Origin of the sequence: Mordavella massiliensis (assembly GCF_016901695.1) — a bacterium.
In the GTDB taxonomy this organism is placed as follows: domain Bacteria; phylum Bacillota; class Clostridia; order Lachnospirales; family Lachnospiraceae; genus Claveliimonas; species Claveliimonas massiliensis_A.
Window position 1 is genome coordinate 172,440 of sequence record NZ_JACJKS010000002.1, and the last position, 56,089, is coordinate 228,528.

The following is a 56,089-nucleotide window of genomic DNA, read 5'->3' on the forward strand; positions in this document are numbered from 1 at the left end:
AGCTGCTGCCGGAGGGCCTGCGCCTGCGCTGCCACCTGGCGGAGTACAATTATGCGGTCCGCGGCATCCATTTTCCGGAAGATAAAGAAGTGTATTTCCAGGCGAGGAACCGGCTTGTCTTTGAGGAGTTCGCCCAGTTCATCTGCTCCCTCCGGGCGCTTCGGGAGGAGAAGGACCGGGCCCGCAACCATTTCGGGATCCGGCCGGCGCCCGGGGTCGACGCGTTCATCCGGGCGCTCCCCTATGAGCTGACAGGCGCGCAGAAAAAGGTATGGGAGGAGATACTGGGGGACATGCAAAAAGATGTCTCCATGTCCCGGCTTGTGCAGGGAGACGTGGGGTCCGGCAAGACGGTGATCGCGCTTTTGGCCCTCCTTACTGCGGCGCTGAACGGGTTCCAGGGAGCGCTCATGGCGCCCACGGAAGTGCTCGCCAAACAGCATTATGAGTCGGTCACAGCCATGCTTGCCCGGCACGGCATCCCCGTCCGGACAGAGCTTCTCACAGGCTCCATGACGGCGAAGGAGAAGCGGGATGTTTACAGCCGGATGGAGGACGGGACAGCGCAGATCATCATCGGCACCCATGCACTCATCCAGGAAAAAGCCGTTTATCGGAACCTGGCCCTTGTGGTGACGGACGAGCAGCACCGCTTCGGCGTGAAGCAGCGGGAGAAGCTGGCCGGAAAGGGCGAGATGCCGCATGTGCTTGTCATGAGCGCCACACCCATTCCACGGACCCTGGCGATCATCCTCTACGGCGATCTGGATATCTCCGTGATCGACGAGCTGCCTGCCAACCGCCTGCCCATCAAAAACTGCGTGGTGGACACATCCTACCGGCCGACCGCGTACCGGTTTATCGAAAAGCAGGTGGCGCAGGGGCGGCAGTGCTACATCATCTGCCCGATGGTGGAGGAGAGCGAGCATCTGGAAGTGGAGAATGTGACGGATTATGCAGCCATGCTGCAGGAGGAACTGGGCGGGGACATCTGCGTCGCCTGCCTCCACGGAAAGATGAAGCAGGAGCAGAAGGACGGGATCATGGAACAGTTCGGGAGCGGCCAGATCCAGGTTCTTGTCTCGACGACCGTGATAGAAGTGGGGATCAATGTGCCGAACGCCACCGTGATGATGGTGGAGAATGCAGAGCGGTTCGGACTTGCCCAGCTTCACCAGCTCCGGGGCCGGGTGGGCCGGGGAGAACATCAGTCCTACTGCATTTTCATGACAGGCTCCCACGACCAGGAGACAAAAGAAAGACTGGATATTTTGAATAAGAGCAACGACGGTTTCAAGATCGCGGCCGAGGACCTGAAGCTGCGCGGTCCCGGCGACCTGTTCGGGATCCGCCAGAGCGGCCTTATGAATTTCCGGCTGGGCGATGTTTTCCAGGACGCAAAGCTTCTCAAGATGGCCAGCGAGGCTGTCGCCTCGCCGGAAGCAGCCGGCTCCGAATGGTTGAAAAAACTGGAAGCGCATGCAGGAACTGCTAGTGTAATCCTGTAGATCCTCCATATACTATCAGCGTAACAACAAAACAAACTGTTACAAAAAAGGAGGAGTATAACATGAATAATCGTTCATCCAACAAGGCGGCAGTGCCTGAGGCAAAGGGCGCGCTGGACAAATTCAAATACGAGGTTGCAAGCGAGCTTGGCGTGCCGCTCACTGACGGCTACAACGGCGACCTGACATCCAGACAGAACGGCTCTGTCGGCGGGTATATGGTAAAGAAGATGATCGAGCAGCAGGAGAAGCAGATGGCAGGGAAATAACACTGTTCCGGACGTAACATTTTTTAAAAGTGTTACGTCCGAAATTAAACTGAATGGTGTGTAAATGTGCCAATTGTTTGAATTGTATTTTTGAAAATAGCGAAGAAAAAGCATCTGACAGAAGAAAAATGTCTGCCAGGTGCTTTTTTTGTAAGATAAAGGAATAAAATATATTCAGATAATAACAAATGGGTTGACACAATTACACACCAGTTAGTATAATTGGGGACGTAATACTTGTTCAAAGTATTACGTCCCCAATAAAGGAGTGATTTTATGCGTGTGATCGCCGGAACGGCCCGCAGTCTGCAGTTGAAGACGCTGGACGGCCTTGATACCCGTCCCACGACGGACCGGATCAAAGAGACGCTTTTTAATATGCTGGCGCCCTACCTCTACGACTGCATTTTCCTCGATCTCTTCGCGGGAAGCGGGGGCATCGGGATCGAGGCGCTGAGCCGCGGCGCCATGGAGGCGGTCTTTGTGGAAAAGAACCCGAAGGCCATGGCCTGCATTAAAGAGAACCTGAAGCACACCCGCCTGGAGCGGAAGGCGCTCACCATATCCTCGGACGTGATGACAGCGCTCTACCGGCTGGAGGGCGAGAAGCAGTTTGACTACATCTTCATGGATCCGCCCTACAACCAGGGACTGGAGAGGCAGGTCCTCGACTACCTCGCCGGATCGGACCTGCTTGCAGACCAGGGAGTCATCATTGTGGAGGCCGCAAAAGAGACAAAATTTGACTACCTTGACGACATGGGATTTTATATACTGAAAGAAAAGATGTACAAGACAAACAAGCACGTGTTCATAGAGCCTGCGGGGAGGAAGGAAATATGTTAAGAGCCATCTACCCGGGCAGCTTTGACCCGGTCACATTCGGCCATCTGGATATCATCACAAGATCTGCGAAACTGGTAGATGAATTAATTGTCGGAGTATTGGTAAATAACGCAAAAACTCCGTTGTTTTCCGTGGAAGAACGTGTTAAAATACTAGAGAATACAGTGGAAAATATTCCAAATGTAAAAGTTATTCCATTTGAAGGCCTGCTGGTTGACTTTGCGAGAAAAATGAAAGCGAGGATGATCGTGAGGGGTCTGCGGGCGATCACGGATTTCGAGTACGAACTCCAGATGGCGCAGACAAACCACAAGCTGGAGCGGGAGATCGAGACGATCTTTCTGACGACCAGCCTGGAATACTCCTATCTGAGTTCTTCGACCGTGAAGGAAGTGGCCGCTTTCGGGGGAGATATATCGCAGTTTGTACCAGACATCGTGATAGAGCGGATGCAGGAAAAAATGGATGAAAGAAGGAGAGTGTAAATTATGAGCAGCCGAATTGAACAGATTATCGAAGAGATCGAAGAGTACATTGACAGTTGCAAATTCCAGCCTCTGTCAACGACAAAGATCATTGTAAACAAGGATCAGATCGATGAGCTTCTGCGGGAACTCCGCATGAAGACGCCGGACGAGATCAAGCGCTACCAGAAGATCATCGCCAACAAGGACGCCATCCTGGCAGACGCCCAGGCAAAGGCGGACAGCATGCTTCAGGAGGCGCAGATCCAGACGAACGAGCTTGTGAGCGAGCACGAGATCATGCAGCAGGCATATGCCCAGGCAAATGAGATCGTGACAGCCGCAACAGAGCAGGCGCAGCAGATCCTGGACAATGCGACCAACGACGCCAACGACATCCGGATCGGCGCCATGCAGTATACGGACGATCTCCTTGCAAACGCGGAGAGCATCATCGGCCACACGCTTGACAGCTACACGACAAAATACGACGGCCTTGTAAACTCCCTGCAGGAGTGCTACGACATGGTCCGCAACAACCGCTCCGAGCTGGAGATCCCGGATCAGTCCGCGCGCGGGCTGGAGGCGGAGTACGGCACGCCGGCGCCCGAGGAGGACTATGAGATCGCGGAGGAAGAGCTGGAGTAGGTCTTTTTCCCGGCTGCTATTTATCTCAGTACATAAAGATATACAATACACAGAAGACTGGTCACCCCTGCGGTGGCCAGTTTTTCTGCCATATAGACAGAAATCCTGAGCCCGGTCCCGTGGATCATACTGTATGTCTGGGCTGCAGCGCAAAGCCCGCCGGAAGAACAAAGGGACATAATGAGGATCCAGCGAAGCCCGGCGGGAGCCGGGAGCGAATACAGCATCTCCACGCCGGAAGTCATTTCCAGGAAAGCGGACGCGCAGCGCGCCGGCAGGGCACGGGAGCCGGGAAGAAGACCGGCCATCTCTGTCAGGATGGAAAAGAGCATCATATAGCCGCCCACCCGCGCGATGGCGTCAAACCCATCCATCATGGAGGCGTCCACCACGCCGGCGGAAAAAGGACGTCCCCTTTCGGGGTGCGGGCTGTCTCTGCGCTTCTTTAGCTGTCCTTTCCTGCACTGGTAGAAGAGGCGGCTGCTCAGAAGCGGGGCGAGGAAGAGGAGCAGGATGGATGGGCCTGCAAATGATGGATCCGGCATGAACCGGAGCGCCACATAGCTGACTGCAAACATGGGGCTTATATTGTTGGTGAAAGAGAGGAGATACCCTGCCTCCTCCCGGCTGATCCGCCCCTGCCTGAGCAGGTCGGCCGTCACCTTTGCCCCCATGGGATAGCCGCAGAGGAACCCGGCTGTCACAGCAAAAGAGCCGCACGGGGAAACATGCAGGATACGGCCTGGCACAGGTCCTGTCAGGCGGGAGAGCAGATCGACCGCATTTGTCCGCACCATCAGTCCGGCAGCGATCATGAACGGCAGAAGCGTGGGGAGAACCGTATCAAACCACAGCAGGATGCCCCGGCTCGCCCCTGCAAACGCCGCGCCGGGAAACAGCAGGATGGAGAAGAAAAAGATAAGGACCGCCAGGACAAACAGGCGCCGCTTCACAGGCAGGCCCTCCCTTCGCAAAAGGATCCGCTCTATTCTATGATAGGACTTGCTTTTTTATGAGGACAGTGACACAATAGGATTGAAAATACGGTCATGTCAAAGGAGAGAAAGAAATGCATGTACTTGAACATCTGGAACCAAAGTCCGTGTTCCGCTACTTTGAAGAGCTGAGCGCCATTCCCAGGGGCACCTTCGACACGAAACGGGTCAGCGACTACTGCGTCCGGTTCGCGAGGGAGCGGGGCCTTCCGGTCATCCAGGATGAGGCGAACAACGTGGTCATCCGCAAGAACGGCACGCCCGGCTACGAGGACAGCGAGCCCGTGATCCTCCAGGGTCACCTGGACATGGTGTGCGAGAAGACAGAGGACAGCAGCCATGATTTCACGAAAGACGGGCTGGATCTCTATGTGGAGGACGGTTTTGTGAAGGCGAAGGACACAACGCTGGGCGGGGATGACGGCATTGCCGTCGCCATGGCGCTGGCTGTCCTTGACAGCAGCGATATCCCCCATCCGCCCATCGAGGCCCTGTTCACAACAGACGAGGAGAGCGGCATGGGAGGCGCCATCGCCGCGGATCTCAGCCTTCTGAAAGGGAAAAAACTGATCAACATCGACTCGGAGGAGGAGGGCTACCTGACCGTGGGATGCGCCGGCGGCATCGACGCCCACACATATTTCAGCCTCCACAGCAGCCAGGCGGAAGGACGGCTTGTGCGGGTGCGCATCAGCGGCCTTGCCGGCGGCCACTCCGGATCGGAGATCCATCTGCAGAGAGGAAACGCGCTGAAGCTGATGGGGCAGCTTCTCCACTGCGCGAATCAAGACCGCACCCTGCGTCTTGTCAGCCTGGATGGCGGCAGCAAGCGGAACGTGATCGCCATGGACTGCACGGCTGTGTTCTTTGTGAAGGACGACGACAGCTGCGCCTTCATCGGGGAGACGGCGGCCCGGCTGAAAGAGCAGTGGGACGCGCAGTTTATGGGGGATGAGCCGGGACTGTCCGTCACCGTGTCCGACGAGGGCCGGACATCGCTTCCGGCTGCGTCCCCGGAGACGACAGGCCGGATCACCGACTATCTCTTCCTCATGCCGAACGGCCCCCAGGCGTACAGCCGCAGGCTGGCCGGCCAGGTGGATACATCCCTGAATCCGGGCGTCGTATCCACGAAGGATGATGTGGTGGGCATTCACGCCCTGATCCGCAGCGCCTCTGACAGCAGCAAGACGGAAGTGGCGGAGCGCCTGCGCACGCTGGCAGCTCTGTGCGGCGCTTCCTTTGAGACGGACGGCGCGTACCCGGGCTGGATGTACAGGGAGGAGTCCCCGCTCAGAGAGGTGATGGTGGAGGCCTTCCGGGAGATGTACGGACATGATCCGGAGGTCATCACCATCCACGCGGGCCTGGAGTGCGGCCTCTTCCTCGGAAAACGGCCGGATCTGGACTGCGTGTCATTCGGACCGGACATCCCGGATGTGCACTCCGTCCGGGAGCGTCTCAGCATTGCCTCCGTGGAGCGCTGCTACGACTATCTGAAGGCGGTTCTGGCAAAATGCAGATAGGCAGGTGCTAAACCCTGCAAATGCAGACATATAGTAATACAAAAAGGAGTCTGCCCCTTGCGACATGGAACGGGAAGAAGGCTGCTCCTTCTTGTATTACTATTTTCTTTTTTCTGCGCCCTGGGAGCCGGTCAGATACTGGAGCAGGCGCGCACGAACACGCTGGCCGGCCGCGGGATCGCGTCCGCTGCGTACAGGCGGGATTTCTATTCGCAGGAGATGTGGGAGGAGGAGAGGCGCCTGTCCCGAGAGTGCCGGTCCTTTTTAAAAAAGGTGCGCAGGGACAGCGTCTGCTTCCCTGTCCCTGCCTCCAGCGAGGATCCGTCTCTTACAGTCTCCTATGAAGATTCCTGGATGTACGAGCGCAGCTATAAGGGGACCAGCGGGCACGAGGGGACGGATATCATGGCTGACACAGGAGAACGGGGGCTCTACCCGGTCCTCAGCATCTCCGACGGGACCGTGACCAACCTCGGGTGGCTGGAGCTGGGCGGCTGGCGGGTCGGGATCACCTCCCCGTCGGGCGTCTACTATTACTATGCCCATCTTGACTCCTACGCGGATATCCGGGAGGGGGATGCGGTGAAGGCCGGGCAGCTTCTCGGGTTCATGGGGGATTCCGGGTACGGGCCGGAGGGCACGGAAGGGAAATTTCCCGTGCACCTGCACCTTGGGGTCTACTCCTGGGATACAGGGGAGGAGATCAGCGTCAACCCGTACCGGCTCCTCCGAAAGCTGGAGGAGAGCCGGCTGAAATACGCGTATTCTTAACTGGTGTAATCCGTCCATCTGTGCTATACTTTATCAGATGATGTTTTGCTTACGGAGGAGAAGAATGAGGTTTCCAGCTGCGTTTGAAGAGAAGATGCAGCGCCTGCTGGGCGAGGAATATCCCGCCTATCTGGCCTGCTATGACGAGCCAAGGTACTTTGGCCTGCGCGTCAATACGAAAAAGATTTCCGTGGAGGAGTTCCTGAAGATCTGCCCCTTTGAAGTCCGGCAGGTGCCCTGGATCCGCAACGGATTCTACTATGACGGCACGCAGGTGTCGCCTGCCCGCCATCCTTACTATTTCGCCGGCCTTTACTATCTGCAGGAGCCGAGCGCCATGACGCCGGCGGACCGGCTCCCCGTGGAGCCGGGGGACCGGGTGCTGGACCTTTGCGCGGCCCCGGGAGGCAAGGCGACAGAGCTGGGAGCAAAGCTGAAGGGAGAGGGCCTTCTTGTGGCCAACGACATCAGCAGCTCCCGGGCAAAAGGGCTCCTGAAGAACCTGGAGCTCTTCGGCATCGGCAACGTGCTTGTCTCCAGCGAGGAGCCGGGCAGGCTGTGCCAGTATTTTCCGGGCTACTTTGATAAGATCCTCATCGACGCCCCCTGCTCCGGGGAGGGCATGTTCCGCAAAGACAGGAAGATGGTGAAGGCGTGGGAAGAGCACGGGCCCGCCTATTTTTCAAAGATCCAGAAACATATCATCCTGCAGGCGGCCGACATGCTCCGGGAGGGAGGCATGATGCTCTACTCCACCTGCACCTTTGACCCTTCCGAGAACGAGGAGGTCATCGCCCACCTGCTCAGGGAGCGCCCCGGTTTTTGCATCTGTTCTATTGAACCTTACGACGGTTTCGCGCCGGGACGTCCGGATCTGGTGCCGGGCGCGGATCCGTCCCTTGCGGATACCGTGCGCATCTTCCCCCACAGGATGCACGGGGAGGGCCACTTCCTGGCCCTGCTTAAGAAAGGGGAGGGGCAGGATGCCCGCGGGAAAAAAGAGAGGGCGGACGCGCAGCAGGGAAGGAAAAGGAAGGAAGCTGCGCCGGAGCTGGAGGAGTTTTCACAGAAATTTAAGATAGATTTAAGCTGCTGCACGCTGGATATTCACGGCGAAAGGGTTTATGATATGCCGGTAGGGCTTCCGGACATGCGGGGCATGCGGTTCCTGCGCACAGGTCTTCTCCTGGGCGAGAACAGGAAGAACCGGTTCGAGCCGAGCCAGGCGCTCGCCATGGCGCTTCCGGCCGGCGGACTGGAGGACGTGATCAGCCTTCCCGCCGATGACGGCCGGGTGATCCGCTACCTGAAGGGGGAGACGCTGGATGTGGAGGATGTCGTCTCTCCGAAGAAGAAAGGATGGCAGCTCTTCTGCGTGGACGGATTTCCCCTCGGGTGGGGGAAGCTCTCCGGCGGGACCTTAAAGAATAAATACCTTCCGGGATGGAGATGGCAGTCCGTATGATGCGATTGGACAAGTACCTGGCTGATATGGGAAAAGGAACACGCCAGGAAGTAAAAAAATATATCCGGAAAGGACTTGTCACAGTGGACGGCGTGGCAGTGTGCTCTCCGGAGTACAAAGTGGAGCCGGGGATGGAGATCCTCCTGGACGGGGCGCCCGTCGCCTACGCCGCGCAGGAGTACTACATGCTGTACAAGCCGGCAGGCGTGGTCTCTGCCACGGAGGACAAAAGGGAGACGACTGTGCTGGATCTGATCCGGGACAAAAAGAGAAAGGACCTCTTCCCTGTGGGCAGGCTTGACAAAGACACGGAGGGGCTTCTTCTCATCACCAACGACGGGGAGCTGGCGCACCGGCTCCTGTCCCCGAAGCGGCATGTGGACAAGGTCTACTATGCCCGGGTGGACGGGCTTGTGACAGAGGCGACAAAGCAGGCGTTCCTGGAGGGCGTCAATATCGGAAGCCGGGAGGAGCCCCTTCGCACCATGCCGGCCAGGCTGGAGATCTTAAGGACCGGCCAGGAAGGGGGACGCCCTGTATCGCACGTGCGCCTTACGATCCGGGAAGGAAAGTTTCACCAGGTCAAGCGGATGTTCCGGTCGCAGGGCATGGAGGTCCTCTACCTGAAGCGGGAGGTCATGGGACCTCTCGCGCTGGACGAGAGCCTTCAGCCGGGGGCGTACCGCCCCCTGACAGAGGAAGAGATCAAGAGGTTGAAAGAACAATGAGTCATGGATTTTTGCCTGTCTCGAGGCGGGAGATGGAACTAAGAGGCTGGGATCGGCCGGATTTTGTCTATGTGTCCGGCGATGCGTACGTGGATCATCCCTCCTTCGGGCATGCCATCATCACAAGGATGCTGGAGTCCCTCGGATATAAGGTGTGCGTGCTGGCCCAGCCGGATTACAGGAAGAAGGAGAGCATCATGGAGTTCGGGGAACCCCGTCTTGCGTTCCTTGTGTCGTCCGGAAACATGGATTCCATGGTCAATCACTATACAGTCGCCAGGAAGAGGCGGCGGACGGACGCCTACTCCCCCGGCGGCGCCATGGGCCGCAGACCGGATTATGCGGTGGTGGTGTACTGCAACCTGATCCGCCAGGTCTACCGGCATACGCCGGTCATCATCGGGGGCATCGAGGCAAGCCTTCGCAGGCTGGCCCATTACGACTATTGGTCCGACAGCCTGAAGCGGTCGATCCTTATGGACTCGGGCGCAGACCTTATATCCTACGGGATGGGAGAGCGCTCCATTGCGGCCATCGCCGAGGCGCTGGACGCGGGGATCGCAGTCCGGGACCTCACCTACATTGACGGGACCGTCTGCAAAGTGCGGGACCTTTCCAGCGTGTACGATCCGGTCATCCTCCCGTCCTACGACGAGCTCAGGCAGGACAGGCTGAACTACGCACGCAGTTTCTACACCCAGTACTGCAACACGGATCCCTTCGCGGGGCGCAGGCTCGTGGAGCCCTATTCGGACCACTGCTTTATCGTGCAGAACCCGCCGTCCAGGCCCTTAAGCCAGACGGAGATGGATGATGTGTACAGCTATCCGTATATGCGGACCTACCATCCCTCCTACGAGGCGGCCGGCGGTGTTCCGGCCATACAGGAAGTGAAGTTCTCCCTCGTGAGCAACCGGGGATGCTTCGGGGGCTGCAGCTTCTGCGCCCTCACCTTCCACCAGGGGCGGATCCTCCAGACGAGAAGCCACGCCTCCCTGCTCCGGGAGGCGCAGGGGATGATTAAGGAGCCGGACTTCAAGGGATACATCCACGATGTGGGGGGCCCCACGGCCAATTTCCGGCAGCCATCCTGCCGCAAACAGCTTGAAAAGGGCGTGTGCAGGAACAGGCAGTGCCTGTTCCCGGAGCCATGCAAAAACCTGGAAGTCAGTCATAAAGACTACATAAAATTATTACGAAAACTGAGAGACATCCCCGGGGTGAAAAAGGTGTTCATCCGGTCCGGGATCCGCTTTGACTACGTGATGGCAGACCGGGATGACACCTTCCTTAAGGAGCTGTGCCAGTACCATGTGAGCGGCCAGCTCAAGGTGGCGCCAGAGCATATCTGCGACGCCGTCCTCACCCGCATGGGAAAGCCCCGGAACCGCGTCTACCAGGCCTTTGCGGACAAGTATGCGGCGGTCAACCGCCAGATCGGCAAAAAGCAGTATCTCGTTCCCTATCTGATGTCCTCCCATCCGGGTTCCACCTTGAAGGAGGCGGTGGCGCTGGCGGAGTATCTGCGGGATCAGGGAGTCAGTCCGGAACAGGTGCAGGATTTCTATCCAACGCCCTCCACCCTGTCCACCTGCATGTACTATACCGGCGTGGACCCGCGCGACATGAAGCCGGTGTACGTGCCGAAAAACCCGCACGAAAAAGCGATGCAGCGGGCCCTCATCCAGTACCGGGATCCGAAGAACCGAGACCTTGTCCTGGAAGCGCTGAAAAAGGCGGGGCGCATGGATCTGGTCGGGTTTGACAGGCATTGCCTGATCCGGCCCCGGAAGCTGAAAGGGGAGGAGTCCCCGGCCCGGACCAGAACGGGGAAAAAGAAGACGATCCGCAACGTACACCGCAAAAAGTAACCGATGATACAGAGTATAAATAACGATAAAGAAGGGATTTCCATGAAGACAGCGATCGTGACAGGGGCTTCCTCCGGACTTGGGAGGGAGTTCGCAAGACAGATACCGAAGTTCTACCGCGGGCTGGATGAGATCTGGCTCATAGCCCGGCGCAGCGACCGGCTGGAGGAGCTGCGGGAAGAGCTGACAAGGCAGAGCGGCATCTACTGCCGCATCTACGACAGCGACCTTCTGCGGGACTATGTGTACTACCATCTCCAGCGGGATCTGGATGCATTAAAGCCGGATATCCGCATGCTCGTCAATGCAGCCGGGGCAGGCTGCACGGAACCGTTCGCGGGGACGGACCCGGAGCGGCTGACCGGTGTGATCGGCCTCAACTGCGCCGCGCTCACACGGATGACAGGTCTGTGCCTGCGCTACATGAACAGGGGGAGCCGGATCGTCAATGTGGCCTCGGCGGCCGCCTTCGCGCCTCAGCCAGGGGCGGCGGTCTACGGCGCCACCAAAGCCTATGTGCTGAGCCTGAGCCGCGCGCTGGCCAGGGAACTTGAAAAGCGGTGCATATTCGTGACTGCCGTGTGCCCCGGGCCGGTGGAGACTGAATTTTTCCGGACAGCCGGGGAACCGGCTGGGGCGGCCCGCCGGAAACTGATGGCCTGCCCGCAGCATGTGGTGCGCCAGGCCCTGAAGGATGTGCGTAAAAGACGTGCCGTCTCCGTGTACGGCTGTGCGATGAAAGGCGCGAAAACAGTCTCGAAGCTTGCCCCGGACCGGCTGACCGACTGGATCATGAACAGAATAAATACAAGGAGTCATACATAAGATGAAGATTGAAAAAGGGACGCCTGGCTATCTGCATGCCAGGAAAATACGGATTCTGCTGCTCACCCTGCTGGAGTTTGCCATCGTCATCGCCCTCCTCGTCCTGGGCTGGATGCAGACCGGCACGAGGCTGAACCTGCTGACAGTGGTGGCGGTCGTGGGCTGCCTGCCGGCCTGCAAGGCGCTGGTGGGGCTTATCACGATCCTGCCTTACCGGACGGCTGATCCCGGGAAGGCGGCTGAGATCTGCGAGAAGGCGCCGCTTCTCACAACAGCCTTTGACCTGGTCATCACAAGCAGGGAGAAGATCATGCCTGTGGAGGCGTTCGTCATCTCCGGGAACACAGTGTGCGGCTATGCGCCCAATAAGAAAACGGATCCCGAGGAGGCCGCAAAACATATCCGGACGATCCTGGAGGAGAACCGCCTCACCAAGATCACAGTCAAGCTGTTTCCCTCCTACAAAGCCTTCCTTCTGCGCGCAGAAGCCATGAACAATATCGCGCAGGTGGACGGCGCGGATCAGAAGAAGCGGGAGAGAAGGATCCGGCAGATCCTGCTTGGCATTTCCATGTAGCCGGGGCAGACAGGAGAGGACGCGATGAGAGAGGTGCATATCGGGGGAAACGAGGCCGGACAGCGCCTGGACAAGTTTCTCGCAAAATATATGAGAAAAGCTCCCAAAAGCTTTTTCTACAAAATGCTTCGGAAAAAGAATATCGTGCTGAACGGGAAAAAAGCGGCCGGCAGCGAGAAGCTCAAAGAGGGGGATGTGGTCAGGCTGTTCCTCTCCCAGGAGACCATCGACCGGTTTTCAGAAGACGCGCCGGATACGCAGGCTGCGGGGGAGAAGGAGGCATCCTTCCGGATCACGGAACAGGAGATCCTCTATGAGGACAGCCACGTGCTGCTCCTCAACAAACCGGCGGGGATCCTCTCCCAGCGGGCGGACGACCGGGAGCTGTCCATGACGGAGTACGTCATCCGCTACCTGCTGGACAGCGGGCAGCTTGGGCAGGATGATCTGCGGACCCTGCGCCCCTCCGTCTGCAACCGGCTGGACCGGAACACGAGCGGGCTGATCGCCGCCGGAAAGAGCCTGGCGGGGCTGCAGGAGCTGAGCCGCCTCTTTCGGGACCGGACGCTGAAGAAGTACTACCTGTGTCTTGTCTCCGGCAGGGTGGAGGGGCCCGGGCATATCCGGGGCTGGCTTGCCAAGGATGAGAAGACAAACCGGGTGACCGTGCGGCCGGACAGAGAGGGCGGCGCGGACCGCTTCATCGAGACCCAGTACCGCCCGGTCGCAGTATACAGACACACGACGCTTCTGGAAGTCTACCTGATCACCGGGCGGACGCACCAGATCCGCGCCCATCTGGCTGCACAGGGCCATCCCATCGTGGGGGACGGCAAGTACGGCGATGCGCAGGTAAATGCAAGATACAGGCGCAGGTACGGGCTTGAAAGCCAGCTCCTCCACGCCTGCAGGGTGGAGTTCCCCGCGCTGGAGGCCCCCCTGGCGGCCCTGTCCGGCAGAACCGTGGAGGCCCCCCTCCCGGCCCTGTTCCGGACAATACTGAAAGGAGAGGAGTAGGGCAATGGCGACATGGAATACAAGAGGGCTGCGGGGCTCAGCCCTGGAGGATGTCATCAACCGGACAAACGAGCGGTATAAAGAAAAAAATATCGCCCTGATCCAGAAGATCCCCACGCCCATCACGCCGGTCCGGATGGACAAGGAGAACCGGCAGATCACCCTGGCCTACTTTGACCAGCAGAGCACGGTGGACTACATCGGCGTCGTGCAGGGGATCCCGGTCTGCTTTGACGCCAAGGAGTGCGCCTCGTCCACCTTCCCCGTACAGAACATCCACGAGCATCAGGCGGTGTTCATGGAGCAGTTTGAGCGGCAGGGAGGGGTCGCCTTCCTCCTCATCTATTTCAGCGGGTCGAACCTGGCCTACTACATGCGGTTTGAAGAGCTTCTCACGTTCTGGAACCGGGCGAAAGAGGGGGGCAGGAAGAGCTTCCGCATGGAGGAGCTTGACCCACGGTTTTTCATGGATATGAAAACGAATCTCTATCTCCCCTACCTGGACCGGATGAACCTGGATCTGTCCATGCGGGAGGAACTTGACAATCCGTAAAAATGTCCGTATAATTGCAAGAGAGTTTTAACGTGTTAGCACGGTAAAGTGCAAGGAGGATTTTCATGAAACAGTTACTGCATACACCGGAGGGAGTCCGGGATATCTGCAATGTGGAGTGCGGGAAGAAACTTTCCCTGGAAGGGCGCCTTCACAAGGTGATCCAGCTCTACGGATATCACGACATCCAGACGCCTACCTTTGAATATTTTGATGTCTTCCGCAAAGAGATCGGCACGATCCCGTCGAGGGAACTCTACAAGTTTTTTGACAAAGAGGGGAATACGCTCGTGCTGCGGCCGGATATCACCCCCTCCATCGCCAGGGCGGCGGCCACGCTGTTCGGGGATGAAGTGCTGCCGATCCGTCTGTGCTACACAGGCAATACCTTTGTGAATCATTCCAGCTACCAGGGCAGGCTGCGGGAGAACACCCAGATGGGCGCGGAGCTGATCGGCGCCGACACCGTGGAGGCCGATGCGGAGATGCTCGCCATGGTGGTGGACTGCCTGACAACAGTGGGGCTGCGCGATTTCCAGGTCAGCGTGGGCAATGTGGATTTCTTCCAGAGCCTCATCGAGGACGCGGCCCTGGATCAGGAAGCGCAGATGCGCGTGCGGGAGCTCATCGGGAACCGGAACTATTTCGGGGTGGAGGAGTACCTGGACAGCATCCAGGTCAGAAGGAGCGCCCGGGAGGCCCTCGCCGGACTCGGCGACCTCTTCGGCGGCCCGGAAGTCCTTGTAAAGGCCCGCAATATGGCTCCCAACTCCAAGGCCATCATGGCCGTGCGGCGGCTGGAGCAGATCTACGACATCCTGAAGCTTTACGGGGCGGAGCAGTACGTGAGCTTTGATCTGAGCATGTGCGGCACGTACGGGTACTACACAGGCATCATCTTCCGCGGCTACACCTTCGGCACAGGGGATGCCATTGTAAAAGGAGGCCGCTATGACCATCTCCTGGAGAAATTCGGAAAGGCGTCCCCGTCCATCGGCTTCGCCCTCGTGATCGACGAGCTGATGAACGCCCTGACCCGCCAGCACGTGCGGATCTCCTACGCCAGAAAGAACACGCTCATCCTCTACGACAAGGGGATGGAGCGGCCTGCCATCGAGCTTTCCAGGGAGTTCCGGGAGAAGTTCAAGAACACGGAGCTTCTGCAGAAGGATCCGGCCAGGACACTGGAGGAGTACAAGCGCTACGGAAAGGACTATTACGCCGGAAGCCTGATCTACATACAGGCAGACCGGGAGATCCTGATGGTCAATCTCGCCACAGGCGAAGAGAAAGTCATCGGGAAAAACGAACAGGAGCTTTAGACATGAGATACCTTACATTCGCCCTGGGAAAGGGCAGGCTTGCGAGACATACGCTGGAACTTTTTGAGAAGATCGGCATTACATGCGAGGAGATGAAGGATGAGACGTCCAGGAAGCTGATCTTTACGAACGAGGATCTGAAATTCCGGTTCTTCCTTGCAAAGGGACCGGACGTGCCCACGTACGTGGAGTACGGAGCGGCCGACATCGGCATCGTGGGCAGGGACACGATCCTGGAGGAGGGGCGCAAGGTCCACGAAGTCATGGATCTTGGCTACGGCGCCTGCCGGATGTGCGTCTGCGGCCCGAAGAAAGCGGCGCCGCTTCTGGAGCACCATGAGCTCATCCGCGTGGCGACCAAGTATCCGAACATCGCGAAAGACTATTTTTACAATACAAAACATCAGACGGTGGAGATCATCAAACTGAACGGATCCATCGAGCTGGCCCCCATCGTGGGGCTGGCGGAAGTGATCGTGGATATCGTGGAGACGGGATCCACCCTCAAAGAGAACGGCCTGACCGTCCTGGAGGAGGTCTGCCCCCTGTCGGCGCGGATGATCGTCAATCCGGTCAGCATGCGCATGGAGATCGACCGGATCCGGGATCTGATCACGCGCCTTCGGACCGTGATCTGACAGGCGTTATGAGAGAAAGAGAGGGTGACAAATGAGAATACTGAGACTGGACAGCGACACAAAACAAAATCTCCTGGAAGACCTGCTGAAACGGAGCCCGAACCAGTACGGACAGTACGAGGAGGGCGTGGCCCGCATCCTTGCGGACGTGAAGGAGAAAGGAGACGAGGCCCTTTTCTCCTACACTGAGAAGTTTGACCACGCAAAGATCAGCGCGGACACGATCCGGGTGACGCAGGAGGAGATCCGGGAGGCCTACAGCCTTGCCGGGGAGGAGCTTGTATCCGTGATCCGCAAGGCGCTCGTCAACATACGCGCGTACCATGAAAAACAGAGGCAGTACAGCTGGTTTGACAGCCGGCCGGACGGGACCCTGCTGGGGCAGAAAGTGACGCCCCTGCAGCGGGTGGGCGTCTATGTGCCCGGCGGGAAAGCGGCGTACCCCTCCTCCGTGCTCATGAACGTCCTGCCAGCCAAAGTGGCCGGGGTGGAGGAGATCGTGATGGTGACTCCGCCCGGAAAGGACGGGAAGGTAAACCCCAATACCCTTGTGGCGGCCTGCGAGGCCGGCGCCGACGTGATCTACAAGGTCGGCGGCGCCCAGGCGGTGGGTGCGCTTGCCTACGGGACGCAGAGCATCCCCAAAGTGGACAAGATCGTGGGGCCCGGCAACATCTACGTGGCGCTGGCCAAGAAGGCGGTGTACGGGCATGTCAGCATTGACGCCATTGCCGGCCCGAGCGAGATCCTCGTGATCGCCGACAAGACGGCCAACCCGCGGTATGTGGCGGCGGATCTTCTCTCCCAGGCAGAGCACGACGAGCTGGCAAGCGCGATCCTCGTCACGACGAGCATGGAGCTGGCCAGGCAGGTGTCAGAGGAAGTGGACGGCTTCCTTGCAGAGCTCTCCAGGAGTGAGATCATCCGCAAATCACTGGACAACTACGGCTATATCCTGGTGGCGGAGACGATGGACGATGCCATTGCCATTGCCAACGAGATCGCTTCCGAGCACCTGGAGATCCAGACGGCGGACCCCTGGAACGTGATGACAAAGATCCGCAACGCGGGGGCCATCTTTGTGGGGGCCTACGCCAGCGAGCCCCTGGGGGACTATTTCGCAGGGCCGAACCATGTGCTCCCCACTAACGGGACGGCGAGATTTTTCTCCCCCCTCTCCGTGGACGACTTTATCAAGAAATCCAGCATCATCGGGTATTCCAGGGAGGCACTTGCAGACATACACAAAGACATTGAGGCGTTTGCACAGGCGGAGCACCTGACCGCCCACGCCAATTCCATCAAAGTCCGGTTTGAAGAAGAGGAGCAGTAGATATGGAGAGAACAGCGACTGTAAAAAGGACGACGAAAGAGACCGACATCGAGGTCACCATCTGCCTGGACGGCACGGGAAAGACGGATATACACACCGGCATCGGTTTTTTTGACCACATGCTGGACGGTTTTGCCCGCCACGGGCTTTTTGACCTGTCCGTGAAGGCGGCGGGCGATCTTGACGTGGACTGCCACCATACGGTGGAGGACACGGGGATCGTGCTTGGGACAGCCATCGCGCAGGCACTGGGGAAAAAAGAGGGGATCCGGCGCTACGGCCACTTCCTGCTCCCCATGGATGAGACGCTTGTCCTGTGCGCCATCGACCTGTCGGGGCGCCCGTACCTCAACTTTGACGCCTCCTTTGCGGCGGAGCGGACCGGCGGCCTGGACACGGAGATGATCCGGGAGTTCTTCTACGCGGTGTCCTACAGCGCCATGATGAACCTCCATCTGAAGGTCCTGGACGGATCCAACAGCCACCACATGGCGGAAGCCCTCTTTAAAGGGTTTGGCCGCGCACTTGACATGGCGACCGCCCCGGAGCCCCGCATCCGGGATGCGTGGACGACAAAAGGCACACTTTAACGAAAGGAGAGTGGGAGCAGATGAGCTACAAAAGACTGATCCCCTGCATTTTTATAGATTCCGGCAAGGCGGTGCGCTGGTTTGACGACCATACGGTGCTCAGCGAAGACGTGGTCTCCCTTGCCAGATATTACAGCGGCCACGGGGCGGACGAACTGCTTGTGTTCGACCTGTCCGAGTCCGATGAGGACCATGACGAGGCCATCGACCTGATGAAGAAGATCAACCGCGTCATCCACATCCCCATGGTGGCCGGGGGCAATATCCGGCGGCAGGAGGATGTAAAGAAGATCCTCTATGCGGGCGCCAAGCGGGCCATGCTGAATTTCTCAAAATCTGACAGCCAGAAACTCATCGAAGACGTGTCAAAGCGCTTCGGCAAGGAGAAGATCGCCGTGTCCCTGAACGACTTTGACGCCCTGTTTAAGCACCAGCACCTGATCAACGAGTACGCGAGCGAGCTTGTCTTCATGCACAGGCTGGATCTCAACTCCGTGATCAACGTGACCGACATCCCCTGCGTGGTGGTGACAGACACCATGGAGGAAACCGAGCTTTTCAAGATCCTGAAGTGCCCGGGCGTGCGGGGGCTGTCCGGGAAATACGTCAGCCAGACGGACATGGACTTCAACGCCTTCAAGGAAAAATGCGAGGAAGAGCAGATCCGCATGACTTCCTTTGAGAGCATGATGGATTTCTCGGAGTTCAAAACAGACAGCCAGGGGCTTATACCGGTCATCGTCCAGCACTACAAGACCCAGGAGGTACTGATGCTGGCCTACATGAATGAGGAGTCCTTTGACCAGACGATCAAGACCGGGAAGATGACCTACTACAGCAGGAGCCGCCAGTGCCTGTGGGTAAAGGGGGAGACGAGCGGACACTACCAGTACGTCCACTCCCTGACCATCGACTGCGACCGGGATACCCTGCTGGCCAAGGTGGACCAGGTGGGCGCTGCCTGCCACACGGGCAACCCGACCTGCTTTTTCCAGCCTCTTGTCGGTTCGGATTACGACGAGACGAATCCGCTCCAGGTGTTTGAGAGCGTCTACAACACGATCGTGGACAGGCGGGAGCACCCGAAGGAGGGGTCCTACACGAACTACCTCTTTGACAAGGGGATTGACAAGATCCTGAAAAAGGTCGGGGAGGAGGCCACGGAGATCATCATTGCGGCCAAGAACCCGAATCCGGAGGAAGTCAAATACGAGATGGCGGATTTTCTGTACCACGCCATGGTGCTCATGGTCGAGCGGGGCGTGGACTGGGAAGACATTGTGAAGGAGCTGGCGGATCGATAGATCCGCCGGTTTTATATTATAGATAAAATTTACAGAGTATGCTCTTTTTTATTGACTAAAATACCCCTGTTTGGTAAAATAAGATATCATGCAAGTCTATTTTTTTGACGGAATAGGACAATTTGACCAAAGGAGGTGCATTTGTCATGGAAAAAATAGAACTTACTGCATCTATGAGCGGAAAAGAGAAGGAGGAAGCGGTCCGGCGGGCTCTCGTGGCGGGCTTTTATCACGAGGCGGCCCGCTTCCCTGTTTATTCGGCTAAAGAGCAGCCTTTCGTGTCCGCGCAGGCGCCGCAGGAGGCGGGAGGGCAGGAGCCCCCGGCTGACTGGAAGGCGGCCAGCGACTATCCGAGGGAGCTGCCGGAGACAGACCTGCGCGCGGTGAAAGGGCTGGAGAAGCTCTTTGCAAAAGGCAGGCTTCTGCCTGACAGGAACGAGGACGGGCTCCCGGACGCGCTTGCGTTCCGGATCCTGCTTCAGGCGGACTGCTCCGTCCATGCGACGGCGGCCGCCTGCAACCTGGCCTTCCGGTTCGGCATGGAGACGACGGCCTTTGCAGGCAGCCTGGTGACATGCCTGGCGCCGGGGGAGGCGGTCCCGGCGGACTGCCATACCGTCCTTGTGACAGAGGATGAGAAGACGGGCGTCTTCTACGAGGAGAAAGATGGGTTCATCCACGTGACAGTGAGCGGCAGAGGAGAAGAGCTGGAGAGCTTTACGGCGGATCTGTGCAGCCATTTCCCGCTGCAGCCGGAGGGACGGACCTGGAGCGACGTGCTGACGGAGATCGCCGACGGCCTGTCCGGCAGGAACGCGGACGGCGAGCTGGCAGCCGCCGTGGAGGCAGCCGCAGACGGCGCGGGGGTGGACGCCTACGTGTCCCCTGTGCTCGCCGCCAGGAAGGACGAGCTGAAGAGCCATTTCCCTGCTGTGTCTTTCTGTAACCGGAAGGCAAAGAGGCAGGTGTATGAGAAGACATACGATATCCCATGGGAGAAGGACGTCTTTCTGGATGTGCTGAAGGAGAAGGCGCTTCCCCTGATGGGACCCGCAGATGAGATCCGCATCGAGGGCGCTCTAAGCGAGGACCGCAAAGTCCGCAGCGGCCTGGAGGAGGAGATCAAAGAGATCCTGGCCGGCCGGGGCATCTCCCTGGCAGGCTGCCATGTATACTGCGCCTACAAGCAGGGCTACTCCTGGATCGAGGAGACGGTGATCCCGGCTCTGAAGGAGAAGAAAGCCGCGAAGGTGGAAGTGGCGTTCCGGCCCTTCCTCCCCGAGGGGGAGACGAAGTGGAAGGACGAGGACGGGGCAAGGCCGTCCTACCACAACATCGGCGCCGGCGATCCGGACGCCTGGTACGATCTGCCGATCCGGTTCCTGCAGGAACTGTACCCGGCAGAGGATACGCTCCGCAGGGAACTGGGCATGGAGGCGGGAGACGTCACCTTCACGACCTGCGAGGGGGAGGGCAGCGAGACCTATGTGTGCCGCGGCCTGGATGCGGACGGCAATGAGATCTGCACAGACACCTACAGGGCAGCATGGGGCGAGCGTCCCTACCTGGATGAGTTCCCGGAGATGGGAAAGGTACACCCGGCCACCGGCTACCTGCGGGTGTGGAAGAACGGCGAGCTGGTGCTGGACGAGCGGATCCGGACTGACATGGAAGAAGTGTGGGATCTTTTCCAGGCGGATGTGATCCCGGACTGCAGGGACTATATAGAGAAAAAGTATCCGGACGGCATTACGGCTGACATGCAGCCCTTCTTTGCTGAGCTCCGTCTGGAAGTAAACGCCAGCGAGCCCGACGAGAAGCTCCTGTCGAGAGAGGACATGATCTCCTCCCTTGACGGCCTTCACGAGGACATGTACTTTGTGGGAACAGACTATTTCAAGAACTACGGCCTGCAGAAGTCAGATGAACTGTACGACGCGCCGGGTCTGATCCTGCCCGTACTGAAGAAGACCGAAGGGAAGCCGTACTTCAAGGTGACCTTATCAGAGCCCTACGGCAACGCCTCCTACCTGACATGTGAAGGGGAGACGCGGCCGGTGGCGGAAAAGCAGAGCACGGCCTATATGACCGGCATCGCCTGCGAAGGCGGAAGGACATGCGTGACGGTGAAGACGGACGCTTCCCTGGCCCGGACAAAGGTCCTGGCCTCCCTCATGGAGGAGGGGCTGACCTGGTGCGGGAACCGCATAAGCGGCGCGGATGTGATCCGGTTTGAGACGCCGGAGGGAAGCTGCGAGGCGAAGATCCGCCCCTACGAGGCGCCTGCGAAGGACCGCAGCATCACGGACATTGACCTGATGGAGCATCAGCTCATCGGCTATGACGACTTCATGCGGATCGCCGGGGAGCTGCGCCATGTGCCTGGCATTGACGTGTACCGCACGGCTGTGTCCTACGAGGGGCGCGAAGTGCTGGCTGTGGAGATCCTGCCGAAGGACGAGGGGTATGTGTCCCGCGTCAAGAGGATCACGAACCATCCGAGCGAATATATCAACGCGCGGCATCATGCCAACGAGGTCTCTTCCACGAATGCGGCCCTCATCCTTCTGAAGAAGATCCTGACGGAGGAGACATACCGGGATCTGCCGGACAAGCTGAACCTGATCCTTATCCCCATGGAAAATGTGGACGGCGCGGCGCTGCACTATGAGCTGCAGAAGGACAACCCGTACTGGAAGTTCCACGTGGCAAGGTTCAACGCCATCGGGAAGGAGTTCTACAGGGACTACTTTACACCGGGCACGATCCACACGGAGGCGGAGGCGTTCCTGAAAGTGTGGATGCGCCTGCTCCCCGATATCGTGGTGGACAACCACGGCGTGCCCTCCCACGAGTGGGAGCAGCAGTTCTCAGGCTATACGTCCCCGTCCTACAAGGGCTTCTGGCTGCCCAGATCCCTCCTGTACGGGTATTACTGGTATATCAGGGATCCGGAGTACAGCGGCAACGTCGCTGTCAACAAGAAGATGGAGGATGTGATCGCAGACGCCATCGGGGAGGAGCCGGAGATGACGGCGCTCAACAAAGAGTGGACCGCACAGTTCGAGATGTTCGCCCACAAGTGGCTGCCGCGGATGTTCCCGGCGGACTACTACAAGGGCATGATCGACTACTGGATCCCCTTTGACTACCAGGCGGACCACGGCTACACATCCATCCGCTATCCGTGGATCACCACCGTCGCCTACACAAGCGAGGTGGCGGACGAAACAGCCCAGGGAGAGTACCTCAACCTGTGCGCCCGGGCCCATGTAAAACACGACGAGGCGACGCTCGCCATGCTGATGGGAGCAGAGTTTGTCTACGAGGACAGCTTCAAAGCCCGGGGAGAAGAGCTTTTTGCCGCACATATCAGACGTCGGCCCATGATCGTCTGATGCGGATAAAAAGATATACCAAAATTTCATAAAATGAGAGAAGAGGAGGAAACGTTATGGAATTTGCGGAACTTATCAAACTGGTCGGAGTCGTGATCGTAATCCTTGGCTTTGCGCTGAAGCTCGACTCTATCCTGATCATTTTCCTGGCCCTTATTTCGACAGGGCTTGTGGGAGGTCTCGGAATCGACGGTCTCCTGGAGTCGATCGGCACAAACTTTACTGCCAACCGCTCCATGGCCATCTTTATCATGATCTTCCTTGTAACCGGCGTGCTTGAGAGGAACGGACTGCGAGAGGCGGCCGCTGCCCTGATGCACAAGGTAAAGAGCGCCACGGCCGGGCGTCTCGTGTGCGCGTACGGTATCCTGAGAGGCTTCTTCGCAGCCTTCAACGTAGGATTCGGCGGCGTGGCCGGCTTTGTACGGCCCGTGCTCATGCCTATGACAGAGGGTGCGATCGAGAACACAGGAAACAAGCCCAACGAGGAGCACATGGAGGAGATCAAGGGAATGGCCTCCGGTATGGAGAACATCACATGGTTCTTCTTCCAGGTACTGTTCGTCGGCGGAGCCGGCGGCGTGCTCGTACAGACAACGCTCCAGCCCCTTGGCTACGAAGTGGATCTTGTGTCCCTTGCGGCTGCTGAGATCCCGATCGCCATCATCGCCCTTGTGGTAGCCAGCATCGTCTTCGTCCAGAAGGATAAGAAACTGGTGAAGAAGTACTACGGCTCCCAGACGGCGAAAAAGGAAGAGAAGTAAGAGGGGAGGAAGCGTAAATGGATTTTAAGTTTATACAGATCAATGAAGTGCTCGGAGCAAACCTGCTCGAGGTAGTATGGATCGTCATCGGTCTGATCACGATCTTTGCCGGAATCAAGAACCTGCTTGACAAAGAGAACCCGTCCAGAATCGGAACCGCCGTGTTCTGGTGCTCCTTCGGTGTCGCCTGTGCGTTCGGTACATGGCTGCCCAGCAAGGTGACAGGTCTTCTCGTTATCATCATGTGCATCCCGCCGATCTTCAAGCGCGTGAAGGTCGGGACAGTCAATGCACCTACAAAGGAGTACTCAGCGGGACAGTTTAAGAAGATCGGCATGAAGATCTTCATCCCCGCCCTGACAGTGGCTGTCTGCTCCCTTCTGTTCGCACTCTTTACGAACATCAACTCCATGGTGGGCATCATGACAGGCGTGATCATCTCCGTGATCATCCTTATGGTGTACTCATCCGACAACAAGCCGAAGGTATTCCTGACTGACTCGGAGAGATTCCTCTCCATGATGGGACCCTTATGTATGCTGCCGCAGCTCCTCGGCTGTCTGGGCGGCGTCTTCACAGCGGCCGGCGTAGGCGACGTTGTGGCGGCTCTTGTTGAGAATGTCGTGCCGAAGGGCAATGTCAATGTGGGCATCATCATCTATGCGATCGGCATGGCGCTGTTCACCATGGTTATGGGTAATGCGTTCGCAGCTATCACAGTTATGACAGTTGGTATCGGCGCTCCCTTTGTGCTGGCTTACGGTGCAGATCCGGTGACGATCGGCATGCTGGCCCTGACATGCGGTTACTGCGGAACACTCTGCACGCCGATGGCAGCGAACTTCAACATCGTTCCCGTAGCTGTTCTGAACATGAAGGACCGCTGGGGCGTTATCAAGAATCAGGTGATCGTGGCTGTGATCATGCTCATCGTGCAGATCTGCTACATGATCATGTTCAAATAATGAGGACAGCCTGATCCAAGGAAAGGCGGAAGAAGCAATATGCAAAATATGGACCGCGGCGCAGGCATCATCATCCATGACTGGATGCGGATCAAACCCTGGGACAAGCTCCTTGTCGTGACAAACAGGGAGCATCTGCCGGAGTCCCGCGCCCTCCGGGCGCAGGCGTTCCGCACCGCCAGGTCAGTGAACACGCTGGTGGTGGAGAACCAGGGGCGCGATGTGGGGATATTTTTTGACGCCAATGAGGATATCTTTGACCCGTATACGGCGGTGATCGCCGCGACCGAGTACTCGCTCGTGACGACGAAGGCCGCCAAGCGGGCCATTGAGAAGGGAAAGAAATTTCTTTCCCTTCCTCTTTCTACAAATGACGGACGCTCCATGCTGGAATATGATTTCCTTCTGATGGACACAAAGAAGAGCCGTCTGATGGCGAATGTCATCATGAAATACATCCGGTATTCCGAGGAACTCCATGTGACGACCCCCGCAGGGACTGACCTGAAGATGGGAAAGAAGGGCAGGAAGCCCGGCTTCTTCAACGGGGTGGTCAAAGACGGGAAGGGGTATTCCTCCGCAAGCATCGAAGTCTATGTTCCCATTGAGGAGACAAAGACAGAGGGCGTCATGGTGCTGGACGGATCCCTGGGTTATATCGGGAAAGCCGAGGAGCCTACACGGATCCTCTTCCGGGACGGCCGCATCACCGAGATCGAAAAGACGCCCACCGGGCTGAGGCTGAAGGAGTACATGGAAGGCTACAAGGACAGCAGGATCTATATTGCGGGAGAATTTGGCATCGGACTGAATTCTTATTCGGACTGCGTGGGAAACTGTTATATAGAGGATGAGTCCGCGTACGGCACCTTCCACATCGGGCTGGGCAGAAACCTGGCTCTGGGAGGCGTGCAGAACGCAAAAGGCCATTTCGACCTTGTGTGCCTGAACCCGGATATCTACGCAGACAACCGGCAGATCATGCAGTATGGCAAGATCATCCTGCCGGAGCCGAATGTATATTAAAAAATGAAAGGAGAGCCGTAGCATGAAAGTATTGGTAACAGGATTTGACCCCTTTGGGGGCGAGAAGATCAATCCGGCTTTTGAGGCGGTGAAGCTGCTTCCGGACACCATTGCCGGCGCGCAGATCATCAAGCTGGAGATCCCGACCGTGTTCACAAGGAGCGCGGATGTGGTTGAGAAAGCCATAAAGGAGCACCAGCCGGATATCGTGATCGATGTCGGACAGGCGGGCGGACGTTCCTGCATGACAGTGGAAAAGGTAGCCATCAATCTGGCGGAGGCAAGGATCCCGGACAATGACGGGGAACAGCCTCTTGACGAGCCCCTCCGTGCGGACGGGGAGACGGCATACTTTGCCACGGTCCCTGTGAAAGCCATGGTGGAGAACATGCGCGAGCATGGGATCCCGGCGCACATTTCCTACACGGCAGGCACCTATGTGTGCAACGCAGTGATGTACAATGTGCTGTATCTGCTGGACAAGAAGTATCCCGGCGTACGCGGAGGCTTTATCCATGTGCCGTTCGAGAGCGGACAGGTCGTGGACAAGGCGAACGGCACGCCGTTCATGTCTCTCGAGATGATCGCCAAGGGCATCGAGTACAGCATTGAAGCGGCAGTCAAAAACGAGGCGGATGTGAAAGAAAACATGGGCGAGACCCACTAGGTCCGCCCCCACAGCGGATAAACAGAGCGGACCACAGATGACAAACCAGTGCATCTTTGGCCCGCTCTTGGCATACATACAGAAAGTCCCAGGCGCATAAGATATAGAACAAGTTTCAGGGAAGCCGGAAAGGACGGGACAGATGGATCGGACAGATGCGGAAAAAAGAAGGAGAAAGCTGCTCGCGCAGACGAGAAACCTGTACAGTGAAAGAGGGGCTGTCCCGGCCGTCCATCCGCGGTACAGAAGCGCTTACAACCGCCTGTACAAGGAGGAGGAACCGGCGCCGCAGGGAACCTTTTCCCTCCGGGTTGTCTTCTGCTGCCTTCTCTTTTTCGGGTTTGTCCTCATGGACCACTATGACCTGACTGTGGCCGACGTCAGCAGCAGCCGGATCACAGAGGCGGTGGCGGATGATATGGGCGTGGCGGAAGTCTGGCAGGAGATCCGGGACGCGGTCAGATAAAAAGCCCGGCACATAAATCCGGGCATGAAAAATGGAAGCAATGGGGCTCGAACCCATGACCTCTCGCGTGTGAGGCGAACGCTCATCCCAGCTGAGCTATGCTTCCATGCAATCTATTATAGCACTGTGACAGGAAAATGCAATGGCTAAAAGAAAAAACATGTGAAAAGTACAATAAAGGGGGATCCGAAATGAAAGTGCGATTTATCGAACCGGGAAACCGCCCGTACAGGCCGTCCCTGCTGAATTATGTCGTTTATGACCGGTATATCCGGACACCATCTGTGGGCATGAATACGCTGGCGACGATCGTGAAGAGAGAGGTGGACGACACTTTGATGTACAGCGAATCCATTTCCAGGATCCCGCTGAAGGATGTGCTGGATGCGGATGTGATCTTCATCGGGATCTTTACATTTGCGGCAGTGCGTGGATATAAGCTGGCCCGATATCTGAAGAAGCACAGCAGTGCGGTCATTGTTATGGGCGGACTCCATGCTTCCATGAATTATAAGGAAGCCGTGAAATACTGTGACTATGTCCTGCTGGGAGAAGGAGATGAGACGATCCTGACTTTCCTGCATGCACTGGAGCAGGGGAAGCCGATGGACTTCCCGGGCCTTGCATACTTAAGAGATGGGGAGGCGGTCTCTACCGGCTATCCGGAGCCGCCGCAGGATATCGGGACGATACCGGACCGGAACCTGATCTGGAGATATCAGAAAATGGCGGGGCATAATACGATCTGGCCGCAGGTCCATGCATCAAGAGGGTGTCCCCATAACTGCGACTACTGTGCGCTTGTCCGGCATTTCGGGCGCAAAGTGCGCACCCGTCCGCCCGAAAATGTGGTGGAGGACATCCGGCAGTCCATTGAGTTTTTTGACAGGAAACATTTCCGGCCGGTCAAGGATCTCTGGATCACAGATGATAATTTCTTTGCGGACCGGGAATGGGCGGTCTCTGTGCTCAATGCGATCATTGACAGCGGACTGGATTACCGGTTTAATGTTCAGGCCCGATATGAGGTTGGCTTTGATGATGAGATGCTTGATCTTCTGAAGAAGGCAGGATTCTTTGAACTGGATATGGGCATCGAATTCATCGATGATAAATCCTTTGAGACATATCACAAGAAGAGCACGAAAGATGAGATAGTCAGATCCATTAAAAATATCCGGGAACATGGGCTCAGCGTGCGCGGACTGTTCATCCTCGGTTCAGACGACCAGGAGAAAGGCGTGGGAGACCAGCTGGCGGACTTTGTGATCGAAAACCATATTCAGGGCGTGCTGATCCAGTCCATGTATTTCGTGCCTGGTACACCGGTCTATGAGACGCATAAAGACAGGCTGCTTCACAGGAACTGGGGGCTTTACAACGGAAATGTCGTTCATTATCCGAAGAATATGACGCCTTACGAACTGCAGCTAGAACACATCCGTGCCAGCAAAAGGATTTATTTTTTCAGGAGACTGATCCATGCGCTCATTTTTGAAGATTATGTACATAAATTCCTTTTCGCTGGAGAATTCCTCTGGCATATGAGCGTGCGGTCAGACCTGAAAAAGCAGCTGCCATATCTGAAGAAGGTATCCAGTTCCGCCTGTTGTTGGCAGAGAAAAAATTTAGGATAAAATAAAATCAACTTTATATTTTCCTAAAAAGGAGGTCGTGTTATGCCGTACATTGAGCGGACTTTGGAACGGAAGTTTTTGCGAATAAGCTGGATTTCTCTCTCCCGTGTCTTTTGGAGCGGCAGAAATCGGCATAAAAACTGCTTTATTTCCTGTAATCTTATCAGAGCCGCACGGATCACTGGTCCGTGCGGCTCCTGTCGTTTACTTTACCATGCATTCTTTTCTGTAAAATGCGATGCCGTATTTCAGGATATCCGAATATCCTTCCTGCCTCAGCGCTTCCTCGTATTTCTGCTCTTCAATCTGCCGGAGCGCCTCGTCACACTTGCTTTCCAGTTCCTGATAGGTATGCGCCACCTTGATCTCAAGGATGACAGCCTTTCCCCTGACACTCGGGTACTTCAGCAGGATGTCCGGGCGTCCATTTCCCGATTCCCGGTTTGACAGGACGATATAGTTCCCGATGTTTTTGAGCATTCCTGCGAGAAAGCCATGATAGTAACTCTCCTGATAATCATAGAAACTGATCGTTTCCATGAGGTTTTCAGAGAGGATCCCAGCCATCTTTTCCCGGTCACCGTTCAGGATGCTTTCATAGAGCAGAGAGAACTTCTTATCTTTTGTCTTTTCCTCGAACCAGCGCAGGACTGTGTTTTTATAAATATAGCGCACTTCGCTATTCGGAATCGCCATTTCCACCAGAATGTCCTCGCCGTCCTGCTGTTCACTGATCTTCTTCAGATAGCCGGTGAAGAACAGGAAGTTCCACAGATTGTCCTGTGTGGAGTCCATGTCGTCATAGGTGATGTCTTCATGGATCGGTTTGGTGATGGTCTTTCCCTCGATGAGAGCCTCGATTTCCTGTTTTACGGAGAGATCCGCGCGTTCCACAAGCGTGCGGACAATGCTGTTGGAGCTGGTGTTGGACCAGTAAGGGCGCGGGAATTCTTTCTTATCCTTATAGCAGGAATCCACGTAGTTGATCACGCTCCACGGATTATATACTTCTGTATCGCCGAAACAATAGCCGTCATACCATTTCTGTACGACGGACAGATTTTCTTCCAGATCATAAAATGCCAGCATCTTCCGCACTTCATCAGGCGTGAAGCCGAAATGTTCAGCGTAGGATTTATCCAGGATCGAGACAACATTCAGGTTGTTCAGACCGGTAAAGATGGATTCCTTGCTGATGCGCAGACATCCGGTTATTACGGCAAATTCCAGGGTGTCGTTTGTCTTCAGGACCGATTCAAAAAGGGAGCGGATCAGCGATACCATGCGATCATAAAAACCGCTGAAATACGCATTTTCCAGTGGTACGTCATATTCGTCGATCAGGATGACCGTCCTGCGCCCGTAAAATGTATACAGACATTCGGAAAGAAATTTCAATGAAGTAAGATACTCTTCATCGCCCGCATCACGGTTCATCAAAAGCTGATATTTTGTGCGGTCATCCTCGGAATTCAGACTTTGGATAATCTGAGGATGCTTTTTAAACTCTCTCGCAATCTCTTCCTTCAGGCAGTGGAATGCAGATTCATAGTCCGCCTGCTTCATGGATTTCAGTGACAGCGAGATCACAGGGTACTGTCCCTGTTCTTCTGTATATTTTGCACCGGCAGCCATGATTTTCTTTCCGGCAAACAGGTGTGACCGGTCATCATTAGATTTTTCAAAAAAGTAGCGCAGCATGCTCATATTCAGTGTTTTCCCAAACCGTCTCGGCCGGGTAAAGAGATTGACTTTTCCGCGCAGATCGATCAGATCCTTTATGAGCAGCGTCTTATCGACATAGTAATAGCCCTTTTCAATGATTTCTTCGTAATTTTCCACTCCGATCGGAAGCGGGGTCCATTCCATATAAAACGCCTCCCTTCTGTTCCTGTGTCCATCTTACTACATTTGCAGGGGAGCGGCAAGACGGGGATGGGAAAGAAGTTTACAAAAAGAAATAAGATCCGTAAAGCAAATCCCCACAATCTTATATTGATGTAGTATTAAAATAATGATATATTATAAATATAAAATAAAGCGGGAATATGCGATACAAAAAGAAAGGAGGGAATACATGAAAAGAGGATCATATATACTGCTATTTGCTATACTGATCGTCCTGCCAGGCGGCTGCAGTTCAGAGCAGGAGCTGAAAAAAGAATACGAAGCGTTGATAGAAGAGACAGAGGATGACCTTCTTCCTGTATTGGATCTGGAAAGCGGGGAGCGCAAAAAAGAGTATGATCCAGTGCTTCTCTCGGATGATACAGGTCCGTATACGAAGGAGATCTGGACGATCCATGGCGGACAGATCGATACGCCGGCAGGCATTTTATGCCGGGAGCAGGACGTCATTTTAGTAGATCGGGGGAAGGATTGTCTGATCCGGGCGGACTATGAGGGGAATTTCATCCAGAGTGTGGGAGGCACAGGAAATGGTCCGCTGGAATTCGTCAGTCCTACCGGGATCGCTTCTTTTAAGGACAAGATTTATGTGATTGATGCTGGCAACAACAGAGTTCAGGTCCTGACGAAAGATCTTCAGTTTGAAGAGGAACTGTCATTGGCAGATAACAGTGACGCGCCGACGGTTTATGAAAATATAGCCGTAGAATCCGAACGTACGATTTATCTTTGCGGCGATTCCCTGCTGGACCGGCACATTACCAAATGGGAAGACGGGGAAATGACCAGGATCGGAGAAAACTTTTACGGATCCATTTATGGCGATGAGGGAAGGATCTATGCATTGAACCGGGGAAATATCTGCGTGGATACGGAAGAGATCGCCATGACAGTTGTATCCGGAGATAATTACCTCTTTCAAATTGAAAATGACAAACTGACCGTGTCAGGCAGATTGCCGGACGGCCTGTCAGTGAATGCGTTCACCTGCTTTGATGATCAAGTGATCTGCTTTGCAAGCAGCCTGGCCAAACTGTATGCATTTCATACAGACGGCGAATGGGAGAAAACCCTGGCTGTATGTAAAGACCTGCATGAAAAGATCGACCTCAGAAATTATATTTCAGCCGCTGATCCGCAGCAGATCTTTCTGACAAACCCGCAGACAGGTGAAGTTTTTCGTATCAGGTGTCATACAGATGAATAAAAAAATTATTTTTTTTGCTTTTTATCTGTCCCTGCTTCTTCCCGGGTACTGCCTTTCCAATGCAAAATGTTTTTACCGGCAGTTACAGAATATCTATCCGGAAACCATTCGTGAGGGTGGGGAACTTGGTTTCCAGGGAGAAGCTCTTGGCAAACAGGAACAGAAACAGATGGAGCAGGTATGTGAAGGGGACATTGCTTACCAGTTCCGGATAGAGGAAATCCTCCCGGAAGTTTCCATGGAAGAAGACATCGCCGTGCTTGGCTATGGCGGCAGGATGCAGACTTTTGCAGGAAACAGCATGGTGTCAGGCCGGTTTCTGAACGGGCGGGAATTCGCAGGCGATGAGAAGAAATGCGTCGTTTCGGACAAGCTTGCCGCCATGGCAGACCTGCAGATCCGCGACAGGATCAGGATCCATCGAGAGGAGTTTGAGATCGTCGGGATCATGCATGGGTACGGGAAAAATAAAGTGGTGGTCCCTTATGACTGTTTTGCCGGTATTTACGGACATCACAGCATGCAGCAGTCTGTGATGGCGGAAAAGGACAGTGACCTTGGTCTGGTGAGAGAAGAGCTGGCGTCGCTTGGGACAGACGGCAGCCAGATCTCATATCAAAGTCTGGAAGAAAGCGGAAGAGAAGGGAAAGTATTTTTAAAAAATATGATCTTATCCCGCGCCGGAGTGGGGATGGCTGTATCCGCTTTCTCGCTGCTAAATATCTTTGTGGTTTTACTGGGCATGCTGGAGCAAAGAAAAGAAGAGTATGCAGTCAGACGGGCAGTGGGAGCAAAAAGAACGGATCTTCTGAAGGGATTTTTAAAAGAGAGCCTGTCTGACATGAGCCTGGCCATCCTGCTGTTTCTTGTGTCCTTCCGGGCCATTGTACGGATACTTGGATTGGATCAGGAAGTGATATTTGATCTCTCTGTGATCCTGGGAGTGACCGGGATCGCCTTCCTGTTCTGCCTGTGCCTGAGCGCCCTGCTTGTGAACCACTTTATGAGAAAGTCCATTTATGAACAGCTTCAAAAAGAGAGGGGATAGCCGTGCCGTATATTCTGTTTAAAGTGAAAAGAAAACTTGTGTATCACAGAAAAATATACAGTCTGCTGCTCCTTGAAATTACAGTGGCTGTCGCATGTATTGTTTTTGCTTTTCATTATTTCTTTTACGGAATGGAAGAATCAGAAAAAACGGCGGCAGCTTTCAGGGATAAAGAACTGGTCTTACAGATCTCACAGACAGATGTGCAGCGGCCTTTGTTCAGGCCGGATCCGGAAGATATAAGCCGGATCCGCCAGATGTCCGATGGAAAGATACACTGCACAACCGCCGCTTTTCTTGTGACCTTTTCCGGGGAAGACGCGCTGGAATATGCATATGTATTATCTGATCAGATAAGCCGCGGCAGCGCATACGTGGGCAGCCGGGCGCGGCAGTGGATCCGGGAAGAAAAGATTCCGGATGCTAAGGAGGCGGAAGGAGGGATCTGTATCAGGGGGGCATGGTATCAGACGGAGACGTCATTTCCAGATCATGTGCTTCCCCTGGGCTGCTTCGACCGGCCGCTTGAAATAGAAAACTGCATTGTCCTTTCTTCAGAGGAGCTGCCGGTCACCCGTGAAGAAGCAAATGTGCAATGTGTCATGACCATTGGCAGTCAGAAAGAAAACGGGCCTTTTGCGGAAAATCTGTTACAGTATCTCAATGAGAAATATGGAGAGGAATACAGTTTTTATTTCTCAAATCAGCAATATGAAAAAGAATACCTGGTAGAATACCTTTCGCTCATACCAGGATATCTTGGAAAAGTCGCCGTCATCCTTATTTTTATCATGGCTGTTGGATATGCGGGGATTCTGAAGCTGTTTTTCCTAAAGCGGAGGAGCGAACTGGCCATCTGTTCTGCCTGCGGAGCTCCACGCAGGAGCATCGTAAAAGAAGTGATCCTGGAGATCGCGGCGATCTGCCTTGGCGGATGTGTGATCGGAACGGGGGTCGGAACGATCCTTACGGAAACTGTCGAATTAGGACTTCCGGTCCGTCCGGATTTGCGGTCCTGTCTGATCGCGCTGGTGCTGGCATTGACCATGACTTTCCTGCAAAGCGTCCTGGTCCTTCTGCCGCTGAAACAGGGCGGCATCTATGCAGCGCTGAGAGAAACGGGTAAATAGAAGAGAGGGTAAGATGATCGAATTAAAGGATATCTGTAAAAGCTACTATGGGCAGGGGATCGAAAACAAAGTCCTGCGCCACATTGATTTTAAGATTGAAGCGGGAGAGTTTGTCATGTTGTACGGGGAATCCGGCTCCGGAAAAACGACGCTGCTGAACATCATAGGGCTGCTGGACCCCTGCACGTCCGGCCAGATCCTTCTTGATGGAAAAAACATTACAAACCTTGCCGGAGATGAGCAGGCGAAGCTGCGAAATCAGACTTTCGGCTATGTGTTTCAGTCTTTCTATCTGATCCCGGAACTGAATGTGATGGAAAATGTATGCCTTCCGGCCGGCTATGCGGGAAAGAAAAAGAAAGAAATGGCGCGCCGTGCAGACACTCTGCTGCAGGAAGTGGGACTGGCAGACAAGAAAAAGCTGCGGCCCTCCCAACTGTCAGGAGGAGAGAAGCAGAGGGTGGCCATAGCCAGGGCGCTTATGAATGACCCGGATATCATCCTGGCCGATGAGCCCACTGGGAACCTTGATTCCGGCAACAGCGGGAAGATCATGACACTTCTGAAAAAGCAGCATCTGCAGGGGAAAACCATCGTAATGGTCACACATGATCCGGAAATGGACAGGTATGCGACCAGAAAGATCAGAATGGCAGACGGGGTATTGGTATGATTCCGTTTTATTTTATTTTTAAATTTTTAAATTCTTCCGGTATTTCAATAAATGACGTAAAATATTTTCCCTCAACGTAAAGGTCATATCCATTTTCAGACTTTATGAAATAACTGTTCTCTTCCGTTATAACTACGGAGCCCTCCGCATCAGCCGGTGTGACAGTGGCTTCTGACTCGATAACAAAAAACAGACTGAAAACCAAAAGCATCGTTAAAAACAGGAATTTCAGGCTTCTGATTGCAGACAGATATGTTTTGTTATCCGCATCCTTATACAGATATCTGATGCGCAGTCCCAACTGTGAAGGCCTGGAACCGACAAAGTCTAAATTATAAACAGGTGTATTTTGAGCGTCCTGAAGTTTTTTTGAGATTTTGATGATCAGGGAGGCATACTCCAGCCTGTCTGCGCTGTCTCTGCCCTGCATGATCGCCTGGTCGTTGGTGATCTCCATGGCGAGGCAGAACCACTTCTTCATCATATAGACCAATGGATTCCACCAATGTATGCAGCAGACGATATCGATCAAAAGAAGTAAGGCGAGATCGTGCTTTTTATAATGGTACAATTCGTGATCGAATATATATGTCAGTTCTTTTTTGGAAAAACCATCCACTTCCGGCAAGATCAAAACAGGGTTGCATATCCCTGTGATGCCAGGGGATACAGGAAAGGGAACAACCGCTATTTTGACCTGCTTTGCAGAGTGATTTTGCGCAAGATCATACAAGTAAGCACAGGAAGATTCTTTGGTTATTATGAATTCCCTGATGCGGTCTGTATAAACTTTTTTTGCTTTCAGGAACCGGCACAATTGCATGACAGCGCCGACCGCCCAGATACCATACAAACAGTCAAACACCATAAACGGCGTATCTGCTATGCTGGCGGAAAGAACATCCATAACCGGACGGACAAAATCCCTGATGTAAATAGAATATGTAAATGGGAAATTGACCGGAAGCACCATTCTTAAGCATATAACAGAAATGATCGCGAAAAAAATTCTTGTGTTTGTCCTGTCGTACAAAAATCCGAACCGGACAGATAGCGAGAAAAAAGCAAGCAGCAAAATAATGGCGAGAAGGCAGGTGAGGACAGGACCGGGTGACAGGAGAAGTGCTTTAATCATGTTCTAACTCGAGCTTTCTCTTCTCGATCATTTTTTCCAATTCTGCCAGATCATCCGGATCTGTCTGCTCCTTAATTAAGGAAGCGCATAAGGAAAAGGAGCTGTGGCCGCTGCCGATGATCTCGCGGCACGCATCCTTCAGATACTCCGTCTTTGTGAAGGTGGGCAGGTAACTCCTGGTCAGGACAGTCCCACTGTAGACAATATCTGCGACCTGAATATACCCCTTCTTCAACAATTCCCGCAGGCAGGCCTGCACTGTGTTGGTATTGAAAGAAGGATCGCTTTTCTCGATTTCAGAAGAGATCATCGGTCTGTTGTTATCCCATAATACCTTCATGACCTCCAACTGTTTTTTGGTTAACTTTCTCATCCTGGCACTCCCTTGTTTAAAATCTGATCTTATTATAAATCATGCGGGAAGGTAAGTCCATACATAATACGTCGAAGCAGCGTCTATCCTTGCGGCTTGCCGTTTCCTGTGTTATGATTTATAAATATGAGTAGGAGGTTCGTTATGGATGATTTATATACTATGTCGAAAGCTGACAATATTATGTATGCTAAACGCTGCATCGTGGACAGCATCTACAAGCAGTCCCGCTTAGAGGGTATTGCGGTTACTTTTCCGGAAACGCAGGAAATATATGAGGGGCGTTCTGTTTCTGGTCTTAGCGTAGAAGATATCATCAAAGTAAACAACCTGAAACACGGCTGGCAGTTCATTTTTGATACCATTGATTATCCGCTCGATTTGCGGTATATCCGGCAGATCAATCTGGAAGTGGGGAATGGTATCGTTACGGACGCCGGAAACTTAAGAACTGCCGCAGTAAGTATCGGCGGCACTTCCTGGAGACCGGATATTCCGGATTACCAAAAGGCTGAAGACGAAATCAACCGCATTATGCAGTCGGATCTGTCTGTCACGGAGAAAGCGATGGATCTTATGCTGTATGTTATGAGATCACAGCTTTTCTACGATGGGAACAAGCGGACAGCTCAGATTGCGGCAAACCAGATCATGATCCATGGCGGGGCAGGGATATTGGCCGTTCCTGTTGAAAAACAGCCGGAGTTCTTTACACATTTGGTGTGCTACTATGAGACCGGTAAGGCAAAAGATATCAAAACTTTTCTATATGAGACGTCTATCGGCGGATTCAACAAGGAAATAACAGCCCAGCCTCCTATTAATAAGGCTCAGTTTTCTGACACTATAAATATCATCAATTCTGACGGTAAGCCAGAAACCATTACACGTGAGGCCCTGGCCATGAGGATCTTAGACGGAGACACCGTTCAGATCATCAAACAGAACCAACATTAATAACTGCAGTTTTGAAACCCTGAAACAAGAAATTTAATTTTGTATACATTATACAATAGAAGCAAGAAAACATATGAGAAAACTAGCGTTAAATGATGAAATATTACTAAAGATCGAAAAACCTGCCCGCTACATCGGCGGCGAGGTGAACTCGGTGATGAAGGACAAAGAGAAGGTGGATGTCCGGTTTGCCATGTGCTTCCCGGACGTGTATGAGATCGGGATGTCCCATCTGGGCATCCAGATCCTCTACGATATGTTCAACCGTATGGAGGACGTGTGGTGCGAGCGGGTCTATTCTCCCTGGACGGACCTGGACGCGGTCATGCGGGAGGAAAAGATCCCGCTCTTTGCCCTGGAGTCCCAGGATCCCATAAAGGACTTTGATTTCCTGGGCATCACCATCCAGTATGAGATGTGCTACACGAACATCCTGCAGGTGCTGGACCTGTCCGGGATCCCGCTCCTTGCGGCGGACCGGACGGAGGACTGCCCCGTCGTGATCGGCGGGGGGCCCTGCGCCTACAACCCGGAACCCCTGGCGGACTTCTTCGACCTGTTCTACATCGGGGAGGGGGAGGCCGTATACAGGGAGCTTCTTGACGTGTATAAGGAAAATAAGAAAAACGGCGGGACGCGCAAGGAGTTCCTTCGGAAAGCCGCGGGCATCGAGGGCATCTACGTGCCGTCCCTGTACGAAGTGACCTACAAAGAGGACGGGACCATCGCGTCCTTCGCGCCGGCGGACCCCTGCGCGCCGGCCAGGGTGCGCAAGCAGGTAGTCATGGACCTTTCGGAGACGACCTACCCGGAAAAGCCGGTCGTTCCCTTTATTAAGGTGACCCAGGACCGGGTCGTGCTGGAGATCCAGCGGGGCTGCATCCGCGGATGTCGCTTCTGTCAGGCGGGCATGATCTACCGGCCCACCCGGGAGCGGGATGTGGAGATGCTCAAAACGTACGCCCGCAGGATGCTGGAGAATACCGGGCATGAGGAGATCTCCCTGAGCTCCCTGAGCTCCAGCGATTATTCCCGCCTGGAGGAGCTGGTCACCTACCTCATTGACGAGTGCAGCAGAAAGGAGATCAACATCTCCCTTCCGTCCCTCCGGATCGATGCCTTTTCCCTGGACGTGATGAGCAAGGTACAGGATGTGAAGAAGAGCAGCCTTACCTTTGCCCCGGAGGCGGGCTCCCAGCGGATGCGCAACGTCATCAACAAGGGGCTTACGGAGGAGGACATCCTCACCGGCGCCGGCGAGGCCTTCGAGGGGGGCTGGAACAAGGTAAAACTGTACTTTATGCTGGGGCTTCCCACGGAGACGGAGGAGGACATGCGGGACATCGCCGTGCTGGCCGACAAGGTGGCCCGGCGGTACTATGAGATCCCGAAGGAGAAGAGAAACGGCAAGTGCCAGATCACAGCCAGTTCCTCCTTCTTTATCCCCAAACCCTTTACTCCCTTCCAGTGGGCCCGGATGTACAGCAACGAGGAGTACATTTCGCGGGCGGCTGTCGTGAAGCATGCCTTCCAGGAGCAGTTGAACCGGAAGAGCCTCAAATACAACTGGCATGACGCTGAGGTGACGGTGCTGGAAGGCGTCCTTGCAAGAGGCGACCGGCGCGTCGGCGCGGCCATCCTGGAAGCGTACCGGCTCGGCTGTCTCTATGACGCCTGGACGGAGAACTTCACCTATGGAAAATGGCTGCAGGCCTTTGAGAAAACAGGCATTGACCTTGCTTTTTACAATGAGAGGGAGCGGGGGGAGGAGGAGATCTTCCCCTGGGACTTCATCGATATCGGCGTGACGAAGGCCTTCCTCCGGAAGGAGTGGGAGCGGGCCATGAAAGGCGAGGTGACGCCCAACTGCCGCCAGCAGTGTTCCGGCTGCGGCGCGGCTGTCTGGAGAGGAGGCGTGTGCGTTGAAGGTAAGAATTAAATTTACAAAACACGGGATCCTGCGCTTTATCGGGCATCTGGACGTGATGCGCTATTTCCAGAAGGCCATGCGCAGGGCGGATATCCCCATCGCTTTCACAGGCGGCTACAGCCCCCACATGATCATGTCTTTTGCCCAGCCTCTGGGCATCGGGCTTACAAGCGACGGGGAGTACATGGACATCGAGCTGACGGAGCCCGTCTCCTCTGCGGCGGCTGTGGCGGCGCTGAACAAAGTCATGACAGAGGACATCCGGGTCGTCAGTTTCCGCCAGATCAGCGGGGATAAGAAAAGCAGCGGCATGACCATCGTGGCGGCGGCGGACTATCTCGTGACCGCAAAGGAGGGGCCGGCGGTGCCTGACTTCTGGCGTGAAAAGCTGCCGGAATTTCTCGGACAGCCGTCTGTCACAGTGGAGAAGAAGACGAAGAAGAGCGTAAAGGAGCTCGATATCCTGCCGCTCATCTACGAGGCAGAACTCCGGGAGGACGGGCTCTTCCTTAAGCTGGCGGCCGGCAGCGCGGACAACGTAAAGCCGGACCTTATCATGGAAGCGTTCTGTGACTGGGCGAAAGAGCCCGGGCAGAACCTCCACTATCACCGCCTGGACCTCTATGCCGCAGATCCGGATGGCGGCTTCCTGAGCCTGGAGGCCCTGGGATCTGACATTTTGTAAAGAACACAGCAGAAACAGCCGTTGCCCCGCGGGGGCGATGGTGGTATGATAGACAGGTAACGGAGACGGGAACATGAGTAAAAAAGAACTGAAGACCAACGCCATGCGCATGCTGGACAGGGAGAAGATCCCGTACATTTATGAGACATATGATTGCGGGACATTCACAGACGGGATCCACGTGGCGGATCAGCTTGGCCTTCCCCACGGGCAGGTGTACAAGACGCTGGTGACTGTGGGAAAGACGGGCGCGCACTATGTGTTTGTCATCCCCATCGCTTCAGAGATCGACTTTAAGAAGGCGGCCCGGGCCGTGGGAGAGAAGTCCGTGGAGATGCTGCCTTTAAAAGACCTGACAAAGGTGACGGGCTATGTCCGCGGAGGCTGTACGTCCATCGGGATGAAGAAGCAGTTCCCCACGGTGATCCAGGCGGATGCTGAGACGCTGGATCAGATTTACATCAGCGGCGGGAAGCTCGGCATGCAGCTTAGGCTGTCGCCCCGGGATCTTCAGAAGGTGACAGGAGCAGCTTTTGCGGACGTCACGGCAGAGGAGAGTTTGGATGGATAGACAGATCACATACATAGACGCAGACACGGAGGCAGTCATCTTTGACCTGGGAAAGGTGCTTCTCGGGTATGACTGGCAGCCCTATCTGAGATCTCTCGGATACGATGCGCAGACAGAGCGGATCCTGGCGGACGCCGTGTTCCTCAATGAGGACTGGGAGCGGGGCGACCGGGGCGGCCTCACAGCAGAAGAATGGGAGCAGCTTTTTATAGAGAATGCGCCGGCGTATGAGAAGGAGATCCGCAGGGTCTACAGCGGCCTTGCACATACGATCTATCCGCTGCCCTACACAGACAGGCTTGTCCGCCTGCTGAAGGGGCAGGGGCTGAAGCTCTATTACCTCTCAAACTACTCGGAGCATCTGCACCGGGAGACGAGCCATATGATGGGGTTCCTGCAGGAATTTGACGGCGGGATCTTCTCCTACGAAGTGCAGTCCATCAAGCCGGAGGAAAAGATTTACCGGCTCCTGCTGGAGAGATACCGGATCCGGCCGGAGAGGGCCGTGTTCTTTGACGACCGGCCGGTCAATGTGGAGGCGGCTGCAAGGCTCGGTATCCGGGGCGTCGTGTTTGAACCGGACATGGCGTACCACATGCTGGACATCTGAGATGCCCATGACAGAGAAGACGCAATGACAGAAAAATATGGAGGACCGAAGATGAAGAAAGTTGTGAAATTCGGCGGCAGTTCTCTTGCCAGCGCCGAGCAGTTCAAAAAAGTTGGCCGCATCATCCGGCAGGACGCATCCAGACGGTATGTGGTCCCCTCGGCGCCGGGCAAGCGGTATGCGGGCGATATCAAAGTGACGGATATGCTGTACAGCTGCTATCTGATGGCCATCCGGGAGGAGGACGAGGAGGAGTCCTTTGACGGCCTCCTTGCAGAGATCAAAGCCCGCTACGACGAGATCATACAGGGGCTGGGACTCTCCCTTGACCTGTCCGGCGAATTCCGCACGATCCGGGAGAATTTTACCCGCAAGATCGGCCGGGACTACGCGGCTTCCAGGGGCGAATACCTGAACGGCATGGTGATGGCGGCGTACCTTGGCTATGAGTTCATCGATGCCGCGGAGGTGATCTTCTTTAAGGCGGACGGATCCTTTGACTCGAAAAAGACGGACAAGATCCTCTCCGAGAGGCTGAAGGACTGCGGGCGGGCGGTGATCCCCGGATTTTACGGCAGTATGCCGGACCGGAAGATCAAGACCTTTTCCAGGGGCGGCTCGGACGTCACCGGATCCATCGTGGCGCGGGCCATCCATGCGGACATGTACGAGAACTGGACCGATGTGTCCGGCTTCCTGGTGGCGGATCCGCGCATTGTGAAGAACCCGAAGCCCATCGACATCATTACATACAGGGAGCTTCGGGAGCTGGCCTACATGGGCGCTTCCGTCCTGCACGAGGACGCCATTTTCCCCGTCCGCAAGGAGGGGATCCCCATCAACATCCGCAATACAAACGCGCCGGAGGACAAGGGCACGCTGATCGTGGAAGCCACCTGCAGGACACCCCGTTTTACGATCACCGGGATCGCGGGCAAGAAGGACTTTGCCTCCGTCACCATTGAGAAGGATATGATGAACTCACAGGTGGGCTTCTGCCACAAGGTGCTGGGCGTCTTTGCGGACAACGATATCTCCATCGAACACATGCCTTCCGGCATCGACACCCTGACTGTGTTCGTCCACCAGGATGAATTTGAAGAGAAGGAGCAGGATGTCATCGCCGGCATCCACAGGGCTGTGGAGCCCGACTTTGTGGAACTGGAGTCGGACCTTGCCCTGATCGCCGTGGTCGGCAGGGGGATGCGGGCAACGAGGGGCACTTCCGGCAGGATCTTTTCCGCGCTGGCCCACGCCAATGTCAACGTGAAGATGATCGACCAGGGTTCCAGCGAGCTCAACATCATCATCGGCGTGCGGAATCACGATTTCGACACGGCGGTGCGCGCCATCTATGATATTTTTGTTACAACACAGATCTGACAGACAAGGAGCAAGAAAGACAGACCATGAAACACGCGAACAGCAACATCTTATTTTTCCTGAAGCCAAAGGCGGAGACGGCATACATCTACGATTACCACACAGTCCGCCAGGCCCTGGAGATCATGGAGTACCACAAGTATTCCTCCATCCCGATCCTGAACCGGGAAGGAAAGTACGTGGGCTCCATCACGGAGGGCGACCTTCTGTGGGGGCTGAAGAAGCTGGATCTTTTCAATATTAAGGATGCGGAGAACATCAGCATCATGAAGATCGACAGGCGTCTGGACTACCAGTGTGTGAAAGCCAAGTCCCAGATGGAGGATCTCATCGAGAGGGCCATGGAGCAGAACTTTGTGCCGGTCGTGGACGATCAGGACTATTTCATCGGCATCATCACCAGAAAAGATATCATCGGCTACTGCTACAAAGAGATGATCAGACAGGAGGCGGGGCAGGGTGATTGATTTTCACACACATATCTTTCCGGAGAAGATCGCGGCACGGACGCTCGCGTTCCTGGAGTCCCGGTGCCACACCCGCCCCTGTACGAACGGGATGGCGGACGGACTGCTGGCATCCACAAGAGAGGCGGGTCTTGCCTTCTCCGTTGTCATGCCCGTAGTGACGAAGCCGTCCCAGTTTGACTCCATCAACCGGTTCGCGGCCGGCATGCTGGACCCGGAAGAGGGGCTTCTCTCCTTCGGGGGCATCCATCCGGACAACACGGACTATAAGGAAAAGCTGCGGCAGATCCGGGACATGGGGATGAAGGGGATCAAGCTCCATCCGGACTACCAGGGGGTGATGATCAACGATATCCGCTACAAGCGCATCATCAGCTGCGCCTCGGAGCTTGGGCTGATCGTCAGCGTCCATGCCGGGTTTGACCCCGGGTATCCGGAGTGCGTCCACTGTCCGCCGGATCTGGCCAGGGAAGTGATCCGTGACGTGCAGCCGGAGCGACTGATCCTTGCGCACATGGGCGGCTTCCGTCGCTGGGACGAAGTGGAAGAGTACCTGGTGGGAGAGGATGTCTGGTTTGACACGGCGGTTGTCTTCGGGGTGATCCCGGATGAGCAGTTCCTGCGGATCGTGCGCAGCCACGGGGCAGAGAGGATCCTCTTTGGCACAGATTCGCCGTGGGCCGGGCAGAGGGAGTTCGTGGAATATATGAACCGGCTTCCCCTCACAGAGGACGAGAGAGATAAAATTTTCCAGGGAAACGCAAAAGCGCTTCTTGGAATGGAATCATACAGCAAAGCGAGGTAAAGACTATGAGCAGTATCATGACACCGGAGGGATACAGATCCCCCCTCACCATACGGGAGACCGAGGTTGCGATCAAAGAGGTGAAGGACTATTTCGAGAGGGCGCTTGCAAAGTCCCTCCATCTCACACGTGTGTCCGCGCCCCTTTTCGTCAAGCCGTCCACAGGCCTCAACGACAACCTGAACGGGGTGGAACGCCCGGTGGCCTTCGGCATAAAGGAGCAGGACGACGATGTGGCGGAGATCGTGCATTCCCTTGCAAAGTGGAAGCGCTATGCCCTGAAGCGGTACGGCTTTCACTCCGGGGAGGGACTCTACACGGATATGAACGCCATCCGCAGGGATGAGGACACGGACAACATCCACTCCATCTATGTGGATCAGTGGGACTGGGAGAAAGTGATCTCCAGGGAAGAGCGCAACACGGAGACGCTGCAGTACAATGTGCGCAAGGTGTACGAGGCGCTGAAGGACACGGAGCATTTCATCGCGCGCCGCTACAATTATATCGAGCCCATGCTGCCGGACGAGATCTTCTTCATCACATCCCAGGAACTGGAGGACATGTATCCGGACCTGACGCCGAAGGAGAGGGAGCATGAGATCGCCCGGAGCAAAAAAGCGGTCTTTATCTCACAGATCGGCAAGGTGCTCGCCTCCGGCGAGAAGCATGACGGACGTGCGCCGGACTACGACGACTGGGAGCTGAACGGGGATATCATCGTGTACTATCCGGTGCTGGATATCGCTCTGGAGCTCTCTTCCATGGGCGTGCGCGTGGACGAGGAGGCGCTGCGGCGCCAGCTTAAGACGGCAGGCTGCGAGGAGAGGGCGAACCTGGAATTCCAGAAGGCGCTCCTTGCCGGGGAGCTTCCCTGCACCATCGGCGGCGGGATCGGCCAGTCCAGGATCTGCATGTACTGCCTGCGCAAGGCCCACATTGGGGAAGTGCAGTCCTCCATCTGGCCGGATGAGATCGTGGAGGAGGCGCAGGCCCACGGCATCCCGCTCCTGTAAAAATAATTTTGTTTTCTTGAGATATACATATTGATTTTATGTGCCATTTGTGTTAAACTACGATAGTGTGCCGCACAGCGGGGCTTTCAAAGTGCGCTCCATGACGGAGAGCCGCCGAAGCTGGCGAGTAATGATAATAGGAGGTGCCATATGTACGCAATCATAGCAACAGGTGGTAAACAGTACAAAGTAGCCGAAGGCGATATCATTAAAGTAGAAAAACTTGGTGTGGAAGCTGGAGAGACTTATACATTTGACCAGGTGCTTGCAGTGAGCGACAACGGTCTGAAGATCGGTAATCCCACTGTAGAGGGCGCGACTGTTGAGGCTTCTGTCGTTGAGAACGGCAAGGCTAAGAAGGTCATCGTTTACAAGTATAAGAGAAAAACTGGATATCATAAGAAGAACGGTCACAGACAGCAGTACACAGCAGTCAAGATTGAGAAGATCAACGCATAATATGATCCGGGTAACGATTTATCAGAACGAGAAGAAAGAATGCGAAGGTTTCCTTGCAAAGGGACATGCGGGCTTCAGCGAGACAGGACAGGACATTGTCTGCGCGGCGGCGTCCGTGCTCATGATCAACACGGTGAACGCCATTGAGGCCTTTGCGGACGACAAGACCTCCCTTGTGTCGGATGATATGGAGGGACTCATTGATTTCCGTCTGCAGGCGCATCCCTCAAAGGAGGCAGCGCTTCTGCTCAACGCCATGATCCTTGGTCTTAAGGAGATGGCGGACGACAGCAACTATTCGGAATACATTCAGGTAAGATTTGAGGAGGTGTAACGACCATGATGAAATTAAATCTTCAGTTTTTTGCTCATAAAAAAGGTGTGGGTTCCACAAAGAACGGACGTGACTCCGAGTCTAAGAGATTAGGCGCCAAGAGAGCGGACGGACAGTTCGTGAAAGCCGGCAACATCCTTTACAGACAGCGCGGAACGAAGATCCATCCGGGTGTCAACGTAGGACGCGGCGGAGATGACACACTGTTCGCACTGGTAGATGGTGTTGTGAGATTCGAGAGAAAAGGAAGAGATAAGAAACAGGTTTCTATCTATCCCGTAGCACAGTAAGCAGCAAAGGTTGGACCCTGCCGTACACAAGGAACGGCAGGGCCTTTTTACACTTAAAACCAAGATCAGACAGGAGAGGCAGAACATGTTTGCAGACAGAGCGAAAATATTTATCCGTTCCGGAAAAGGCGGGGACGGGCATGTCAGCTTCCGCAGGGAGCTGTATGTTCCGAACGGAGGCCCGGACGGCGGGGACGGTGGAAGAGGAGGAGACGTGATCTTCGAGGTGGACGAGGGACTGAACACGCTCCAGGACTTCCGGCACAAGCGGAAATATGCGGCAAAGGACGGCGAGCCCGGGGGGAAGAGACGCTGCCACGGGGCCGATGCCGATGATATCATACTCCGGGTGCCTGAGGGCACTGTGATCAAGGAAGCCGAGACCGGAAAAGTCATTGCAGACATGTCCGGAGAGAACCGGCGCCAGGTCATCTTAAAGGGCGGAAAAGGCGGCCTCGGCAACCAGCATTTCGCCACAGCCACCATGCAGATCCCGAAATACGCGCAGCCGGGACAGCCGGCCCAGGAACTCTGGGTCACCCTGGAGCTGAAAGTCATCGCGGACGTGGGGCTGGTCGGTTTCCCGAACGTGGGAAAATCCACCTTCCTCTCACGGGTGACAAACGCCAGGCCGAAGATCGCCAACTATCACTTTACGACACTGAGTCCCAACCTGGGCGTCGTGGACATGCCGGGCGCCAAGGGCTTTGTCATTGCCGACATCCCCGGACTCATTGAGGGCGCATCGGAAGGCGTGGGGCTTGGACATGAGTTCCTGCGTCACATCGAGCGCACAAAGCTCATCATCCATGTGGTGGATGCGGCCGGAACCGAAGGCCGGGATCCGGTGGACGACATTCACAAGATCAATGCGGAGCTGGAGGCGTACAATCCAGAGATCGCCTCAAGGCCACAGATCATCGCAGCCAACAAGATCGACGCCATTTATGCGGAGGGTGAGGATCCGGTAGAGCGGCTGCGCAAAGAGTTCGAGCCCGCAGGGATCAAAGTGTTCCCCATCTCGGGCGTCACCGGAGCCGGGATAGAGGAACTTCTGTATGAAGTGTCCCGCAGGCTGGATGAGATGGATGACGAGCCGGTTATCTTCCAGCAGGAGTATTTCCCCGAGGACGAGCTCATCTACGAGGATCTTCCCTTTACTGTGGAGAAGGAAGACGACGTATACGTGGTGGAGGGACCCAAGATCGAGAAGATGCTCGGCTACACCAACCTGGATTCTGAGAAGGGCTTCCAGTTCTTCCAGAAGTTCCTGAAGGACACGGGAATCCTGGACGAACTGGAGGCAAAGGGCATCCAGGAGGGCGATACCGTGCGGATGTACGGGCTGCAGTTTGACTATTACAAGTAAAGAACAGGAGAGACAAATCATGACGACAAAACAGCGGGCATATCTGAAAAGCCTTGCCATGACGATGGATCCCATCTTCCAGATCGGCAAGAACAGCATGACGCCGGAGCTGACGAAGGCAGTCAGCGAGGCGCTGGAGGCAAGGGAGCTCATCAAGGTGAGCGTGCTCCAGAACTGTGCGGACGATCCGAAGGAGCTGGCCGCAGTCCTGGCGGAGCGCACAAGGTCCCAGGTGGTGCAGGTCATCGGAAAGAAGATCGTCCTCTACAAAGAGGGAAAGAACGAGAAAAAGAAGATCGAACTGCCGTAGGCCGGGGAGCTGTATATGAAGATCGGTATCATGGGCGGCACCTTTGACCCGGTCCACAACGGACATCTCGCGCTGGCTAAGTGCGCCTGCCGGGAATATCTGCTGGATCAGGTCTGGTTTATGCCAAACGGGCATCCGCCCCACAAGGACAACAATAAGATCGTCTCCACGCCGGAGCAGAGGGCGCAGATGGTGTCTCTTGCCATCCGCGGACATGAGAGGTTCCGCCTGGAGGACTATGAGCTGAAACAGCAGAAGGTGTGCTGCTCCTACGAGACGATGGAGCACTTTAAGAAGGCCCGCCCTGACGACACGTTTTATTTCATCATCGGGGCGGATTCCCTGTTCTCCATCGAGCAGTGGGTGCATGTGGAGCGGCTTTTCCCGACCTGCACGGTCCTGGCGGCATTCCGGGACGACAAGAGCAGCCGGAGCGTGATGCGCTCCCGGATGCGCCTGCTGCGCGGGAAATATCAGGCGGACATCCGCCTTCTCACGATGCCGCCTGTCGATGTATCCTCCCATGAACTGCGCAGGATGCTCATGGAACATGCGGATGTGTCGGCGTATCTGCCGGAGGCAGTGGAGGCATATATTCGGGAAAACAGACTCTATGCGTAAGGAAGTGTGCAGCAGTATGAATGAAGCGATCGACAAGATGCGCAAGAAAGTAAAAAAGTATCTGGACAAGGACAGGTACATTCACACACTGGGGGTCATGTACACAGCCGGCGCGCTGGCCATGCGCTGGGGCGCTGATCTGGATCAGGCGCTGATCGCAGGGCTTCTGCACGACTGCGCCAAGTGTATCCCCAACGATAAAAAGATCCGCATGTGCCGCAAGAACGGCATCACAGTCTCGCCGGCGGAAGAGGCGAACCCGTCCCTTCTGCACGCCAAGCTGGGCGCGTACCTGGCTGCGAAGAAATATCACATCCGGGACAGGGGCATTCTGTCTGCCATCACCTGCCACACGACGGGAAAGCCCCAGATGAGCCTGCTGGACAAGATCCTCTACATTGCGGACTACATCGAGCCGAACCGGGCGCAACTGCCTAACATGGCAAAAGCAAGACGGCTGGCATTTGAGGATATCGACGAGTGTCTCTATATGCTCCTTAAAGATTCCCTCGTGTATCTGAACTCCAGGGGGCTGCCGGTAGATCCCGCCACAGAGCGGACGTACGTGTACTATAAAGACTATTTAAAGAAAGAGGAGGACTGACTATGAACCACTCGAAAAACATGGCTCTTACTGCCTGGAAGGCGCTGGACGAGAAAAAGGGACGTGATATCCGGATCATCCGGATCGAGGAGATCTCCGTCATCGCAGATTACTTTGTCATTGCGGACGGCGGCAGTTCCAGCCAGGTGAACGCCCTGGTGGACAACGTGGAGGAGAAGATGCACCTGGCCGGCTTCTCCCTGAAACAGAGAGAGGGGCGGGAGGGCACCTGGGTGCTCCTGGATTACGGCGATGTGATCGTCCATGTATTTGACCAGGAGAACCGCTCCTTCTACAATCTGGAACATGTCTGGAGCGACGGGCAGACCGTCAGCCCGGAAGAACTTGGCGGAGAATAGGGAACAGGGCAGGCAGATCACCCGGAACCGGATGACCTACCTGCTTTGCTTGGCGCCGGTTGCGGAATTGTAAAGTCCGGTTGCTGGCATGCAACCGGTGAAAACGCTATACTTTTCCTGACAAAGACCAGTGAGGCGCATGTGACAAGCCGGCTGGCAGAAGGAGAACACATATGATCTTAGCAGACAAAATTATTTACTTGCGGAAAAAGGCTGGCTGGTCCCAGGAGGAGCTGGCGGAGAAAATGGGGGTAAGCAGACAGTCCATCTCAAAATGGGAGGGAGCCCTGTCTGTTCCGGATATGAACCGGATCCTGAGGCTGTCCGAACTCTTTGACGTCAGCACAGACTATCTTCTTCGTGACGAGATCGAGGAGGAAGAGAAAAATCCGGCGACCGATGAGAAAGTCGCAGATGAGACAGGAGAGAAGCTGGTTCCTGTGTCCATGGAACTTGCCAACGACTATCTGGCGCACTGCCAAAGGGCGTCGGTTCCCACCGCTTTCGGTGTGTTTTTATGCATCATGTCACCGGTGTTTCTTCTTCTCCTTGCCGGGGCCGGGGAAGCAGGACTGATCCCGCTGACGGAAGACCAGGGAGCCCTTCTTGGGACTACCATCCTGATCCTTCTGATCGTGGCGGCAGTATCCATCTTTGTGATCAACGGTCATTATGATGAAAAGTATGAGTTCCTGGAGAAGGAGGCACTGGATACAGCCTACGGAGTGGATGGCATGGTCCGGGACCGGAAACAGAAATACGAGAGAAGTCATGTGAAGAAGCTGACCGTTGGCGTGGCGCTGTGCGTGGCCTCCTGCATCCCCATTTTCCTGATGATCCTTCTGTTCGGGGAAGAAAATGTGATGGCGCTGACAGGGGCAATAGCACTGCTTCTGTTTCTGGTGGCCACCGGTGTGTTCCTTATTGTACATACCTGTATCGTCTGGGACGGCTACCAGGTTCTTCTGGAAGAGGGGGACTATACCCGGATCGCCAAGAAGCAGAACAAGCGGATCAGCGGGATCTACTGGGGCTGCGTGACAGCTGTGTATCTGCTGGTCAGCTTCCTGACTATGGAGTGGCGCATCACATGGGTGATCTGGCCGGTGGCCGGGATCGTGTGGGGTGTAGTCAGCAGCATTTACCGGAACCGGGCAGAGCGGTGACTTTCAAGATCCTGGCTGGGGAGCGACCCCGCTCAGGATCTTTCTTTTTCTATTCCATCTTGTACCAAGACAGAAAGTATGGTAAATTTGTTTTATCTAAGGCGGCTGGCATATCGCCACATCTTACGCCGCCAGAGAATCTGGTAGTTCCAAAGCCTCATTTTCAGAGGTAAGATCAACTGCTTGTAACCAAAGGACAATTTCGTTATAATGAAGAGAGGAAAAGCCTATGAAAAATGAACTGGCCAGAGATCTTTCTCTGGCGGAAGGAAAGCACCAGTATGACAACTATGTGAAACGGGTCCTTTCCAATAAGATCATCCTGGCATGGATCTTAAAGTATGTGACAGAAGAGTTCGCGGATATGTCTGTGGATGAGATCAAAACCTGTATCGGTCCGGACATTGAGATGTCTGAAGTAGGAGTGATGCCCGGCGTGGCCAACCGGCGGGAAATGGAAAAGATCAGAGGAGAAGTGCAGGAGGATGCCGTCCCGGGAGAGGGCGAGATTTACTATGACATCCGGTTTTCCGCCTATCTTAAGGCCTGGAAAGAACGGATCAGGTTGCTGATCAATGTGGAAGCGCAGAAAACATTCTATCCCGGATATTCTCTTACAACAAGAGGTATCTTCTATGGGGCACGGATGATCTCGGCCCAGAAAGAGATAGAATTTACCGGACTATATTGGAAATGCAATTTCCAAGTATCAGATCTGTAAAGAGGATTTGATTTCGGGGATTCCGGATCAGAGGAATACATATGATAAGATGACAGTAGTGACGGTCTGCCTGAATCCAAAGTCTGAGAGGGGGAATCCATTGACCCGGATGCTGGGACTGCTTCTATCACCAAAGATTAAAGGAAAAGTAAAGATACAACGATTGAAAAAAGAATTTTCGATACCAATGGAAAGTAAGACCATGGGAGAGGAGTTGAACCAGATGTGCAACCTAAGTGATTATGTGGAAGAACTGGGAATTGAACAGGGAAGAGAACAGCTTTTATTACAGCTTGTAGAGAAGAAACTTGCCAGGGGGATCTCTATCCCTGAGATTGCAAATGCCCTGGAGGAGACGGAAGAGACAATCCGTCAACTTGTAAATAAATTGCAGCGGGCTTAATATGCATGCTGTAATTCACATGTTTTTCAGAAAAGCTCCGGGCTGATCCTGCGGTCCCGGAAGTAAACTTCCCTGTCCTGCTCACCGATGGGACGCAGTACCCGGCAGGGCTTCCCCACAGTTGGCTGGCGCTGGAATCAAGCTCGTTCCAGTGCCAGCAGTTTTTCTTTTCTCCAGATACCGCCGGCATATCCGGTTAGGTTTCCGTCCGCCTCTTTCCCTTTACCTGAAGAAGCGGAACACGCCGATCACCCGCCCGAGGATCTGTACGTCTCTTACAATGATCGGATCCATAAAGTCGTTCTCCGGCTGCAGGCGGATCACGCCTTCTTCCTTGTAGAAAGTCTTGACAGTGGCGCCGTCCTCGATAAGGGCTACGACCATATCGCCGTTGTCAGCGGTATGGCGCTCCTCGACAAGGACATAGTCCCCATCCAGAATGCCGGCATTGATCATACTTTCCCCCCTGACTGTCAGAAGGAATGTCTTATTATTTGGAAGCATCTCCACCGGAATAGGGAAGTAGTTCTCAATGTTCTCCTGCGCCAGGATCGGCTGTCCGGCTGCAACCTGCCCGATCAGCGGCACATTGGAGACTTCCCGCCTCGTCAGATTGAAGGTGTCATCCAGCACCTCGATAGCCCGCGGTTTTGTGGGATCTCTTCTGATGTATCCGTTCTTCTCCAGCGTCTCAAGGTGAGAGTGGACGGAAGAGGTGGATTTCAGATGGACGGCTTCGCAGATGTCGCGGACAGCCGGCGGAAAGCCTCTTGTCAGGATCTGTTCCTTGATATACTCTAATATTTCCTGCTGTTTCGGACTTATCTTTCCCTGTGACATGGCCAGTTCCCCCTTGCATATCTATATCTTGTATTTTAAGTGAAATAATTTTTATATGTAACATTTTATCATACGCATATAAAAAAGGCAAACAAATGTTTAGAAAATATGTTCGATTTTTTGTGGCAAACGTATTGACAAACATGTGTTCGTACTTTATAATGAAAATCACAAAAGGAACGAATGTTCGGATAAGATAAAGACAGAAGAGGGGTACAGGGAGTATGAATGCACACAGATTACATGCAGCAAGCAAAAGAAGAAGAGTTGTATACAGAGAAAAAGTCATGATCCTGCTGGCGGCAGTTCTGATCGCATTCGCCTGCCTCTGCTTTATCATGATCGAGAGTTCTCAGTCTGTGCAGGCGCAGGATCCGGACACAGCGGCCGGTACGCAGAAGTTCTATAAAAGTATTGAGATCGGATCAGGCGATACGCTCTGGGATCTTGCGGAGAGCTATACGGAAGGCACAGATATCTCTATACAGGAATATGTGTGTGATCTTATGGACATCAACCAGCTTGAAAATGATCTGATCCATGAAGGCCAGTATCTGACGGTTGTCTATTACAGATAAAACGGCGGCCGGTTTATTCCGATATATAATTGCCTTTATCCTCTGGAGAACAGGCTTTATATATGATTATACTCACCCATTGACAGCATCCTGTGAGGCAGCAGAAGCGCCGCCGGACAGGGTGCTGTCTGCATGTTCTGTGCTTAGCAGCCTCCAAAGTGTCCTGAAGGTGTTTTGTCACAGAAACAGATCTATACGTAAAATACCGATTTTTCCAAAAGATATGGACAAAAAAGCCGGCATGCGGTATAATCTGTCCTGGAGTTATAAATCATGTATCAGATAAAGGGGTTTATTCTATTATGAAAGAAACGAAATCTTATCACGAGCAGACAGTCATAGACTATACGCTTCGTCTCCGCGAGATCCTGAAAACCCTTCCGCCTTTTGCGAAGGATTTCTTCCGGGCTATTGAGCCCAATTCGTCGATCCGCACGCGGATGAATTACGCTTACGATATCCGGGTGTTTTTTCACTTTTTAATGGAGAATAATCCGGTCTATAAGGAGTATACGATCGACCGGTTCCACGTCACGGATCTGGACAGGCTGGAGCCTGTGGATATCGAGGAATACATGGAATATCTGAAAGTTTACAGGCGTGATGACGATGAGGTGATGACCAACGGGGAGAAAGGCCTTGCCAGGAAGATGTCCGCGCTTCGCAGTTTCTATGCCTACTACCACAGACATGGCTATATAAGCAGCAATCCGACCCTTCTTGTAGACATGCCCAAACAGCATGAAAAGGCGATCATCCGGCTGGATGCAGATGAGGTGGCCATGCTGCTCGATCATGTTGAGACGTGCGGGAACGCCCTCACAGGACAGGCGAAAGTTTACTATGAAAAGACAAAGGAGCGGGATCTTGCGATCCTGACCCTTCTTCTCGGAACCGGCATCCGTGTTTCAGAGTGCGTTGGACTCGATATCCAGGATGTGGATTTCAAGAACAACGGGATCACCATCACCCGGAAAGGCGGCAACCAGATGGTCGTCTACTTTGGCGATGAGGTGGAGAAAGCGCTCAGAGCCTATATGGAGGGAAGCCGCAAAGCCGCTTCTCCCCTGCCCGGCCACGAGAACGCCCTCTTCCTCTCCACCCAGAAGCGCCGTATGGGCGTCCAGGCAGTGGAGAACATGGTGAAGAAATATGCCCGCCAGGTCACGCCGAACAAGAAGATCACGCCCCATAAGCTCCGCAGCACCTACGGCACATCCCTCTACAAGGAGACCGGAGACATCTACCTGGTGGCTGATGTGCTGGGACACAAGGACGTGAACACGACAAAGAAGCACTATGCAGCCATTGACGAGAACCGGCGCCGACAGGCGGCCACAGCCGTGCATCTGCGGGAATAGCAGGTTTTAGTGCTCATAATTATTTTATGGAAATCAAAAAAAGACAAGAGAAAGGAATTGCTTGCCATTATGAGATTACAGCAGCTTCTGAGTTATACAAGAAAGGCCGTAGACGAGTACAGGATGATCGATGAGGGCGACCATATTGCAGTAGGCATATCCGGCGGAAAAGACAGCCTTACGCTCCTCTATGCCCTGCACGGGCTGAAGCGCTTCTATCCGAACCGGTTCGAGCTGAGCGCTGTCACGGTGGATCTCGGATATGAGAAGTGTGATTTTACACCGGTGCAGGCGCTGTGCAAAGAGCTGGACGTACCTTATCATATTGTAAAGACGGATATCGCGCATATCCTGTTTGAGGAGAGAAAAGAGAGCAATCCATGCTCCCTGTGCGCCAAGATGCGTAAAGGCGCGCTGAACCAGGCTGTGAAAGAGATGAGCTGCAACAAGGTTGCCTACGCGCATCACAGGGACGATATCATTGAGACGATGCTCCTCTCTCTCATTTTTGAGGGGCGGTTTTACTCCTTCTCGCCCCGGACATACCTGGACCGGATGGACCTGACCGTCATCCGTCCCATCATGTTTGTGGATGAGGCGGACGTGATCGGCTTTCGGAACAAGTACGATCTCCCGGTCGTCAAGAGCCGCTGTCCCATCGACGGCTATACAAAGCGCCAGTACGCCAAGGAGCTGGTCCGTCAGCTCAACCGGGAACATCCGGGCGCAAAACAGCGCATGTTCACGGCGATCCTGAACGGCAATATCGAGGGCTGGCCGGAGCGCATCATCCATACAAGATAAAGGAAAGGATCAGGAGATACATTCCCCTGATCCTTTTTGTATCTGCATTTTATAAACTTACAGTTTCTTCTCCCGGTCGCTCTCTTTGATCGCCACAAGCTGTTTGATCGCCTCCGCAGTTCCCTCGATGCCGAGAACGGAACTGTCGAGACAGATATCGTAGCTCTCCGCATCAGACCACTTTTTGTTCGTGTAATAATTGTAGTAGCTGGAGCGCTGCTTGTCTGTCTTCTGGATCATCTCTTTTGCTTTTGAGTCCGTCAGATTGTAGATGCGCGCGATCCTGCGGATTCGGGCGCTCATGTCCGCGTGGATAAATACGGACAGCACGTTGTCAAACTCCTCAAGAGCATAGTCTGCGCACCGGCCCACAAGAATGCAGGGACCTTCCCCGGCTATCTTCTTGATCGCATCGAACTGGGCGAGAAATACTTTGTGGTTGATCGGCATATCCGTATAGCTCCCGGAGGAATAGCCGAGGGAGTACGTATCCATCACAAGGGAATACAGGAAACTGTTCGTCGGCTTCTCGTCGTGTGCCTCAAACAGCTCCTCGCAGATGCCGCTCTCCTTGGCCGCTCTGTTCAGCATCTCCTTATCGTACAGCTTTATCCCAAAATCATCCGCAATCCTATAGCCAATCTCGCGCCCAGCGCTTCCGAACTGCCTTCCTATGGTGATAATCGTGTTTGTCTTTTCCATACGCTTCACGCTCCTTTTCTAATTAGTAAGTATTATACAACAATTGTGCGTAAAAGTATAGAATTTTTTGAAAATTATTGGCTGCTTTTTCGAAGTGAGTCCAATAAATCAGCAAAATAGGCTGGAAGGGGCGCGTTTACTTCCAGGTACTCTCCTGTCCGGGGATGCGTGATCCCCAGCGTTCTGGCGTGAAGCGTCTGTCCCTTCAGGTTCTTAAAGGGACATTTGGCCGGTCCGTAGACAGGATCGCCCACGATCGGGTGCCCGATGGAAGCCATATGCACCCGGATCTGGTGCGTCCGCCCTGTCTCCAGCACACACTGGATATAGGTGTAGCTGCCAAAGCGCTCCAGAACCTGGTAATGGGTCACAGCCCGTCTCCCGTTTCTGGTCCGGGTGCTCATCTTCTTGCGGTCCGTCTGGTGCCTGCCGATGGGGGCGTCGATGACGCCGGCGTCCGTCTTCAGATTGCCGTGGACGACAGCCTCGTACACGCGGCGGATAGAATGCTCCTTCAGTTGTCCGGACAGACTCTGATGGGCGGCGTCATTTTTGCAGACCACGAGGGATCCGGTGGTGTCCATGTCGATGCGGTGGACGATGCCGGGCCGCATCACGCCGTTGATCCCGGAGAGGCGGCTGCCGCAGTGAAACATAAGGGCGTTGACAAGCGTTCCGCTGTAGTGCCCGGGAGCGGGATGGACGACCATCCCCTTTGGCTTGTTGACAATGATAAGGTCGTCATCTTCGTACAGAATGTCAAGCGGGATGTCCTCAGGCGCGATCTCCGGCTCTTTGAGCTCCGGGATGGAGACATGCACCTCATCGTCAAAACAAAGCCTGTAATTGGCTTTTACAGGCTTTCCGTTGACTTCCACTCTATCTTCTTTTATGAGTTTCTGGATCCTGGAGCGCGTGACGTCCTCCATCTCGCCGGCCAGGTATTTATCGATCCTCTCCCCTTCTTCGCTTTCCACTGTAAAAAATCTGTTCAAGATCTTCCTCCTTATAATACAGAAGTATCAGCACTGCCAGAAGCACGGCAGATACAGTCACAAAAATGTCCGCCACATTAAAGACCGGGAAATCGATCAGCT

Annotated in this window: 61 protein-coding genes and 1 tRNA gene (2 of these 62 only partly in view); 53 read left to right on the top strand and 9 right to left on the bottom strand. The window is 54.8% G+C overall.

Going from position 1 to position 56,089, the window contains the following annotated elements; all coding sequences use genetic code 11:
- From recG to H6A20_RS02185, 5 genes are all read left to right on the top strand, one after another.
- Positions 1-1,508, top strand: partial view of an ATP-dependent DNA helicase RecG gene (gene recG, locus H6A20_RS02165; RefSeq protein ID WP_204905518.1) — the 3' portion only. It extends 523 nt beyond the left edge of the window; 1,508 of the gene's 2,031 nt are visible here — the last part of the coding sequence; the start codon falls outside the window, past its left edge; the stop codon is at positions 1,506-1,508.
- A 62-nt stretch (positions 1,509-1,570) separates the two neighbouring features.
- A complete protein-coding gene (locus H6A20_RS02170; protein ID WP_204905519.1) occupies positions 1,571-1,777 on the top strand; it encodes an alpha/beta-type small acid-soluble spore protein in 207 nt (68 codons plus the stop codon).
- Between the two features lie 276 nt (positions 1,778-2,053).
- Positions 2,054-2,623 (top strand): 16S rRNA (guanine(966)-N(2))-methyltransferase RsmD, encoded by a 570-nt coding sequence (gene rsmD, locus H6A20_RS02175; protein WP_204905520.1) that lies wholly within the window; start codon positions 2,054-2,056, stop codon positions 2,621-2,623.
- Positions 2,617-3,108, top strand: coding sequence for a pantetheine-phosphate adenylyltransferase (gene coaD, locus H6A20_RS02180; protein WP_204905521.1), 492 nt, complete (start codon positions 2,617-2,619; stop codon positions 3,106-3,108). Before rsmD ends, coaD begins: the two co-directional genes overlap by 7 nt.
- Before the next feature lie 3 nt (positions 3,109-3,111).
- Positions 3,112-3,735, top strand: coding sequence for an ATPase (locus H6A20_RS02185; protein WP_204905522.1), 624 nt, complete (start codon positions 3,112-3,114; stop codon positions 3,733-3,735).
- 20 nt (positions 3,736-3,755) lie between these two features.
- Here the strand turns inward: H6A20_RS02185 and H6A20_RS02190 are convergent, their stop codons facing one another.
- Positions 3,756-4,688 carry a transporter gene (locus H6A20_RS02190; RefSeq protein WP_204905523.1) on the bottom strand — a complete coding sequence of 311 codons (933 nt, stop codon included), beginning with the start codon at positions 4,686-4,688 and terminating at the stop codon, positions 3,756-3,758.
- A 116-nt stretch (positions 4,689-4,804) separates the two neighbouring features.
- On the opposite strand from H6A20_RS02190, the gene H6A20_RS02195 reads away from it, so the two are divergent.
- From H6A20_RS02195 to H6A20_RS02290, 20 genes are all read left to right on the top strand, one after another.
- The gene (locus H6A20_RS02195; protein ID WP_204905524.1) at positions 4,805-6,256 is read left to right on the top strand and encodes an aminoacyl-histidine dipeptidase; all 1,452 of its coding nucleotides are present in this window, start codon (positions 4,805-4,807) and stop codon (positions 6,254-6,256) included.
- Between the two features lie 57 nt (positions 6,257-6,313).
- Positions 6,314-7,027: a M23 family metallopeptidase gene (locus H6A20_RS02200; protein ID WP_243426092.1), complete on the top strand. Its 714-nt coding sequence runs from the start codon at positions 6,314-6,316 to the stop codon at positions 7,025-7,027.
- A gap of 64 nt (positions 7,028-7,091) precedes the next feature.
- Complete coding sequence (locus H6A20_RS02205; protein WP_204905525.1) at positions 7,092-8,492, top strand: RsmF rRNA methyltransferase first C-terminal domain-containing protein; 1,401 nt, start codon at positions 7,092-7,094, stop codon at positions 8,490-8,492.
- Positions 8,489-9,220: a pseudouridine synthase gene (locus H6A20_RS02210; RefSeq protein ID WP_204905526.1), complete on the top strand. Its 732-nt coding sequence runs from the start codon at positions 8,489-8,491 to the stop codon at positions 9,218-9,220. The genes H6A20_RS02205 and H6A20_RS02210 overlap by 4 nt, the downstream gene beginning before the upstream one ends.
- Positions 9,217-11,091: a YgiQ family radical SAM protein gene (locus H6A20_RS02215; RefSeq protein ID WP_204905527.1), complete on the top strand. Its 1,875-nt coding sequence runs from the start codon at positions 9,217-9,219 to the stop codon at positions 11,089-11,091. The genes H6A20_RS02210 and H6A20_RS02215 overlap by 4 nt, the downstream gene beginning before the upstream one ends.
- 42 nt (positions 11,092-11,133) lie before the next feature.
- The gene (locus H6A20_RS02220; RefSeq protein WP_204905528.1) at positions 11,134-11,916 is read left to right on the top strand and encodes an SDR family NAD(P)-dependent oxidoreductase; all 783 of its coding nucleotides are present in this window, start codon (positions 11,134-11,136) and stop codon (positions 11,914-11,916) included.
- A gap of 1 nt (position 11,917) precedes the next feature.
- Entirely contained in the window at positions 11,918-12,493 is a 576-nt protein-coding gene (locus tag H6A20_RS02225) for a hypothetical protein (RefSeq protein ID WP_204905529.1), read from the top strand.
- Between the two features lie 24 nt (positions 12,494-12,517).
- Entirely contained in the window at positions 12,518-13,510 is a 993-nt protein-coding gene (locus H6A20_RS02230) for an RluA family pseudouridine synthase (RefSeq protein ID WP_204905530.1), read from the top strand.
- 4 nt (positions 13,511-13,514) lie between these two features.
- Positions 13,515-14,063: a Holliday junction resolvase RecU gene (locus H6A20_RS02235; RefSeq protein ID WP_204905531.1), complete on the top strand. Its 549-nt coding sequence runs from the start codon at positions 13,515-13,517 to the stop codon at positions 14,061-14,063.
- A gap of 65 nt (positions 14,064-14,128) precedes the next feature.
- Positions 14,129-15,385 (top strand): ATP phosphoribosyltransferase regulatory subunit, encoded by a 1,257-nt coding sequence (gene hisZ, locus H6A20_RS02240; RefSeq protein ID WP_204905532.1) that lies wholly within the window; start codon positions 14,129-14,131, stop codon positions 15,383-15,385.
- Between the two features lie 2 nt (positions 15,386-15,387).
- Complete coding sequence (gene hisG, locus H6A20_RS02245) at positions 15,388-16,023, top strand: ATP phosphoribosyltransferase (RefSeq protein ID WP_204905533.1); 636 nt, start codon at positions 15,388-15,390, stop codon at positions 16,021-16,023.
- A gap of 31 nt (positions 16,024-16,054) precedes the next feature.
- Entirely contained in the window at positions 16,055-17,356 is a 1,302-nt protein-coding gene (gene hisD, locus H6A20_RS02250) for a histidinol dehydrogenase (RefSeq protein WP_204905534.1), read from the top strand.
- 2 nt (positions 17,357-17,358) lie between these two features.
- The gene (hisB, locus tag H6A20_RS02255) at positions 17,359-17,946 is read left to right on the top strand and encodes an imidazoleglycerol-phosphate dehydratase HisB (RefSeq protein WP_204905535.1); all 588 of its coding nucleotides are present in this window, start codon (positions 17,359-17,361) and stop codon (positions 17,944-17,946) included.
- Between the two features lie 20 nt (positions 17,947-17,966).
- Positions 17,967-19,250, top strand: coding sequence for a bifunctional phosphoribosyl-AMP cyclohydrolase/phosphoribosyl-ATP diphosphatase HisIE (hisIE, locus tag H6A20_RS02260; protein WP_204905536.1), 1,284 nt, complete (start codon positions 17,967-17,969; stop codon positions 19,248-19,250).
- 146 nt (positions 19,251-19,396) lie between these two features.
- Positions 19,397-22,648: a M14 family metallopeptidase gene (locus H6A20_RS02265; RefSeq protein WP_243426093.1), complete on the top strand. Its 3,252-nt coding sequence runs from the start codon at positions 19,397-19,399 to the stop codon at positions 22,646-22,648.
- A gap of 56 nt (positions 22,649-22,704) precedes the next feature.
- Positions 22,705-23,412, top strand: a complete 708-nt coding sequence (locus H6A20_RS02270; RefSeq protein ID WP_204905537.1) for a 5-oxoproline transporter, DUF969 family subunit — start codon at positions 22,705-22,707, stop codon at positions 23,410-23,412.
- A 17-nt stretch (positions 23,413-23,429) separates the two neighbouring features.
- The gene (locus H6A20_RS02275; RefSeq protein WP_204905538.1) at positions 23,430-24,377 is read left to right on the top strand and encodes a DUF979 domain-containing protein; all 948 of its coding nucleotides are present in this window, start codon (positions 23,430-23,432) and stop codon (positions 24,375-24,377) included.
- 39 nt (positions 24,378-24,416) lie between these two features.
- Positions 24,417-25,403, top strand: coding sequence for a 2,5-dihydroxypyridine 5,6-dioxygenase NicX family protein (locus tag H6A20_RS02280; protein ID WP_204905539.1), 987 nt, complete (start codon positions 24,417-24,419; stop codon positions 25,401-25,403).
- A 22-nt stretch (positions 25,404-25,425) separates the two neighbouring features.
- Positions 25,426-26,070 carry a pyroglutamyl-peptidase I gene (gene pcp / locus H6A20_RS02285; protein WP_204905540.1) on the top strand — a complete coding sequence of 215 codons (645 nt, stop codon included), beginning with the start codon at positions 25,426-25,428 and terminating at the stop codon, positions 26,068-26,070.
- 142 nt (positions 26,071-26,212) lie between these two features.
- A complete protein-coding gene (locus H6A20_RS02290; protein ID WP_204905541.1) occupies positions 26,213-26,536 on the top strand; it encodes a hypothetical protein in 324 nt (107 codons plus the stop codon).
- A 32-nt stretch (positions 26,537-26,568) separates the two neighbouring features.
- Here the strand turns inward: H6A20_RS02290 and H6A20_RS02295 are convergent.
- Positions 26,569-26,642, bottom strand: a tRNA-Val gene (locus H6A20_RS02295).
- Between the two features lie 85 nt (positions 26,643-26,727).
- On the opposite strand from H6A20_RS02295, the gene H6A20_RS02300 reads away from it, so the two are divergent.
- A complete protein-coding gene (locus H6A20_RS02300) occupies positions 26,728-28,173 on the top strand; it encodes a B12-binding domain-containing radical SAM protein (RefSeq protein WP_204905542.1) in 1,446 nt (481 codons plus the stop codon).
- A gap of 204 nt (positions 28,174-28,377) precedes the next feature.
- On the opposite strand, the gene H6A20_RS02305 is transcribed toward H6A20_RS02300, so the two are convergent.
- Positions 28,378-30,042, bottom strand: a complete 1,665-nt coding sequence (locus H6A20_RS02305; RefSeq protein WP_204905543.1) for an AAA family ATPase — start codon at positions 30,040-30,042, stop codon at positions 28,378-28,380.
- Positions 30,043-30,250: 208 nt separating this feature from the next.
- On the opposite strand from H6A20_RS02305, the gene H6A20_RS02310 reads away from it, so the two are divergent.
- The 4 genes from H6A20_RS02310 to H6A20_RS02325 all read left to right on the top strand — a co-directional run bounded on the left by H6A20_RS02310 (position 30,251) and on the right by H6A20_RS02325 (position 34,139).
- Positions 30,251-31,288, top strand: a complete 1,038-nt coding sequence (locus H6A20_RS02310) for a 6-bladed beta-propeller (RefSeq protein WP_204905544.1) — start codon at positions 30,251-30,253, stop codon at positions 31,286-31,288.
- A gap of 169 nt (positions 31,289-31,457) precedes the next feature.
- On the top strand, positions 31,458-32,336 hold the full coding sequence (locus H6A20_RS02315; protein ID WP_204905545.1) for an ABC transporter permease: 879 nt from the start codon (positions 31,458-31,460) through the stop codon (positions 32,334-32,336).
- 203 nt (positions 32,337-32,539) lie between these two features.
- Positions 32,540-33,466 (top strand): FtsX-like permease family protein, encoded by a 927-nt coding sequence (locus H6A20_RS13860; RefSeq protein ID WP_204905546.1) that lies wholly within the window; start codon positions 32,540-32,542, stop codon positions 33,464-33,466.
- 13 nt (positions 33,467-33,479) lie between these two features.
- The gene (locus H6A20_RS02325) at positions 33,480-34,139 is read left to right on the top strand and encodes an ABC transporter ATP-binding protein (protein ID WP_204905547.1); all 660 of its coding nucleotides are present in this window, start codon (positions 33,480-33,482) and stop codon (positions 34,137-34,139) included.
- Positions 34,140-34,146: 7 nt separating this feature from the next.
- Here the strand turns inward: H6A20_RS02325 and H6A20_RS02330 are convergent, their stop codons facing one another.
- A complete protein-coding gene (locus H6A20_RS02330; protein ID WP_204905548.1) occupies positions 34,147-35,274 on the bottom strand; it encodes a M56 family metallopeptidase in 1,128 nt (375 codons plus the stop codon).
- Entirely contained in the window at positions 35,267-35,647 is a 381-nt protein-coding gene (locus H6A20_RS02335; protein ID WP_204905549.1) for a BlaI/MecI/CopY family transcriptional regulator, read from the bottom strand. Before H6A20_RS02335 ends, H6A20_RS02330 begins: the two co-directional genes overlap by 8 nt.
- A gap of 144 nt (positions 35,648-35,791) precedes the next feature.
- Here H6A20_RS02335 and H6A20_RS02340 point away from each other — a divergent pair, with 144 nt between their 5' ends.
- From H6A20_RS02340 to H6A20_RS02435, 20 genes are all read left to right on the top strand, one after another.
- A complete protein-coding gene (locus H6A20_RS02340) occupies positions 35,792-36,604 on the top strand; it encodes a Fic family protein (protein ID WP_243426094.1) in 813 nt (270 codons plus the stop codon).
- A gap of 73 nt (positions 36,605-36,677) precedes the next feature.
- Positions 36,678-38,543, top strand: coding sequence for a TIGR03960 family B12-binding radical SAM protein (locus H6A20_RS02345; RefSeq protein ID WP_204905551.1), 1,866 nt, complete (start codon positions 36,678-36,680; stop codon positions 38,541-38,543).
- Positions 38,527-39,219 (top strand): TIGR03936 family radical SAM-associated protein, encoded by a 693-nt coding sequence (locus tag H6A20_RS02350; protein ID WP_204905552.1) that lies wholly within the window; start codon positions 38,527-38,529, stop codon positions 39,217-39,219. The genes H6A20_RS02345 and H6A20_RS02350 overlap by 17 nt, the downstream gene beginning before the upstream one ends.
- A 73-nt stretch (positions 39,220-39,292) precedes the next feature.
- Positions 39,293-39,790: a Cys-tRNA(Pro) deacylase gene (ybaK, locus tag H6A20_RS02355; RefSeq protein ID WP_204905553.1), complete on the top strand. Its 498-nt coding sequence runs from the start codon at positions 39,293-39,295 to the stop codon at positions 39,788-39,790.
- Positions 39,783-40,400 carry an HAD family hydrolase gene (locus H6A20_RS02360; protein ID WP_204905554.1) on the top strand — a complete coding sequence of 206 codons (618 nt, stop codon included), beginning with the start codon at positions 39,783-39,785 and terminating at the stop codon, positions 40,398-40,400. Before ybaK ends, H6A20_RS02360 begins: the two co-directional genes overlap by 8 nt.
- A 51-nt stretch (positions 40,401-40,451) precedes the next feature.
- Positions 40,452-41,783 (top strand): aspartate kinase, encoded by a 1,332-nt coding sequence (locus H6A20_RS02365; RefSeq protein ID WP_204905555.1) that lies wholly within the window; start codon positions 40,452-40,454, stop codon positions 41,781-41,783.
- A gap of 26 nt (positions 41,784-41,809) precedes the next feature.
- Positions 41,810-42,250, top strand: coding sequence for a CBS domain-containing protein (locus tag H6A20_RS02370; RefSeq protein ID WP_204905556.1), 441 nt, complete (start codon positions 41,810-41,812; stop codon positions 42,248-42,250).
- Complete coding sequence (locus H6A20_RS02375; RefSeq protein WP_204905557.1) at positions 42,243-43,055, top strand: amidohydrolase family protein; 813 nt, start codon at positions 42,243-42,245, stop codon at positions 43,053-43,055. The genes H6A20_RS02370 and H6A20_RS02375 overlap by 8 nt, the downstream gene beginning before the upstream one ends.
- Positions 43,056-43,060: 5 nt before the next feature.
- Positions 43,061-44,071: an aspartate--ammonia ligase gene (asnA, locus tag H6A20_RS02380; RefSeq protein WP_204905558.1), complete on the top strand. Its 1,011-nt coding sequence runs from the start codon at positions 43,061-43,063 to the stop codon at positions 44,069-44,071.
- A 150-nt stretch (positions 44,072-44,221) separates the two neighbouring features.
- Positions 44,222-44,530, top strand: coding sequence for a 50S ribosomal protein L21 (rplU, locus tag H6A20_RS02385; RefSeq protein ID WP_204905559.1), 309 nt, complete (start codon positions 44,222-44,224; stop codon positions 44,528-44,530).
- A 1-nt stretch (position 44,531) separates the two neighbouring features.
- Entirely contained in the window at positions 44,532-44,864 is a 333-nt protein-coding gene (locus H6A20_RS02390; protein ID WP_204905560.1) for a ribosomal-processing cysteine protease Prp, read from the top strand.
- A gap of 5 nt (positions 44,865-44,869) precedes the next feature.
- Positions 44,870-45,154 carry a 50S ribosomal protein L27 gene (gene rpmA / locus H6A20_RS02395; protein ID WP_033125260.1) on the top strand — a complete coding sequence of 95 codons (285 nt, stop codon included), beginning with the start codon at positions 44,870-44,872 and terminating at the stop codon, positions 45,152-45,154.
- An 85-nt stretch (positions 45,155-45,239) separates the two neighbouring features.
- Positions 45,240-46,523, top strand: a complete 1,284-nt coding sequence (obgE, locus tag H6A20_RS02400) for a GTPase ObgE (protein WP_204905561.1) — start codon at positions 45,240-45,242, stop codon at positions 46,521-46,523.
- 19 nt (positions 46,524-46,542) lie between these two features.
- A complete protein-coding gene (gene yhbY / locus H6A20_RS02405; RefSeq protein ID WP_204905562.1) occupies positions 46,543-46,833 on the top strand; it encodes a ribosome assembly RNA-binding protein YhbY in 291 nt (96 codons plus the stop codon).
- Between the two features lie 15 nt (positions 46,834-46,848).
- Positions 46,849-47,454 (top strand): nicotinate-nucleotide adenylyltransferase, encoded by a 606-nt coding sequence (gene nadD, locus H6A20_RS02410; RefSeq protein WP_204905563.1) that lies wholly within the window; start codon positions 46,849-46,851, stop codon positions 47,452-47,454.
- Between the two features lie 16 nt (positions 47,455-47,470).
- Positions 47,471-48,058, top strand: a complete 588-nt coding sequence (gene yqeK / locus H6A20_RS02415) for a bis(5'-nucleosyl)-tetraphosphatase (symmetrical) YqeK (protein ID WP_204905564.1) — start codon at positions 47,471-47,473, stop codon at positions 48,056-48,058.
- Between the two features lie 2 nt (positions 48,059-48,060).
- The gene (rsfS, locus tag H6A20_RS02420; protein ID WP_204905565.1) at positions 48,061-48,417 is read left to right on the top strand and encodes a ribosome silencing factor; all 357 of its coding nucleotides are present in this window, start codon (positions 48,061-48,063) and stop codon (positions 48,415-48,417) included.
- Between the two features lie 200 nt (positions 48,418-48,617).
- Positions 48,618-49,583 (top strand): helix-turn-helix domain-containing protein, encoded by a 966-nt coding sequence (locus H6A20_RS02425; RefSeq protein ID WP_338106553.1) that lies wholly within the window; start codon positions 48,618-48,620, stop codon positions 49,581-49,583.
- 229 nt (positions 49,584-49,812) lie between these two features.
- The gene (locus H6A20_RS02430) at positions 49,813-50,304 is read left to right on the top strand and encodes a hypothetical protein (RefSeq protein ID WP_204905567.1); all 492 of its coding nucleotides are present in this window, start codon (positions 49,813-49,815) and stop codon (positions 50,302-50,304) included.
- A gap of 49 nt (positions 50,305-50,353) precedes the next feature.
- Positions 50,354-50,707, top strand: coding sequence for a hypothetical protein (locus H6A20_RS02435; protein WP_204905568.1), 354 nt, complete (start codon positions 50,354-50,356; stop codon positions 50,705-50,707).
- Positions 50,708-50,929: 222 nt separating this feature from the next.
- Here H6A20_RS02435 and lexA read toward each other — a convergent pair whose 3' ends face one another.
- Positions 50,930-51,547, bottom strand: coding sequence for a transcriptional repressor LexA (lexA, locus tag H6A20_RS02440; protein WP_204905569.1), 618 nt, complete (start codon positions 51,545-51,547; stop codon positions 50,930-50,932).
- 287 nt (positions 51,548-51,834) lie between these two features.
- On the opposite strand from lexA, the gene H6A20_RS02445 reads away from it, so the two are divergent.
- From H6A20_RS02445 to H6A20_RS02455, 3 genes are all read left to right on the top strand, one after another.
- The gene (locus H6A20_RS02445) at positions 51,835-52,125 is read left to right on the top strand and encodes a LysM peptidoglycan-binding domain-containing protein (protein ID WP_243426095.1); all 291 of its coding nucleotides are present in this window, start codon (positions 51,835-51,837) and stop codon (positions 52,123-52,125) included.
- A 302-nt stretch (positions 52,126-52,427) separates the two neighbouring features.
- A complete protein-coding gene (locus H6A20_RS02450) occupies positions 52,428-53,486 on the top strand; it encodes a tyrosine-type recombinase/integrase (protein WP_204905570.1) in 1,059 nt (352 codons plus the stop codon).
- A gap of 69 nt (positions 53,487-53,555) precedes the next feature.
- Positions 53,556-54,290: a tRNA 2-thiocytidine biosynthesis TtcA family protein gene (locus H6A20_RS02455; RefSeq protein WP_204905571.1), complete on the top strand. Its 735-nt coding sequence runs from the start codon at positions 53,556-53,558 to the stop codon at positions 54,288-54,290.
- Positions 54,291-54,347: 57 nt separating this feature from the next.
- Here H6A20_RS02455 and H6A20_RS02460 read toward each other — a convergent pair whose 3' ends face one another.
- The 3 genes from H6A20_RS02460 to lspA form a co-directional block, all read right to left on the bottom strand.
- Positions 54,348-54,992 carry a cytidylate kinase-like family protein gene (locus H6A20_RS02460; RefSeq protein WP_204905572.1) on the bottom strand — a complete coding sequence of 215 codons (645 nt, stop codon included), beginning with the start codon at positions 54,990-54,992 and terminating at the stop codon, positions 54,348-54,350.
- A gap of 74 nt (positions 54,993-55,066) precedes the next feature.
- The gene (locus tag H6A20_RS02465; RefSeq protein ID WP_204905573.1) at positions 55,067-55,987 is read right to left on the bottom strand and encodes an RluA family pseudouridine synthase; all 921 of its coding nucleotides are present in this window, start codon (positions 55,985-55,987) and stop codon (positions 55,067-55,069) included.
- Positions 55,938-56,089: the final stretch of a signal peptidase II gene (gene lspA, locus H6A20_RS02470; protein ID WP_204905574.1), read on the bottom strand. Its footprint extends 376 nt past the window's final position; the window shows 152 of its 528 coding nt (coding positions 377-528); the start codon falls outside the window, past its right edge — the gene reads right to left on this strand; its stop codon occupies positions 55,938-55,940. The genes H6A20_RS02465 and lspA overlap by 50 nt, the downstream gene beginning before the upstream one ends.

Excerpts from the sequence above, each read along its gene's own strand:
- hisIE (WP_204905536.1), top strand. The coding sequence starts at position 17,967 with ATGAGCTACAAAAGACTGATCCCCTGCATTTTTATAGATTCCGGCAAG.
- H6A20_RS02280 (WP_204905539.1), top strand. The coding sequence starts at position 24,417 with ATGCAAAATATGGACCGCGGCGCAGGCATCATCATCCATGACTGGATG.
- rsfS (WP_204905565.1), top strand. The coding sequence starts at position 48,061 with ATGAACCACTCGAAAAACATGGCTCTTACTGCCTGGAAGGCGCTGGAC.
- yhbY (WP_204905562.1), top strand. The coding sequence starts at position 46,543 with ATGACGACAAAACAGCGGGCATATCTGAAAAGCCTTGCCATGACGATG.
- H6A20_RS02290 (WP_204905541.1), top strand. The coding sequence starts at position 26,213 with ATGGATCGGACAGATGCGGAAAAAAGAAGGAGAAAGCTGCTCGCGCAG.
- H6A20_RS02340 (WP_243426094.1), top strand. The coding sequence starts at position 35,792 with ATGGATGATTTATATACTATGTCGAAAGCTGACAATATTATGTATGCT.
- hisZ (WP_204905532.1), top strand. The coding sequence starts at position 14,129 with ATGAAACAGTTACTGCATACACCGGAGGGAGTCCGGGATATCTGCAAT.
- H6A20_RS02310 (WP_204905544.1), top strand. The coding sequence starts at position 30,251 with ATGAAAAGAGGATCATATATACTGCTATTTGCTATACTGATCGTCCTG.
- hisB (WP_204905535.1), top strand. The coding sequence starts at position 17,359 with ATGGAGAGAACAGCGACTGTAAAAAGGACGACGAAAGAGACCGACATC.
- ybaK (WP_204905553.1), top strand. The coding sequence starts at position 39,293 with ATGAGTAAAAAAGAACTGAAGACCAACGCCATGCGCATGCTGGACAGG.
- H6A20_RS02430 (WP_204905567.1), top strand. The coding sequence starts at position 49,813 with ATGAAAAATGAACTGGCCAGAGATCTTTCTCTGGCGGAAGGAAAGCAC.
- H6A20_RS02460 (WP_204905572.1), bottom strand. The coding sequence starts at position 54,992 with ATGGAAAAGACAAACACGATTATCACCATAGGAAGGCAGTTCGGAAGC.
- rplU (WP_204905559.1), top strand. The coding sequence starts at position 44,222 with ATGTACGCAATCATAGCAACAGGTGGTAAACAGTACAAAGTAGCCGAA.
- H6A20_RS02270 (WP_204905537.1), top strand. The coding sequence starts at position 22,705 with ATGGAATTTGCGGAACTTATCAAACTGGTCGGAGTCGTGATCGTAATC.
- H6A20_RS02185 (WP_204905522.1), top strand. The coding sequence starts at position 3,112 with ATGAGCAGCCGAATTGAACAGATTATCGAAGAGATCGAAGAGTACATT.
- H6A20_RS02195 (WP_204905524.1), top strand. The coding sequence starts at position 4,805 with ATGCATGTACTTGAACATCTGGAACCAAAGTCCGTGTTCCGCTACTTT.
- H6A20_RS02205 (WP_204905525.1), top strand. The coding sequence starts at position 7,092 with ATGAGGTTTCCAGCTGCGTTTGAAGAGAAGATGCAGCGCCTGCTGGGC.
- rsmD (WP_204905520.1), top strand. The coding sequence starts at position 2,054 with ATGCGTGTGATCGCCGGAACGGCCCGCAGTCTGCAGTTGAAGACGCTG.
- pcp (WP_204905540.1), top strand. The coding sequence starts at position 25,426 with ATGAAAGTATTGGTAACAGGATTTGACCCCTTTGGGGGCGAGAAGATC.
- H6A20_RS02210 (WP_204905526.1), top strand. The coding sequence starts at position 8,489 with ATGATGCGATTGGACAAGTACCTGGCTGATATGGGAAAAGGAACACGC.
- H6A20_RS02315 (WP_204905545.1), top strand. The coding sequence starts at position 31,458 with ATGGAGCAGGTATGTGAAGGGGACATTGCTTACCAGTTCCGGATAGAG.
- H6A20_RS02325 (WP_204905547.1), top strand. The coding sequence starts at position 33,480 with ATGATCGAATTAAAGGATATCTGTAAAAGCTACTATGGGCAGGGGATC.
- H6A20_RS02455 (WP_204905571.1), top strand. The coding sequence starts at position 53,556 with ATGAGATTACAGCAGCTTCTGAGTTATACAAGAAAGGCCGTAGACGAG.
- H6A20_RS02265 (WP_243426093.1), top strand. The coding sequence starts at position 19,397 with ATGGAAAAAATAGAACTTACTGCATCTATGAGCGGAAAAGAGAAGGAG.
- asnA (WP_204905558.1), top strand. The coding sequence starts at position 43,061 with ATGAGCAGTATCATGACACCGGAGGGATACAGATCCCCCCTCACCATA.
- H6A20_RS02305 (WP_204905543.1), bottom strand. The coding sequence starts at position 30,042 with ATGGAATGGACCCCGCTTCCGATCGGAGTGGAAAATTACGAAGAAATC.
- H6A20_RS02225 (WP_204905529.1), top strand. The coding sequence starts at position 11,918 with ATGAAGATTGAAAAAGGGACGCCTGGCTATCTGCATGCCAGGAAAATA.
- lexA (WP_204905569.1), bottom strand. The coding sequence starts at position 51,547 with ATGTCACAGGGAAAGATAAGTCCGAAACAGCAGGAAATATTAGAGTAT.
- H6A20_RS02230 (WP_204905530.1), top strand. The coding sequence starts at position 12,518 with ATGAGAGAGGTGCATATCGGGGGAAACGAGGCCGGACAGCGCCTGGAC.
- coaD (WP_204905521.1), top strand. The coding sequence starts at position 2,617 with ATGTTAAGAGCCATCTACCCGGGCAGCTTTGACCCGGTCACATTCGGC.
- H6A20_RS02360 (WP_204905554.1), top strand. The coding sequence starts at position 39,783 with ATGGATAGACAGATCACATACATAGACGCAGACACGGAGGCAGTCATC.
- H6A20_RS02365 (WP_204905555.1), top strand. The coding sequence starts at position 40,452 with ATGAAGAAAGTTGTGAAATTCGGCGGCAGTTCTCTTGCCAGCGCCGAG.
- H6A20_RS02435 (WP_204905568.1), top strand. The coding sequence starts at position 50,354 with ATGACAGTAGTGACGGTCTGCCTGAATCCAAAGTCTGAGAGGGGGAAT.
- H6A20_RS02450 (WP_204905570.1), top strand. The coding sequence starts at position 52,428 with ATGAAAGAAACGAAATCTTATCACGAGCAGACAGTCATAGACTATACG.
- H6A20_RS02170 (WP_204905519.1), top strand. The coding sequence starts at position 1,571 with ATGAATAATCGTTCATCCAACAAGGCGGCAGTGCCTGAGGCAAAGGGC.
- hisD (WP_204905534.1), top strand. The coding sequence starts at position 16,055 with ATGAGAATACTGAGACTGGACAGCGACACAAAACAAAATCTCCTGGAA.
- H6A20_RS02330 (WP_204905548.1), bottom strand. The coding sequence starts at position 35,274 with ATGATTAAAGCACTTCTCCTGTCACCCGGTCCTGTCCTCACCTGCCTT.
- H6A20_RS02235 (WP_204905531.1), top strand. The coding sequence starts at position 13,515 with ATGGCGACATGGAATACAAGAGGGCTGCGGGGCTCAGCCCTGGAGGAT.
- yqeK (WP_204905564.1), top strand. The coding sequence starts at position 47,471 with ATGAATGAAGCGATCGACAAGATGCGCAAGAAAGTAAAAAAGTATCTG.
- H6A20_RS02345 (WP_204905551.1), top strand. The coding sequence starts at position 36,678 with ATGAGAAAACTAGCGTTAAATGATGAAATATTACTAAAGATCGAAAAA.
- H6A20_RS02445 (WP_243426095.1), top strand. The coding sequence starts at position 51,835 with ATGATCCTGCTGGCGGCAGTTCTGATCGCATTCGCCTGCCTCTGCTTT.
- rpmA (WP_033125260.1), top strand. The coding sequence starts at position 44,870 with ATGATGAAATTAAATCTTCAGTTTTTTGCTCATAAAAAAGGTGTGGGT.
- H6A20_RS02275 (WP_204905538.1), top strand. The coding sequence starts at position 23,430 with ATGGATTTTAAGTTTATACAGATCAATGAAGTGCTCGGAGCAAACCTG.
- obgE (WP_204905561.1), top strand. The coding sequence starts at position 45,240 with ATGTTTGCAGACAGAGCGAAAATATTTATCCGTTCCGGAAAAGGCGGG.
- nadD (WP_204905563.1), top strand. The coding sequence starts at position 46,849 with ATGAAGATCGGTATCATGGGCGGCACCTTTGACCCGGTCCACAACGGA.
- H6A20_RS02215 (WP_204905527.1), top strand. The coding sequence starts at position 9,217 with ATGAGTCATGGATTTTTGCCTGTCTCGAGGCGGGAGATGGAACTAAGA.
- H6A20_RS02390 (WP_204905560.1), top strand. The coding sequence starts at position 44,532 with ATGATCCGGGTAACGATTTATCAGAACGAGAAGAAAGAATGCGAAGGT.
- H6A20_RS02220 (WP_204905528.1), top strand. The coding sequence starts at position 11,134 with ATGAAGACAGCGATCGTGACAGGGGCTTCCTCCGGACTTGGGAGGGAG.
- hisG (WP_204905533.1), top strand. The coding sequence starts at position 15,388 with ATGAGATACCTTACATTCGCCCTGGGAAAGGGCAGGCTTGCGAGACAT.
- H6A20_RS02370 (WP_204905556.1), top strand. The coding sequence starts at position 41,810 with ATGAAACACGCGAACAGCAACATCTTATTTTTCCTGAAGCCAAAGGCG.
- H6A20_RS02300 (WP_204905542.1), top strand. The coding sequence starts at position 26,728 with ATGAAAGTGCGATTTATCGAACCGGGAAACCGCCCGTACAGGCCGTCC.
- H6A20_RS02335 (WP_204905549.1), bottom strand. The coding sequence starts at position 35,647 with ATGAGAAAGTTAACCAAAAAACAGTTGGAGGTCATGAAGGTATTATGG.